Annotated in this window: 58 protein-coding genes and 2 tRNA genes (2 of these 60 cut by a window edge); 33 read left to right on the top strand and 27 right to left on the bottom strand. The window is 69.4% G+C overall.

Going from position 1 to position 56,102, the window contains the following annotated elements:
* Nucleotides 1-124: the end of a CDGSH iron-sulfur domain-containing protein gene (locus tag QGN30_RS00605; protein WP_080588083.1), read on the top strand. The gene continues 125 nt to the left of window position 1, outside the view; only the last 124 of its 249 coding nucleotides appear in the window; its start codon lies off the left edge, out of view; it ends in the stop codon at nt 122-124.
* On the opposite strand, the gene QGN30_RS00600 is transcribed toward QGN30_RS00605, so the two are convergent.
* The 6 genes from QGN30_RS00600 to QGN30_RS00575 form a co-directional block, all read right to left on the bottom strand.
* Nucleotides 72-1,073, bottom strand: a complete 1,002-nt coding sequence (locus QGN30_RS00600; protein WP_248923347.1) for an iron-containing redox enzyme family protein — start codon at nt 1,071-1,073, stop codon at nt 72-74. The two genes, QGN30_RS00605 and QGN30_RS00600, sit on opposite strands and share 53 nt — an antisense overlap.
* 78 nt (nt 1,074-1,151) lie before the next feature.
* Complete coding sequence (locus QGN30_RS00595) at nt 1,152-3,368, bottom strand: SpoIIE family protein phosphatase (RefSeq protein ID WP_014378933.1); 2,217 nt, start codon at nt 3,366-3,368, stop codon at nt 1,152-1,154.
* Complete coding sequence (locus QGN30_RS00590; RefSeq protein WP_014381694.1) at nt 3,365-3,937, bottom strand: SpoIIE family protein phosphatase; 573 nt, start codon at nt 3,935-3,937, stop codon at nt 3,365-3,367. Before QGN30_RS00590 ends, QGN30_RS00595 begins: the two co-directional genes overlap by 4 nt.
* A gap of 46 nt (nt 3,938-3,983) precedes the next feature.
* Complete coding sequence (locus QGN30_RS00585) at nt 3,984-4,394, bottom strand: anti-sigma regulatory factor (protein WP_014378935.1); 411 nt, start codon at nt 4,392-4,394, stop codon at nt 3,984-3,986.
* Complete coding sequence (locus tag QGN30_RS00580; RefSeq protein ID WP_008263312.1) at nt 4,384-4,773, bottom strand: STAS domain-containing protein; 390 nt, start codon at nt 4,771-4,773, stop codon at nt 4,384-4,386. The genes QGN30_RS00585 and QGN30_RS00580 overlap by 11 nt, the downstream gene beginning before the upstream one ends.
* Before the next feature lie 22 nt (nt 4,774-4,795).
* Nucleotides 4,796-5,698 carry an STAS domain-containing protein gene (locus QGN30_RS00575; protein WP_009954780.1) on the bottom strand — a complete coding sequence of 301 codons (903 nt, stop codon included), beginning with the start codon at nt 5,696-5,698 and terminating at the stop codon, nt 4,796-4,798.
* A gap of 179 nt (nt 5,699-5,877) precedes the next feature.
* Here QGN30_RS00575 and QGN30_RS00570 point away from each other — a divergent pair, with 179 nt between their 5' ends.
* Together QGN30_RS00570 and QGN30_RS00565 are read left to right on the top strand one after the other, a co-directional pair.
* Entirely contained in the window at nt 5,878-6,246 is a 369-nt protein-coding gene (locus QGN30_RS00570) for an STAS domain-containing protein (protein WP_008263316.1), read from the top strand.
* A gap of 20 nt (nt 6,247-6,266) precedes the next feature.
* Nucleotides 6,267-6,767: a DUF6328 family protein gene (locus QGN30_RS00565; protein WP_009954783.1), complete on the top strand. Its 501-nt coding sequence runs from the start codon at nt 6,267-6,269 to the stop codon at nt 6,765-6,767.
* Here the strand turns inward: QGN30_RS00565 and QGN30_RS00560 are convergent, their stop codons facing one another.
* Nucleotides 6,768-7,460 carry an HAD family hydrolase gene (locus tag QGN30_RS00560; RefSeq protein ID WP_009954784.1) on the bottom strand — a complete coding sequence of 231 codons (693 nt, stop codon included), beginning with the start codon at nt 7,458-7,460 and terminating at the stop codon, nt 6,768-6,770.
* A gap of 323 nt (nt 7,461-7,783) precedes the next feature.
* Between QGN30_RS00560 and QGN30_RS00555 the strand changes: the two genes are divergently transcribed.
* Both QGN30_RS00555 and QGN30_RS00550 read left to right on the top strand, forming a co-directional pair.
* Nucleotides 7,784-8,086: a DUF4193 domain-containing protein gene (locus QGN30_RS00555; protein ID WP_014378938.1), complete on the top strand. Its 303-nt coding sequence runs from the start codon at nt 7,784-7,786 to the stop codon at nt 8,084-8,086.
* A 120-nt stretch (nt 8,087-8,206) separates the two neighbouring features.
* Nucleotides 8,207-8,791, top strand: a complete 585-nt coding sequence (locus QGN30_RS00550; protein WP_095562413.1) for a restriction endonuclease — start codon at nt 8,207-8,209, stop codon at nt 8,789-8,791.
* Between the two features lie 46 nt (nt 8,792-8,837).
* Here QGN30_RS00550 and QGN30_RS00545 read toward each other — a convergent pair whose 3' ends face one another.
* The 5 genes from QGN30_RS00545 to ponA2 all read right to left on the bottom strand — a co-directional run bounded on the left by QGN30_RS00545 (nt 8,838) and on the right by ponA2 (nt 14,422).
* Nucleotides 8,838-9,527 (bottom strand): GAF and ANTAR domain-containing protein, encoded by a 690-nt coding sequence (locus QGN30_RS00545; RefSeq protein ID WP_095562414.1) that lies wholly within the window; start codon nt 9,525-9,527, stop codon nt 8,838-8,840.
* Between the two features lie 201 nt (nt 9,528-9,728).
* Nucleotides 9,729-9,805, bottom strand: a tRNA-Pro gene (locus tag QGN30_RS00540).
* A gap of 61 nt (nt 9,806-9,866) precedes the next feature.
* Nucleotides 9,867-10,973 carry a PLP-dependent cysteine synthase family protein gene (locus QGN30_RS00535; protein ID WP_179293385.1) on the bottom strand — a complete coding sequence of 369 codons (1,107 nt, stop codon included), beginning with the start codon at nt 10,971-10,973 and terminating at the stop codon, nt 9,867-9,869.
* Nucleotides 10,970-11,929 (bottom strand): metallophosphoesterase, encoded by a 960-nt coding sequence (locus QGN30_RS00530; RefSeq protein ID WP_095562415.1) that lies wholly within the window; start codon nt 11,927-11,929, stop codon nt 10,970-10,972. Before QGN30_RS00530 ends, QGN30_RS00535 begins: the two co-directional genes overlap by 4 nt.
* 63 nt (nt 11,930-11,992) lie before the next feature.
* Nucleotides 11,993-14,422, bottom strand: coding sequence for a transglycosylase/D,D-transpeptidase PonA2 (gene ponA2 / locus QGN30_RS00525; RefSeq protein ID WP_248923350.1), 2,430 nt, complete (start codon nt 14,420-14,422; stop codon nt 11,993-11,995).
* A gap of 352 nt (nt 14,423-14,774) precedes the next feature.
* Between ponA2 and QGN30_RS00520 the strand changes: the two genes are divergently transcribed.
* A complete protein-coding gene (locus QGN30_RS00520) occupies nt 14,775-15,125 on the top strand; it encodes a WhiB family transcriptional regulator (RefSeq protein WP_008263340.1) in 351 nt (116 codons plus the stop codon).
* A gap of 12 nt (nt 15,126-15,137) precedes the next feature.
* Here the strand turns inward: QGN30_RS00520 and QGN30_RS00515 are convergent, their stop codons facing one another.
* Together QGN30_RS00515 and QGN30_RS00510 are read right to left on the bottom strand one after the other, a co-directional pair.
* Nucleotides 15,138-16,268, bottom strand: a complete 1,131-nt coding sequence (locus QGN30_RS00515) for an ArsA family ATPase (protein ID WP_008263342.1) — start codon at nt 16,266-16,268, stop codon at nt 15,138-15,140.
* Complete coding sequence (locus QGN30_RS00510) at nt 16,265-17,284, bottom strand: ArsA-related P-loop ATPase (RefSeq protein ID WP_008263344.1); 1,020 nt, start codon at nt 17,282-17,284, stop codon at nt 16,265-16,267. The genes QGN30_RS00515 and QGN30_RS00510 overlap by 4 nt, the downstream gene beginning before the upstream one ends.
* A 63-nt stretch (nt 17,285-17,347) precedes the next feature.
* On the opposite strand from QGN30_RS00510, the gene QGN30_RS00505 reads away from it, so the two are divergent.
* The 3 genes from QGN30_RS00505 to QGN30_RS00495 are packed head-to-tail and all read left to right on the top strand — an operon-like array spanning nt 17,348 to nt 18,776.
* Nucleotides 17,348-17,509 (top strand): DUF4177 domain-containing protein, encoded by a 162-nt coding sequence (locus tag QGN30_RS00505; protein ID WP_008263345.1) that lies wholly within the window; start codon nt 17,348-17,350, stop codon nt 17,507-17,509.
* Between the two features lie 2 nt (nt 17,510-17,511).
* Nucleotides 17,512-17,979, top strand: coding sequence for a RidA family protein (locus QGN30_RS00500; protein WP_008263347.1), 468 nt, complete (start codon nt 17,512-17,514; stop codon nt 17,977-17,979).
* Nucleotides 17,980-17,984: 5 nt separating this feature from the next.
* Complete coding sequence (locus tag QGN30_RS00495) at nt 17,985-18,776, top strand: MBL fold metallo-hydrolase (RefSeq protein WP_008263349.1); 792 nt, start codon at nt 17,985-17,987, stop codon at nt 18,774-18,776.
* A 220-nt stretch (nt 18,777-18,996) separates the two neighbouring features.
* Here the strand turns inward: QGN30_RS00495 and crp are convergent, their stop codons facing one another.
* On the bottom strand, nt 18,997-19,671 hold the full coding sequence (gene crp / locus QGN30_RS00490; RefSeq protein WP_007772229.1) for a cAMP-activated global transcriptional regulator CRP: 675 nt from the start codon (nt 19,669-19,671) through the stop codon (nt 18,997-18,999).
* Nucleotides 19,672-19,774: 103 nt separating this feature from the next.
* Entirely contained in the window at nt 19,775-20,155 is a 381-nt protein-coding gene (locus QGN30_RS00485; protein WP_372456574.1) for a hypothetical protein, read from the bottom strand.
* Nucleotides 20,156-20,343: 188 nt separating this feature from the next.
* Here QGN30_RS00485 and nth point away from each other — a divergent pair, with 188 nt between their 5' ends.
* The 4 genes from nth to marP are packed head-to-tail and all read left to right on the top strand — an operon-like array spanning nt 20,344 to nt 23,744.
* Nucleotides 20,344-21,024 (top strand): endonuclease III, encoded by a 681-nt coding sequence (gene nth, locus QGN30_RS00480; RefSeq protein ID WP_225331464.1) that lies wholly within the window; start codon nt 20,344-20,346, stop codon nt 21,022-21,024.
* Nucleotides 21,025-21,043: 19 nt separating this feature from the next.
* Nucleotides 21,044-21,691, top strand: coding sequence for a TlpA family protein disulfide reductase (locus tag QGN30_RS00475; RefSeq protein WP_014378945.1), 648 nt, complete (start codon nt 21,044-21,046; stop codon nt 21,689-21,691).
* Nucleotides 21,692-21,720: 29 nt separating this feature from the next.
* Entirely contained in the window at nt 21,721-22,539 is an 819-nt protein-coding gene (locus tag QGN30_RS00470; protein WP_065501261.1) for an NUDIX hydrolase, read from the top strand.
* A gap of 11 nt (nt 22,540-22,550) precedes the next feature.
* Nucleotides 22,551-23,744 (top strand): acid resistance serine protease MarP, encoded by a 1,194-nt coding sequence (gene marP / locus QGN30_RS00465; protein WP_008263368.1) that lies wholly within the window; start codon nt 22,551-22,553, stop codon nt 23,742-23,744.
* Here marP and QGN30_RS00460 read toward each other — a convergent pair.
* Complete coding sequence (locus tag QGN30_RS00460; RefSeq protein WP_248923351.1) at nt 23,737-24,708, bottom strand: alpha/beta fold hydrolase; 972 nt, start codon at nt 24,706-24,708, stop codon at nt 23,737-23,739. The two genes, marP and QGN30_RS00460, sit on opposite strands and share 8 nt — an antisense overlap.
* Nucleotides 24,709-25,227 carry a phage holin family protein gene (locus QGN30_RS00455; RefSeq protein WP_009954800.1) on the bottom strand — a complete coding sequence of 173 codons (519 nt, stop codon included), beginning with the start codon at nt 25,225-25,227 and terminating at the stop codon, nt 24,709-24,711.
* A 237-nt stretch (nt 25,228-25,464) separates the two neighbouring features.
* Here QGN30_RS00455 and QGN30_RS00450 point away from each other — a divergent pair, with 237 nt between their 5' ends.
* A complete protein-coding gene (locus QGN30_RS00450; RefSeq protein WP_020188338.1) occupies nt 25,465-26,163 on the top strand; it encodes a peptidase in 699 nt (232 codons plus the stop codon).
* A 10-nt stretch (nt 26,164-26,173) separates the two neighbouring features.
* On the opposite strand, the gene acs is transcribed toward QGN30_RS00450, so the two are convergent.
* Complete coding sequence (gene acs, locus QGN30_RS00445; RefSeq protein WP_248923352.1) at nt 26,174-28,129, bottom strand: acetate--CoA ligase; 1,956 nt, start codon at nt 28,127-28,129, stop codon at nt 26,174-26,176.
* A 313-nt stretch (nt 28,130-28,442) separates the two neighbouring features.
* Between acs and QGN30_RS00440 the strand changes: the two genes are divergently transcribed.
* Nucleotides 28,443-28,985 carry a DUF4232 domain-containing protein gene (locus QGN30_RS00440; RefSeq protein WP_170320642.1) on the top strand — a complete coding sequence of 181 codons (543 nt, stop codon included), beginning with the start codon at nt 28,443-28,445 and terminating at the stop codon, nt 28,983-28,985.
* Between the two features lie 5 nt (nt 28,986-28,990).
* Here QGN30_RS00440 and QGN30_RS00435 read toward each other — a convergent pair whose 3' ends face one another.
* Entirely contained in the window at nt 28,991-29,812 is an 822-nt protein-coding gene (locus QGN30_RS00435) for an LppU/SCO3897 family protein (protein WP_009954807.1), read from the bottom strand.
* Nucleotides 29,813-29,896: 84 nt separating this feature from the next.
* Here QGN30_RS00435 and QGN30_RS00430 point away from each other — a divergent pair, with 84 nt between their 5' ends.
* The 5 genes from QGN30_RS00430 to QGN30_RS00410 are packed head-to-tail and all read left to right on the top strand — an operon-like array spanning nt 29,897 to nt 35,722.
* Nucleotides 29,897-31,525 carry a peptide ABC transporter substrate-binding protein gene (locus QGN30_RS00430; protein WP_179293399.1) on the top strand — a complete coding sequence of 543 codons (1,629 nt, stop codon included), beginning with the start codon at nt 29,897-29,899 and terminating at the stop codon, nt 31,523-31,525.
* Between the two features lies 1 nt (nt 31,526).
* Complete coding sequence (locus QGN30_RS00425) at nt 31,527-32,453, top strand: ABC transporter permease (protein ID WP_009954812.1); 927 nt, start codon at nt 31,527-31,529, stop codon at nt 32,451-32,453.
* Nucleotides 32,446-33,321, top strand: a complete 876-nt coding sequence (locus QGN30_RS00420; protein ID WP_009954813.1) for an ABC transporter permease — start codon at nt 32,446-32,448, stop codon at nt 33,319-33,321. The genes QGN30_RS00425 and QGN30_RS00420 overlap by 8 nt, the downstream gene beginning before the upstream one ends.
* Nucleotides 33,318-34,937, top strand: a complete 1,620-nt coding sequence (locus QGN30_RS00415; protein ID WP_248923353.1) for a dipeptide ABC transporter ATP-binding protein — start codon at nt 33,318-33,320, stop codon at nt 34,935-34,937. The genes QGN30_RS00420 and QGN30_RS00415 overlap by 4 nt, the downstream gene beginning before the upstream one ends.
* A 26-nt stretch (nt 34,938-34,963) precedes the next feature.
* Nucleotides 34,964-35,722 (top strand): hypothetical protein, encoded by a 759-nt coding sequence (locus tag QGN30_RS00410; RefSeq protein ID WP_009954815.1) that lies wholly within the window; start codon nt 34,964-34,966, stop codon nt 35,720-35,722.
* 446 nt (nt 35,723-36,168) lie between these two features.
* Here QGN30_RS00410 and QGN30_RS00405 read toward each other — a convergent pair whose 3' ends face one another.
* Nucleotides 36,169-37,026 carry an HAD-IB family hydrolase gene (locus QGN30_RS00405; RefSeq protein ID WP_008263396.1) on the bottom strand — a complete coding sequence of 286 codons (858 nt, stop codon included), beginning with the start codon at nt 37,024-37,026 and terminating at the stop codon, nt 36,169-36,171.
* Between the two features lie 499 nt (nt 37,027-37,525).
* Here QGN30_RS00405 and ssd point away from each other — a divergent pair, with 499 nt between their 5' ends.
* The 7 genes from ssd to QGN30_RS00370 are packed head-to-tail and all read left to right on the top strand — an operon-like array spanning nt 37,526 to nt 42,026.
* Nucleotides 37,526-38,578, top strand: coding sequence for a septum site-determining protein Ssd (ssd, locus tag QGN30_RS00400; protein ID WP_095762838.1), 1,053 nt, complete (start codon nt 37,526-37,528; stop codon nt 38,576-38,578).
* Nucleotides 38,575-39,738 (top strand): TadA family conjugal transfer-associated ATPase, encoded by a 1,164-nt coding sequence (locus QGN30_RS00395; protein WP_095762788.1) that lies wholly within the window; start codon nt 38,575-38,577, stop codon nt 39,736-39,738. The genes ssd and QGN30_RS00395 overlap by 4 nt, the downstream gene beginning before the upstream one ends.
* Nucleotides 39,735-40,535 (top strand): type II secretion system F family protein, encoded by an 801-nt coding sequence (locus QGN30_RS00390; protein ID WP_095762789.1) that lies wholly within the window; start codon nt 39,735-39,737, stop codon nt 40,533-40,535. Before QGN30_RS00395 ends, QGN30_RS00390 begins: the two co-directional genes overlap by 4 nt.
* Nucleotides 40,536-40,550: 15 nt before the next feature.
* Nucleotides 40,551-41,147, top strand: coding sequence for a type II secretion system F family protein (locus tag QGN30_RS00385; protein WP_193375531.1), 597 nt, complete (start codon nt 40,551-40,553; stop codon nt 41,145-41,147).
* Between the two features lie 18 nt (nt 41,148-41,165).
* Nucleotides 41,166-41,366, top strand: a complete 201-nt coding sequence (locus tag QGN30_RS00380; RefSeq protein ID WP_014378956.1) for a DUF4244 domain-containing protein — start codon at nt 41,166-41,168, stop codon at nt 41,364-41,366.
* Between the two features lie 35 nt (nt 41,367-41,401).
* The gene (locus QGN30_RS00375) at nt 41,402-41,689 is read left to right on the top strand and encodes a TadE family type IV pilus minor pilin (protein WP_108724398.1); all 288 of its coding nucleotides are present in this window, start codon (nt 41,402-41,404) and stop codon (nt 41,687-41,689) included.
* 19 nt (nt 41,690-41,708) lie between these two features.
* Entirely contained in the window at nt 41,709-42,026 is a 318-nt protein-coding gene (locus QGN30_RS00370) for an Rv3654c family TadE-like protein (RefSeq protein WP_008263421.1), read from the top strand.
* Here the strand turns inward: QGN30_RS00370 and QGN30_RS00365 are convergent.
* Entirely contained in the window at nt 42,023-43,048 is a 1,026-nt protein-coding gene (locus QGN30_RS00365) for a PAS domain-containing protein (protein WP_014378958.1), read from the bottom strand. The genes QGN30_RS00370 and QGN30_RS00365 overlap by 4 nt on opposite strands.
* Nucleotides 43,049-43,119: 71 nt before the next feature.
* On the bottom strand, nt 43,120-45,453 hold the full coding sequence (locus tag QGN30_RS00360) for a DEAD/DEAH box helicase (protein ID WP_009955938.1): 2,334 nt from the start codon (nt 45,451-45,453) through the stop codon (nt 43,120-43,122).
* 259 nt (nt 45,454-45,712) lie between these two features.
* Between QGN30_RS00360 and cspA the strand changes: the two genes are divergently transcribed.
* The 3 genes from cspA to topA all read left to right on the top strand — a co-directional run bounded on the left by cspA (nt 45,713) and on the right by topA (nt 49,684).
* Complete coding sequence (gene cspA / locus QGN30_RS00355; RefSeq protein ID WP_007772268.1) at nt 45,713-45,916, top strand: cold shock protein CspA; 204 nt, start codon at nt 45,713-45,715, stop codon at nt 45,914-45,916.
* A gap of 160 nt (nt 45,917-46,076) precedes the next feature.
* A complete protein-coding gene (locus QGN30_RS00350; RefSeq protein ID WP_008263431.1) occupies nt 46,077-46,667 on the top strand; it encodes a hypothetical protein in 591 nt (196 codons plus the stop codon).
* A 203-nt stretch (nt 46,668-46,870) separates the two neighbouring features.
* Nucleotides 46,871-49,684, top strand: a complete 2,814-nt coding sequence (topA, locus tag QGN30_RS00345) for a type I DNA topoisomerase (RefSeq protein WP_248923354.1) — start codon at nt 46,871-46,873, stop codon at nt 49,682-49,684.
* Here topA and QGN30_RS00340 read toward each other — a convergent pair.
* A complete protein-coding gene (locus QGN30_RS00340) occupies nt 49,681-51,342 on the bottom strand; it encodes an adenylate/guanylate cyclase domain-containing protein (RefSeq protein WP_026071046.1) in 1,662 nt (553 codons plus the stop codon). The genes topA and QGN30_RS00340 overlap by 4 nt on opposite strands.
* 98 nt (nt 51,343-51,440) lie before the next feature.
* Between QGN30_RS00340 and QGN30_RS00335 the strand changes: the two genes are divergently transcribed.
* Together QGN30_RS00335 and QGN30_RS00330 are read left to right on the top strand one after the other, a co-directional pair.
* Nucleotides 51,441-52,673 (top strand): DNA polymerase III subunit delta', encoded by a 1,233-nt coding sequence (locus QGN30_RS00335; protein WP_085977582.1) that lies wholly within the window; start codon nt 51,441-51,443, stop codon nt 52,671-52,673.
* A 56-nt stretch (nt 52,674-52,729) separates the two neighbouring features.
* A tRNA-Thr gene (locus QGN30_RS00330) sits at nt 52,730-52,805 on the top strand.
* 12 nt (nt 52,806-52,817) lie between these two features.
* Here the strand turns inward: QGN30_RS00330 and QGN30_RS00325 are convergent.
* Entirely contained in the window at nt 52,818-54,635 is a 1,818-nt protein-coding gene (locus QGN30_RS00325; RefSeq protein WP_232517771.1) for a hypothetical protein, read from the bottom strand.
* On the opposite strand from QGN30_RS00325, the gene QGN30_RS00320 reads away from it, so the two are divergent.
* Nucleotides 54,601-55,545, top strand: coding sequence for an NAD-dependent epimerase/dehydratase family protein (locus QGN30_RS00320; protein ID WP_026071045.1), 945 nt, complete (start codon nt 54,601-54,603; stop codon nt 55,543-55,545). The genes QGN30_RS00325 and QGN30_RS00320 overlap by 35 nt on opposite strands.
* Here the strand turns inward: QGN30_RS00320 and QGN30_RS00315 are convergent.
* Both QGN30_RS00315 and QGN30_RS00310 read right to left on the bottom strand, forming a co-directional pair.
* Nucleotides 55,542-55,883, bottom strand: coding sequence for a DUF2304 domain-containing protein (locus tag QGN30_RS00315; RefSeq protein WP_008263443.1), 342 nt, complete (start codon nt 55,881-55,883; stop codon nt 55,542-55,544). The genes QGN30_RS00320 and QGN30_RS00315 overlap by 4 nt on opposite strands.
* Nucleotides 55,880-56,102: the 3' end of a glycosyltransferase family 2 protein gene (locus QGN30_RS00310; RefSeq protein ID WP_014378965.1), read on the bottom strand. It continues 476 nt past the right edge of the window; the window shows 223 of its 699 coding nt (coding positions 477-699); the start codon falls outside the window, past its right edge — the gene reads right to left on this strand; the stop codon is at nt 55,880-55,882. The genes QGN30_RS00315 and QGN30_RS00310 overlap by 4 nt, the downstream gene beginning before the upstream one ends.

The following is a 56,102-nucleotide window of genomic DNA, read 5'->3' as shown; positions in this document are numbered from 1 at the left end:
CCGTCGCAGCGGCAGGTACCCTTTGTGTGACACCAGCCACCGCAGATGCAAGCGCCTGAGCAAGACGACCGCTACGTCAGCGGCCGCCGCAACGACGTCCGATCCTGCTTCCACGACGCCATAATCGTTTCCGCCAAGCGGTTTTCGACCGCGGCGTGCGCGCGGATCCCGAAGATGACGTCCTGCTCGAGCTGCGGCTCCCGGGCGACGAGATCGCCGACCACATCCGCGCGCACGACGTGTTCGTGTACCGCGTCGGCCTCGACGTGCTCGCTGTAGAAATTGATGCAGGCCGCGGGCGCCTGCAAGCGCTCCAACGCCCGCACCATGCGCTGGGATCCGGGCGGCGAGGTGATCTCGGTCGACGCGAAGTGCCCGATCGCGGCGCCGCGCAACGAGCGGTGCAACCCGAACAGCGACATCAGATTGACCACCGCCAGCGATTCGGGGGGAACCGCGTCGACGTAACCCCAATACGTCGCGTCCAGCCCGGCCGCGGTCAGCAGATCGGCGAACAGTTGCTGGTGCAGTCGGGGGCCCTGCCCGGCACCGTACTCGTCGAACTCCACCGCCACGAAGGCCGCTTTGGCGGTGCCCATCAGGCGCGGGATGGCCCAGGCGTGCGGATCGCCCTCTTTGAGGTGATACAGCGAGCGGTGCACGAAGTATTCGCACATCTGCTGCCACGTCCCGGTGTCACGCAGGTAGTACGACGGGCCGGTGCCGTCGACGGGTTCGATCGAAATCGCTTCCATCTCAGCCGCGGCCGTCTGCTCGGGTTCGATCGGCCCGACGTCGCGGCGCACACCGGCCAAGAACACGCGCTCCAGCTCGGCGCGCAGCGCCAGCAGCGCCGGGTTCCACTCCCACGCGGGGTCGACACCGGCGAAACCGCGGTAGTGCAGCTCGTAGCAGACGGACAGCGCCAGCTGCAGATCCAGACCGTACGGGTCGGAATCGCGCACGGATGCGCCGATGCGCGCGAAATGGTCAACCGACGGCGGGCCCGCCAGCGCGCGACGAACGGCTGTCGACAGGGGCCCGTGTGCCTCGGGCAGGACGGGTTCAGTCATGGTCGATGAGCGGGTCACGCCGGTGACTACCCGTAACCGGGGCCCGGCAAACGGCGCCGCAACACTTTTCGACGCCCACTAGCCGGATTCAGCCGGCAGTCTGAAGGTGATGTCGAGGGTGGTGCCGGTGGCCGCGGTGTCGAGCTGCGTCGCATCGCTGAGCGCCCTGATCAGGGGCAAGCCGCGCCCACCGTTGACCGGGTTGGCGGCCGGCGCCTTCCACGAACCGTAATCGGTGATCCGGGTGCGCACTTCGCCGTCGCCGAGGCTGGCCTCGACCACCATCGTCCCCGCGACGAATCCGCGGTAGGCGTGTTCGACGCAATTGGTGCAGGCCTCGTTGACCACCAGCACGATGTCGGCGGCCAGGTCCCCCGTGATGTGGGCGGCGCGCAGCCAGTCCGCGAGGCGGTGCCGGATGCGAACCAATTGGTCTGCGGTGGCGTCACTTTCGATGCGTAGCGGCGTCTGGTGGTGGCGGTAGATCACCATCGCGACGTCGTCGTCATAGCCGCCCGCCGGCGCCAGTTCACGAAGCATCTCGTCGGCGACGGTGTCCAGCGGTAATGTCATCGTCTGCGCCAGAACGTCTGCCGCGCGGGCGATTCCGTCGTCGATCGACTCGTGTTTGCGTTCCACCAGCCCGTCGGTGAACAACATCAGGGTCGAGCCGGGCGGCAGCACCCGGGTGGCCTGCGGGCGCGGTTCATCGCGGCGGACCGCGAGCGGCACCGAAGCGGCGTCGGTCAACAGGGTCGTCGTGCCCGGCTCGGGGCCGGTGAGCACGGCTGGCATGTGCCCGGCGTTGCTGTATTGCAACAGCCCGGTTTCGGTGTCCAGGATCGCGAGAAAAACGGTGGTGCAGTAGGCGTTCGGGATGAGCGACGCCGCCGAGTCCAGCTGATCGAGCAGCACCGCCGGCTCCGCGCCGTTGATCAACAACGCTCGCGCGGAACTGCGCAGCTGGCCCATGATGGCGGCGGCCGGCAGGCCGCGTCCCACGCAGTCGCCGACGACGATGCCGATGCGGTGCTCGCCGATCGGCAGCACGTCGTACCAGTCACCGCCGATCTCCAAGGGCAGCACCGCGGGTTCGTAGCGCACCGTGAAACCCGGCGGGGGCTGGATGGGCGGGAGCATGGCACGCTGCAGCGTCAGCGACGTCTCGCGGGCGCTCTCGAACTGACGAACGTGCTGCATCGCCAGACTGAGGTGGCTGATCAGCACGGTGACCAGCAGGCGGTCTTCGCCACTGACCCAGCGGGGTGTGCGCAGCTCCAGCCACAACGCCAGGTCCCCGGTGCCGGACAGCACCGCGACCAACCCCTGGGCCTTACCGGGATGATCAGGTGACTCAACGGTTTTCGCGGTCAGCGGTAGTTGCTGGCGCGCGTCGGAGAAGGTGTGACGCAACCACGGATCCAGCTTGCGCCACGACGTCGCCGCGGGCTCGCCCGCGGTGTGGACGGTCGGGTCGCCCTCGCCGCTGGGCCACATGACCGCGACCACCCGCTGCACGTCGATCGCCGCGCGGCACTCGTCGAACGTGATCGACAGCAACTCATCCACGCTCCTGGCCACCGCCACCGCCGTGGCCAGGCGCAACACCGCGCTCTCCCGCGCCGCGAATGCGCGTTCCGCGGTGATATCACGAACGGTCCCGACGTAGGCGTCGCGATCGCTGCCGGATTCCTTGACCGCGTTGATGCTCACCTTCACCCAGGCGAGATGCCCGTCGCCGTGGCGGATCGGCGTTTCGTAGTCGGCCCTGCCGTGGTTCAGCACCAGGCCGATCTGCTCGGCCGCCGTCTTGGTGTCGACCAGCCACGGGTGCGGCCACCGATAGGGCAAACCCTCGCTGGGAAAGCCGATGATGTCGATGAAGGCGCTGTTCATCTCGATCACGGAGCCCTCGTGGTCGGCGACGAAGAACCCCTCCTGCAGCGAATTCACCAGCGCGTTGCGGAATTTGTCGCGATCTGCCAGCCAATCCGCGCGATCCCGCTGTTCCGCGTAGCGCCTGTTGCCGTCGATGAATCCGCGCATGGCCACGTCGAGGGGAGCCAGCAGTTGCAGCAGGAACTCCAGCGCGATCGGCCCGTCGATGCGCACGTCCTTCGCGATCTCGAAAACCAGGCGGACGTGGTTCTCGACGATTTCGAGCAGGCTGATCTGATTCTGCAGGGCCGTGCGACCGAGCTCATTTCCGATCGACAAGTTGGCGTCATCGGGTGAGTCCAGATAGTTGCGCAACGCGGCGGCGTAGCGATCGTGGAAGTCTTCGTTGCCGCTCATGTCGAGGTCCCCCTGTGCCGCGCCGTCAGCACCATCGCGTCATCGGTTTCCTTGGCGCCCTTACCGAGAATCTCTTCCGCGATGGCGACAGCGTGCGCCGAGAAGTCGACGTGACCCAGGTAATCTTCCCCGATCCCGTCGGTGCTCATCACGAGAAGATCACCGGGGCGGATCGAAATAGCCTGTGCCGGACGGATTTCCGGTATCCGGTAGCCGACGATGCCCCCGGTGAGACGGGCACTGGACCGGACATGGATACCGCTGGGCGCCTTGGCCACCAGATCGGCGGTGACGTTGCCGACCCCCGTCCACGTCAGCGTGTTCGCGGCGAAATCCACCCGCGCCAACGTCATTGCGACCCCTCTGGTTCCGGTGAGCAGCCGGTGGCAAAGCTGGATCAGGACTTCGAGCCGCTCGGAACTGTTGTTCTTGACCGCATCGATCGCGCGCAGCGCAGCCTCCGCGGCGGCCGGCCCGTGACCGAGGCCATCCACCAGACCGAACAGCGCGGCCTCGCCGCCGATGGCGACCGAGATGCCCCGGTCGCCGGAGGTGTACTCGCTGGGCAAGGGCCGGCCCGCCCTGGCCCACTCGATGGGTCCGAACCGGCCGCTTTCATGCACGGGGCGGGACCCATTTCCACATCTCGATGACGGTCCCCTGACCGACCGTGGACTCGACGACCAACCGGTCCATCAGGCGGCGCGCGCCCGGCAAACCCATCCCCAGCCCGCGGCCGGTCGAATATCCGTCTTCCATCGCGCGTTCGATGTCGGCGATCCCGGGCCCCTGATCCTCCGCGCGCACCACCAGGGCCTTGCGCCCCTCCCGGTCGGCCACCCCGACCCGGACGGAGCCGCGGCCGGCGTAGCTGGTGATGTTGCGGGCGATTTCGGAGATCGCCGTGGCGATCATGGTGACGTCCGTCAGTGAGAATCCCAGATCAAGGGCGAGCTGGTGCCCCGCCTTGCGGGCGTCGACGATGTCGTCGGGATGGTCGATGGCGACGACGATATCAGCCGCCACCATCGCGCCCGATCGTCGGTTTCCGCTGCGCCAGTTGACGATTCAGAAGGGACAGGCCCTCTTCCAGGTCCAGCGCGGTGTTCATGTCGTCGAACGCCAGGCCAAGCTGGACCATCGCGAACGCCACCTCGGGCTGCAGGCCGACGATCACCGTGTCCGCGCCACGCAGCCGGGTCATGTGCGCGATCGTGCGCAGCGAGCGGGCCGCGAAGGAATCCATGACGTCGATGGCGGTGACGTCGACGATGATGCCCTGCGCGCGGAACCGGCTGACGCGCTCCATGAGGTCGTAGCGCAGCCGTTCGGCGTCGGAGTCTGAGAGCGCGGCCTGCACCGAGGCGATGAGGATCGAACCCTGTTTCAGGATCGGTACTGGCATGCGGCGCTCGCGTTCCTAACCGTCACCCGGTCTGCTCGCCGGTGCGAGTCACCTCGTAACCCAGCAGCCGCTCGGCTTCCTCGATGCCGCCCTGCAGGTCGCCGACCGCGTTCATCTTCGACAGGTCCAGGCCGATCGTCACCAGCGTCAGCGCGATCTCCGAGGACAGACCGGTGATGATCACGCTGGCACCCATCAGCCCCGACGCGTCGACGGTCTGCACCAGGTGGTTGGCCACGGTCGAGTCGATGGTCGGCACACCGGTGATGTCGATGACCACCACTTTCGCGCGGTTGGCGCGGATGGCGCGCAACAGCTGCTCGGTGACCTGGCGGGCGCGCTGGCTGTCCAGCACACCGATGATCGGCAGGATCAGCAACTGCTCACGCACCTGCAGCACCGGCGTTGAGAGCTCCCGGATCGCCTCCTGCTGCTGGCGGATGATGCGCTCACGTTCCTGGACGAAGCTGACCGCCACGGTGTTGGCGATCCGGTTGGCCGCCGGCTCGTAGGCGTCCAGCACCCGGTTGAGCATCTCGAATTCGGTCTGGTACTTCTCGAACAGCGAGCGGGCCAGCACGTCGCGGAGCAGCAGGACGATGCCGACGACCTCGTCGGTTTCCACGCCCCGTGGAATGATGCGTTCGGACAGGTCGCGGGCGTAGGCCTGCAGCGCCTCGACGCTACCGGTCTCGAGCACCTCGACATAGTTGTCGTAGACGGCCGTGGCCTCGGAGAAGAGCTCTTCGGGCGTCATCGCGGTGAGCAGCTCGGCCTCGGTGATGCGGCGGGCCCATTCCTCCCGCAAAACGGTCCGATTCTGCCGCAGGTGCTGAACGAGCTGAGGCAACAGCCCCTCGCTGGAAATGCCGACGACTTGCGCTGCGGTGCCGGTACTGGTGAAATCCGACGTCGAATCTGACATATGGCCTCCCCAGGCCTCCCGAGTACACGTCACGCACTGCGGTCTGCAGTTCCTTTTTGCGAGACTAGCCTGGGTTGTCGCGGGCCACGTGTAGAGGGCATATTCTTCTCGCAGTTCATAACGCAGGCTAGGGTTGAACCACGCTCGAGGCATTCAAGGCCCAGGACAAAGGATTGCCATTGTCAGCTCCTGATTCGATTACCACGTTGGTTGAGGACCACGACGGCGTTTCCGTGGTCAGTGTCAGCGGCGAAATCGATTTGGTCACGGCTCCTGCCCTGGAACAGGCCATCGGCGCGGTCGTCGCGGAGAGTCCCACCGCACTGGTCATCGATCTCTCGGCGGTGGAGTTCCTGGGCTCGGTGGGGCTGAAGATCCTGGCCGCGACGTACGAGAAGCTGGGCAAGGACACCGGGTTCGGCGTGGTCGCGCGCGGCCCGGCGACCAGGCGGCCGATTCATCTGACCGGTCTGGACAAGACCTTCCCGCTGTATCCGACGCTCGACGACGCGCTGACCGCGGTGCGGGACGGCAAACTCAACGGCTAGCAACCGGGGCGCCGGCAGCCATGGGTGTCGATCATCCAGAAGACGACCAGCAATGGGACCGCAGCCAGCGCGGTGAAACCGAAATCGAACGGCTGGACCGCAATTGGAACAGCCTGCTGCAGGAGTTGCGCGTGGTGCAGACCGGAGTGCAGCTGCTCACCGGGTTCTTGTTGACGCTGCCGTTCCAGCAGCGCTTCGACGTGCTCAGCGGACCGATGCGGATCGTGTACCTGGTGACGGTGGGGTGTTCGGTGGGCGCAACCGTGCTGCTGATCGCCCCGGTCGCCATTCACCGGCTGCTGTTCCGGCGGCACCGCCTCCAGGCGCTGGTGTCCGCCGCGCACCGGTGTGCCTACGCCGGGCTGGCGTTGCTGGGCACGGCGCTGACCGGGGTCACGGCAATCGTCTTTGTCGCGGTGGCCGGGGCGACGGTGGGGTTCATCGCCGGAGCCTGCGCCCTGGCGCTGTTTGCCATCTTCTGGTGGGCGTTACCCCTGACGCTGCGCACGCACGGAATGTAGTCAGCGGCCGGGCGACAACTCCGCGATCCGGGTGGTTTCCAGATGGTCGAGCAGGTCCTGCGGATCGGCGAAGATCGGGGCGGCCCCGGCCTCCTGCAACTCCGCGCGGGAGATGCCGCCGCTGAGCAGCCCGATGCAGGGCACTCCCGCGGCCGCCGCGGCGTGCGCGTCCCAGACGGCGTCCCCGACGAAGACGGCGTGCCGGGCATCCACCCGGGCCCGGTCGAGCGCCACGTGCACGATGCCCGGTTCGGGTTTGGCGGTGTCGACGTCACGGGACGAGGTCGTCTCGGAGATGACGTCATCGCAATCGAGCACCTTGCGCAAGATCGCCAATTCGTCCTCGGGCGCCGAGCTGGCGAGCACGACCTGCAGTCCCAGGTCCGCGACGCGGCGCAGCAGGGCGCGGGCCCCGGGCAGCGGTTCTGACAGGGCGGTGATCTCGCGGTAGTACTGGCTGTGCTTGTCGCTGAGCCGCTCCTGCACGTCGTCGGGCGCGTCGTCGGACAGCGTCCGCACCAGCGTTGAGCCGTCCATGCCGATGCGGCGGTGGATCTGCCACGACGCCACCACGATGCCTTCGGCGTCGAACGCGCGCCGCCACGCGTGGACGTGCAGGTAGTTGGAATCCACCAGGGTGCCGTCGACGTCGAACAGGACGGCGGGGGCGCCCGCATCGGGTCGCAACGTCATGTGGTGGGCATACCCACGCCGGGCCGGGCTGACACCGGCCGGCGGCTGAGCGGCGTGGCGGCGGCGGCCCTCGTCGCCGCTCCGTTGCGAATAACGCTGGCATTCAACGGATCTCGCGAGCGACCGCGTTAGGTTGCCCCGGCGGCGTCCGGTCGGCGACGCCGGGACGCCGGGGGGACCCGCTGGCGCGTAAGCGGATGCGTGCGGCGGCCGAAATTTCTTGCCCCAGATCGGTGTAGGGCGCGCGTGAACGGGGTACTGCCTGCGCCACGGGTGAGTACAGCAAAGTGCGTCAGCCCGTCTGAGAGCAGGGAGGAACTCCGATGGCGACCACCACTGACTACGACGCACGCCGTGTATCCGACAACGACACCCAGGACAAGTCCTCGCTGCGCGAGCTGGCACCGACCCTGCACGGGGCCGGCACCACCGTGGTCGACGAGGACCCCAACGATGTCCACTTCTTCGAGCTGCCCGGCGCCGACCTGTCCGGGGAGGAGCTGACGGTGACCGTGATTCCCCAGCGGGCCGACGAGTTCACCTGCTCGAGTTGCTTTTTGGTGCAGCACCGCAGCCGGTTGCGTCGCTCCAGCTCCGGCCTGCCGGTCTGCGCCGACTGCGCGTAACGCGCCGATAGCGCCCCGGCCGCGGCGTGGCGCCGTCTCGCGCCTGCGCCGAAATGTCACAGGCTTGAACTAGGTTCATCGGACAAGTCTGCGTCGGCGCGAACGGCACGTTGAGGAGTCATGGAGAAGGTTCTCGGGTCGCTCCTCCTGCTGGGGTTAGCTCTCCCTTGGTATTTCACGCAGCAGGCCACCGGCAGCCCGCCGGCGGGGTTTTTGGCCGGCCTCGGCGGGCTCGCGCTCGCGGTCGCCGTGCTGTGGTGGCTTTCGGTGCAGCGGGACCGCCGTCAGGCCGACGCCCACCGCCGCCGCGACCTCAAACACGCGAAATCCCGGCTGCGGGCCATCGACCGCATGTCCGGTACCGAATTCGAGGAATTCGTCGCCGCCCAGCTGCGCGTCGCGGGTTACACCGTCACGCCGACCGCGAGCACCGGCGACTACGGGGTGGACCTCATCGCCAAAAGGGGCGGCGTCCGCATGGCGGTGCAGTGCAAAAGGCTGGCCAAGGCCGTCGGCGTTGCCGCGGTGCAACAGGTCGTTTCCGGGTCGCGCCACCACGGCTGCAATCGGGCGGTCGTGGTGACCAACCAGACGTTCACGAAGGCGGCCCGCCAATTGGCCGGCACCCATCAATGCCGGCTGGTCGGGCGCACCCAGCTGCAGAACTGGACGCGGGTGGCGCCCCTTCCCGTGCGGGGGAACTAACGGCCGCGAGATGCCCTGGGCCGCAGCGCGTTCGGACGGGCGCGCCTCAGCGCCGGGTGGTGTCCTCGATGACCCGGCGCGCGATCTCGCGCAGCGGGGTGTTCGTGCTCTGCGACAGTTTGATCAGCGTGTTGAACGCCGTGTGGTCATCGAGGTCGTAGCGCTCCATCAGAATGCCTTTGGCCTGCCCGATGGTGTCGCGGGTGCTCAGGGCCTCCCTGAACTGTTGGGTGCGGACGACGTTGCTCCACGCCAGGGCGCCCAGCGCGGCGAAGACGGCGGCCACCCGGCGGGAATCGTCGGAAAAGGCGTGCGGGCGTTCGGCATAGAAGTTCAGCGCCCCCATGCTGAGCTCGTCGGCGTACATCGGCAGTGACAGGATGCTGCGCACCGGCGTGTACGCGAGGGCGTCCGCCTGATACTTCGGCCAGCGCGAGTCACACCCGAGGTCGTCGATGACGACGACTTTGCGGGTCCACGCGGCGTGCACGCACGGCCCCTCGAGGTGGCGTTGCTGGAACTCGTCGAGCAACCTGGCGCAGTCGTCGGTGACCGAGGGGGTGCTGACCTCGTTCTGCCGGCTGGTGACCGTGATCCCCGCCTCCTGCGCCCCGGGCACCCAGCGCGCCGCCGCCCTGGTCAGCTCGTCCAGCACCTGAGGGAAGTCGGCCGCGTCCGCCGAATAGATGGCCCGCAGAACGTCGGTGAGCAGGGTGAGATCGTCGAAATTGGTCACTGAATGTCGCCTTCGTGCGTCGAGACCGGTTCCAGGCAAAACCCGCGCCGTTTTCTCCCAGCCTGCGGTCTCGCGAGGCGATCATTTGTCAGTTATGACGGCGACGAATGTCAATGCTGTCTGCTCAGCATTACGGTGAGATCCACTATATCGGCCGGGTTTTGGGTGATTGCGACCGACACCGGACGAGCAAAACCTAAGTGGTCGGGGTGGCGGGATTCGAACCCACGGCCTCTTCGTCCCGAACGAAGCGCGCTACCAAGCTGCGCCACACCCCGCCTGAAGCTCCGACAGCCTATCGCACCGGGCTAGCGGCTCGCCAAACCGCGGTGCGCCACGTCACTCCCACGAGCAAGAACGCTCGAACTCGACCAGCGCCCGGGCCGGGCCCGTCGGGTCCAGTCCCTGCGCCGCGACCCACTCGTCGCTGAAGTAGGTGTCGCGGTAGCGGTCGCCGCTGTCGGCGAGCAGCGTCACCACCGAACCGCTGCGGCCTTCGGCGACCATCTCGGCAAGCAGCCCGAACGCGCCCCATACGTTGGTGCCGGTGGACGGCCCCACCCGGCGCCCCAACACGGCGCTGACGTGGCGCGCGGTGGCGATTGAGGCCGCGTCCGGGACGGCCACCATGCGGTCGACCACGCCGGGGAGAAACGACGGTTCCACCCGCGGCCGGCCGATGCCCTCGATGCGCGACGAGGTGGGCATCAGAACGTCGTCGCGGTCCTCGGCGTAGGCGGGAAAGAAGGCGGAGTTCTCCGGGTCGACGACGCACAACCGGGTGGGGTGGCGGCGATAACGGATGTAGCGCCCGATCGTGGCGCTGGTCCCGCCGGTGCCGGCGCCGACCACGATCCATTCCGGGACGGGGAAGCGCTCCTCGCGCATCTGCTCGAAGATCGACTCGGCGATGTTGTTGTTGCCCCGCCAGTCGGTGGCGCGTTCGGCGTTGGTGAACTGGTCCAGGTAGTGCCCGCCGGTTTCGCGGGCGACGCGCTCGGCTTCGGCATACACCTCGCTGGAACTCTGCACGAAATGGCAACGGCCGCCGTGGGCTTCGATCAGCGCGACCTTCGATGCGCTCGTCGCCGCCGGCATCACCGCGACGAACGGGAGCCCCAGCAGGGCCGCGAAATAGGCCTCCGACACCGCCGTCGAACCCGACGACGCCTCGACCACCGTGGTGCCCTCGTCGATCCAGCCGTTGCACAGGGCGTAGAGGAACAACGAGCGGGCCAGCCGGTGCTTGAGGCTGCCGGTGATGTGGGTGGTCTCGTCCTTGAGGTACAGCGCTACGTCGACGTCGGTGCTCCACGCCGACGGCAGCGGATAGCGCAGCAGGTGGGTGTCGGCGCTGCGGCGGGCGTCGGCGTGGATCAGCCGGATCGCGTTGTCGGTCCAGCACCGTGAGCGGCTGCGGACCGCGATCCGGGTCCGGTCGGTCAACGCACCGAAGCTGTTGGCTGCGAACGGCTCAGGTCGCTGGCCGCGTCGCGGTCGCCCATCGGGGTGGAGATCAGCGTCAGCATGGTCGCTTCGGGCCGGCAGCAGAACCGCACCGGCGCGAACGGCGAGGTGCCCATCCCCGCGGAGACGTGCAACTGCATGTGCGCGCCCCACCGCGACGGCCCCTTCGCGCGCGAGCGGTCCAGGCCGCAGTTGGTCACCAGGGCGCCGAAGAACGGCAGGCAGACCTGTCCGCCGTGGGTGTGCCCGGCCATCACCAGTTGATAGCCGTCGGCGGCGAAGCGGTCCAGCACCCTGGGCTCCGGGGAGTGGGTCAGTCCCAGCCGCAGGTTCGCCGCGGGGCTGGCCGGGCCCGCGATGGTGTCGTAGCGGTCCCGGTCGAGGTGCGGGTCGTCCACGCCCGCGGCGGCGACGTGCAGACCCGCCACCTCGAACTCGCGCCGGGTGTGGGTGAGGTCGAGCCAGCCGCGCTCGGTGAACGCCGCCCGCAGGTCCTGCCAGGGCAGCGGCTCGCCGCGGACCCGGTGCGACGGGTTGGTCACGTAGTTCAGCGGGTTCTTCAGGCGCGGCCCGAAGTAGTCGTTGCTGCCGAACACGAAGACACCCGGCCGCGACAGCAGGTCGCCCAGGGCCTGGACGACCGCCGGGACGGCCTTCGGGTGGGCCAGGTTGTCGCCGGTGTTGACCACCAGGTCCGGCTCCCAGCCGGCCAGCTCCCGCAGCCACGCCTGCTTGCGCCGCTGGCCGGGCGTCATGTGGAGATCGCTGATGTGGAGCACGCGCAACGGTGTGGAACCCGGGCTCAACACGGGCATGGTGATCTCGCGCAGGACGAAGGCGTTGCGCTCGATGATCGCGGCATAGCCGAGGCCGGCGACGCTCGAACCGAGCGCCGCGGCACCGGCACGTATCAGGACGGGCATAACGTTCGCCATGATGGCAGCCTACTGCCGGTCGCGGACGGGCAGCGTATCTCGTGCGTCACGACGCAATCAGATTTACGGCGGCGGCGCACCGGGCGGGGCCGGCGGTGGCGGCGCCATCAACGGGATGGTGATCGGCGGCAGCCCCGGAATCTCGACGACCTGCGAGCCGACCGGCACCGGCGCCCCTTCGGGCGGCGGCGGGGCGGGCGGGATGCCGTTGCTGACCTGAATGGTGATGATCGAGCCCGGAATCGTCGCGCCGCTCGGTGTCGTGCCGACCACCTCGCCCTGCTTCGCGCTGCTGTTGACGAAGTTGTTCTGGTCGGCGACCTGGAAGCCGGCCTCCTTGATGCGCGCGCGTGCCGCGTCGATGTCCAGGCCCGCCACGCTCGGCACCCGCGACCCGGGGGAGCCGTCGACGTAGCGCGGGTCGGTGGGCGGCAGTTGCACCGGGCCGAAGTTGGTGGCGATCGGTTTCATCGCGGTGAACCACGTGCGCGCGGGCTCGTTACCGCCGTAGAGGTCGCCCTCGCCGCAGTGCCGCAACGGGGACGAACACAAGTCCGTGGGGTTGGTGGAGTCGTCGTAGATGTAGTTGGCCGCCGCGTAGTGGTTGGTGAATCCGACGAAGCCCGAGGAGCGGTGGGCTTCGGTGGTGCCCGTCTTACCGGACATCGGCAGGTCCCAGCCCGCCGCGCCGGCCGAACCGGACGCCGTGCCGCCGCCCAACGCGTCCTTGCTCATCGCGTTGGCCAGTGTGTTGGCCAGCCCCTCGGGGACCACCTGATCGCAGGTCTCGGTCGTCACCGCGACTTCGTTGCCCTTGCGGTCGACCACCTTGTCGATCGGGTTCGGCGGGCACCAGGTGCCGCCCGAGGCGAGCGTGGCCGCGACGTTGGACAGCTCCAGCGCGTTCACCTCGATCGGGCCCAGGGTGAACGATCCGATGTTCTGCCGTTTGACGAAGTCGGCGAGGCTCTCGTTGCTGTCGGGGTTGTAGTCGCGGGCGGTGCCGGGGTCGGCGTAGGACCGCAGCCCGAGTTTGATCGCCATGTCCACCGTGCGCGTCACCCCGACCTGCTGGATCAGCTTGGCGAACGCGGTGTTGGGTGAGGTGGCCAACGCGTCGGTCACGTTCATCGACCCGCGGTAGTTACCGGCGTTGACCACGCACCAGTTGTCCTTCGGGCAGCCCTTGGCCCCGCCGCTACCCATGCCCTTGGCCTGGAACCGGCCGGGCACCTCGAGGGTGGCGTTGATGCCCATCCCCATGTCCAGGGCCGCGGCCGTGGTGAAGATCTTGAAGACGGATCCCGCGCCGTCGCCGACCAGGGAGAAGGGTTGCGGGCGCATGGTCTGACCGGCGTCGACGTCCAGCCCGTAGGTGCGGTTGCTGGCCATCGCCATCACCTTGTGCGACGTCTTGCCGGGCTGGATCACGCTCATCACGCTCGAGATGCCCGGCAGCGTCGGGCTGGCGAACTTGTCGATGGCCGCCTTGACCGGCAGCTGCACGTCCGGGTCCAACGTCGTCTTGATCAGATAGCCGCCCCGGGCCACCTGTTCCTTGCTGATCCCGGCCCGGGAGAGGTACTCCTGCACGTAGTCGCAGAAGAACGCCCGATCGCCCGCCGCGATGCAGCCGCGGGGCAACTCGTTGGGCTGCGGCAGGATGCCCAGCGGCGCGGCCTTGGCGGCCTGCAGCGCCTCGGCCTCCTGCGGGATGTTCTCGATCATGGTGTCCAGCACCAGGTTCCGCCGCGCGAGAGCGCCCTCGGGGTTGGTGTACGGGTTGAGCGCGCTGGTCGATTGCACCATGCCCGCCAGCAGCGCCGCCTGCTGCCAGTTCAGGTCGGAGGCGTTGATGCCGAAGTAGGTCTGGGCGGCGTCCTGCACGCCGAACGAGTTGTTGCCGAACGAGACCAGGTTCAGATACCGCGTCAGGATCTCGGGCTTGGTGAAGGTCTTGTCCAGCGTCAGCGCCATCCGGATCTCGCGCAGCTTGCGCGCCGGGGTGGTTTCCACCGCCGCGCGCTTCTCCGCGTCGGTCTTCGCGGTGACCAGCAGCTGGTAGTTCTTGATGTACTGCTGCTCGATGGTCGACCCGCCGCGCGTGTCCACGTCACCGCGCGCGTAGCCCGCCAGCCCGGTCAGGGTGCCCTTCCAGTCCACCCCGTTGTGGTCGGCGAACCGCTTGTCCTCGATGGAGACGATCGCCAGCTTCATCGTGTTGGCGATCTTGTCGCTGGGCACCTCGAACCGGCGCTGCGAATACAGCCACGCGATGGTGTTGCCCTTGGCGTCGACCATCGTCGTCACCGCCGGCACCTCGCCCTCGAGCAGCTGCGCGGAGCCGTTGGCGACCACTTCGGAGGCCCGATTGGACACCAGCCCTATGCCGCCGGCGACGGGAAACAGGAGCGCGGTGGCGACGACGCTGGCCAACAAACAGAACCCCGCGAGCTTCAAGATCGTGAGCGCGGCCGGGGGGCGGTCTGACATGGGTACTACAGTAGCGGCCCCCAGTCACGCCGCCACGCTGCAACTTCGCCCAAAAATTTCGGCGCCCGGGCCCCTCGGGTGCGCACCGAGAATTTGCGATTGCGTCACAGGTCAGACGGGTAGCCCAGTGTGCAAGATCACTTTCCCGCCGGATTTTTTGGACGAGACGGCACGCTCGTCCCAAAAAAAGCGTTATCGGACTGTTGCGCAATTGGCACCTGACCACCTAACTTAGACACACGGTGAGATTCAGGTAACACCGATGTACATGGTGAGGCGTAGATCGCAGGGTTGGATCTGCACCCAAGGAGGGCGGCCGTGACGGGCGGCCGGTAGGGAAAGGGAACGATTCGTGTCACCAATACGGCCGGCGGCGCGTAGGACAAACATCGCAGCCGCACAAGGTGTACTCCGCAGCGTCGATGCTGAAGAACGGATCGCTTGGGTCTCGAAGGCGCTCTGCCGCACGACCGATCCCGACGAACTGTTTGTCCGTGGCGCGGCCCAGCGCAAGGCGGCAGTGATCTGCCGGCACTGCCCGGTGATGCAGGAATGCGCGGCAGACGCGCTGGACAACAAGGTCGAGTTCGGGGTGTGGGGCGGCATGACCGAGCGGCAACGCCGCGCGCTGCTCAAGCAGCACCCCGAGGTGGTGTCCTGGGCGGACTTCTTCGACAAGAGCAGAAGCCGCACCGCGGGCTGACCGAGTGGGGCCCTAGGCGACCGACGTGATCTGGTCGGCGAGGGCCCGCAGCGCTTCCAGATCCGACACGTCAAACGGCAGCGAAGGAACGCCGATGACCGGCACGTGCGGATTGGCTCCGGTGAATCGGGAGAGCAATCTGACTTCCCGCTTGGCGGTCTGCGCGCGGTCGGCATGAATCCGCAGCACGGCCGCGGCCAGCGACGCGGCTTCGGAATCGGTGTCGTGCTCCAGCATCTCGGTGGCGTCGATCGCCCGCTCGGCCGGTAGCGAGCACAACGTCGGATGCGTGCGGTTCAAGACCAGCCCGGCGAGCGGCATGCCTTCCTGCGACAGCCGGTCGACGAAGAAGGACGCCTCGCGCAACGCGTCGGGCTCGGCCGCCGACACCACGACGAATTGCGTGCCACGCCTTTTCAGCAGCGCGTACGTGCGGTCCGCCTTTTCCCGGAAGCCGCCGAAGGTGGCGTCCAGCGATTGCACGAACGCGGCGGCGTCGCCGAGCATCTGTGAGCCCAGGATGGTCGACATTGCCTTCATGGCCAAACCCATTGCGCCGGTGACCAACCGGCCGATGCCGCGGCCCGGCGCCAGCAGCAGCCGCCACAACCGGCTGTCCATGAAGCTGCCCAGCCGCTTCGGCGCGTCCAGGAAGTCCAGCGCGTTGCGCGACGGCGGGGTGTCGACGACCACCAGGTCCCAGCGATCCTCGGCCAGCAGCTGGCCCAGCTTCTCCATCGCCATGTATTCCTGCGTGCCCGCAAGCGAACTGGCGACGGTCTGATAGAACTGGTTGTCCAGAATCGCTTGTGCGCGACCGGGTCCGGAGTATTGGACCACCATTTCGTCGAAGGTGCGACGCATGTCGAGCATCATCGCGTGCAGCTCGCCTTCAACCTCCGCCGCCAGCGGGACGCGCTGCGGCGTGTTGCCGAGGTCGTTGACCCCCAGCGCCTGGGCCAGCCGCTTGGCCGGATCGATCGTCAAGACGCAGACGTTGCGGCCGTATTCGGCGGCGCGCAGGGCGATCGCGGCCGCGGTGGTCGTCTTGCCCACGCCGCCCGCGCCGCAGCACACCACCACCCGGTTCGACGTGTCGGCCAGGATAGCGGCCATATCAAGCGGTTTCGGCGTGGTGCTCATCGAACTCCCTGCTGTGCAAGCGATTCCGACAGTTCGTAAAGGCTGCCCAAATCGACCCCGTCGGAGATCGCCGGAAGTTGCAGCCGCGGGACCTTCAGCGCGTCGAGCTGTTGCGCGATCTCGGAGCGGGTGGCGATCACGGTCGCGTGCTCGATGGTCTCGGTCAACAGGCCGGCGAAGTCGTTGTCGTTCAACGTGATTCCGGACTTTTCCAGCCCGGCCCGCACCGAGTCGGCGTCGACGTCCCCCTCGGCGGCCTTCGCCAGATCGGCCGGTTGCAGGTAGGAGGGGATGTTGCGGTTGACGATCACGCTGCCGATCGGCAGCTGCATGTCGGCGAGCTCCTCGATGGCCTCGAGCGTTTCCTGGACGGGCAGCGCCTCCAGCAGGGTGACCAGGTGAATGGCGGTCTGCTCGGAGTGCAGCAGCTTCACGACGCCGTCGGCCTGCGAGTGCACGGGGCCGCCCTTGGCCAGATCGGAGACGGCCTTGGTGACATCGAGAAACCGCGCGATCCGGCCCGTCGGGGGCGCGTCGACGACGATCGCGTCATACACCGGGAGCCGGTTCTTGTCGACGCGGATCACCGTCTCTTTGATCTTCCCGGTGAGCAGCACGTCGCGCAGGCCGGGCGCGATGGTCGTCGCGAACTCGATCGCACCGATGCGGCGCATCGCGCGGCCCGCGATGCCCAGGTTGTAGAACATGTCGAGGTATTCCAGGAATGCGGCCTCGATGTCGATCGCCAGGGCGTTGACCTGACCGCCGCGTTCGGCGGTCGCGATCTTCACCTCCTGATAGGGCAGGGGTGGGACGTCGAAGAGTTGCGCAATCCCTTGGCGGCCCTCGACTTCCACGAGGAGGACTTTGCGGCCGCCGGCCGCCAGCGTGAGCGCCAGCGCCGCCGCGATCGTCGACTTGCCGGTACCGCCTTTGCCGGTCACAAAATGCAAGCGGGCCTTGGTCAGGCGCGCCGGCCAGCCGACGGCGCTGCCGCCGCTCGAAGTGGTTGCCACCTTCGCATGCTAGCCCGGCCGGGCTGGCCGGAGCGGTTCACCTCCGACCGATAAGCTCGCCGCATGAGCCAACCGACCGCCTGGGAGTACGTCACCGTCCCGTTGCTGACGCACGCCACCAAACAGATCCTCGACCAGTGGGGCGCCGACGGCTGGGAGCTGGTGTCCGTGCTGAACGGCCCGACCGGCGAACAGCACGTCGCCTACCTCAAGCGCCCCAAGTAGAGATGAGCGCCCAGCCTTCCTGGAAGGCCCGACTGGCCGAGCTCGATCTCGCGCTGCCGGAGGTGGTCGCGCCCCTGGCCTCTTATGTGCCGGCGGTGCGCACGGGCGACCTGGTCTACACCGCCGGCCAGCTGCCGATGCGGGCCGGGAAGCTGGCGGGCACCGGCAAGCTCGGCGCGGAGGTCACCCCGGACGAGGGCAAGGCGCTGGCGCGGATCTGCGCGCTCAACGCGTTGGCGGCGGTCGATTCCCTGGTGGGCATCGACTCGGTGACCCGAGTGGTGAAGGTGGTCGGCTTCGTCGCATCGGCTCCCGGGTTCAACGGCCAGCCCAGCGTCATCAACGGCGCCTCCGACCTGCTCGGCGAGGTCTTCGGCGACCGGGGCGCGCACGCGCGCTCGGCGGTCGGCGTCTCCGAGCTGCCACTGGACGCGCCGGTGGAAGTGGAGCTGATCGTCGAGGTCGGCTGACGGTCGTGACCGAGGTTGCCGAGCCGCCGACTCACCCCGCATACGGCAGGTTGCGGGCGGTCACCGACACGGTCTCGGTCCTGTTGGCCGACAACCCGGGCCTGATGACGCTGGAGGGCACCAACACCTGGGTGCTGCGCGGGCCGCGGAGCGACGAGCTGGTCATCGTGGATCCCGGCCCCGACGACGACGAGCACATCGCGCGGGTCGCCGCGCTGGGGCGCATCGGTTTGGTGCTGATCAGCCACCGGCACGGCGACCACACCGACGGCATCGACAAGCTCGTCGAGCGCACCGGCGCGACGGTCCGGTCGGCGGGCAGTGGCTTTCTGCGTGGGCTGGGCGGCGAGCTGGTCGACGGCGAGGTCATCGATGCGGCCGGACTCAGGATCAAGGTCATGGCCACCCCCGGCCACACCGCCGATTCGCTGTCCTTCGTCCTCGACGATGCCGTGCTGACCGCCGATACGATCCTGGGCCGCGGCACCACGGTGATGGACTCCGAAGACGGCAGTCTCACCGACTATTTGGAATCGCTGCACCGGTTGCGGGGGCTGGGCCGCCGCGCCGTGCTGCCCGGGCACGGGCCGGAGCTGTCCGACCTGGAGGCCGTCGCGCGCGGATACATTGCGCACCGGCATGAGCGGCTGGAGCAGGTGCGATCCGCGCTGCGCGAGCTCGGCGAGGACGCGGGGGCCCGCCAGATCGTCGAGCACGTCTACGTCGACGTCGACGAGAAGCTGTGGGATGCCGCCGAATGGTCGGTGCAGGTGCAGCTGAACCACCTGCGCGGCTAGCGCGGAGTCGCCCGGCGAGCGTTCGCGAGCGTAACGCCATTGCGAATTGAGCGCCGCAAATTGCAGCCACGAAGCGCTCGCAGACCAGGATTGCGCGCGCGCTTCGCGCGCGCTTACCTCGCTCGGGGTGGGATTCTCGCTCGGTCGCGCCCGCGTTACGCCCGCGCTACCTCGCTCGGGGTGGGATTCTCGCTCGGTTGCGCCCGCGCTTCGCGCGCGCTTACCTCGCTCGGCGCGCGAGCCTCTCGGAGTCGGAGATCAGCACGCTCTTGCCCTCGAGGCGGATCCAGCCGCGGTGGGCGAAGTCGGCCAGCGCCTTGTTCACCGTCTCGCGGGAAGCCCCCACCAGCTGGGCGATCTCCTCCTGCGTCAGGTCGTGGGTGACCCGCATGGCGCCACCTTCCTGGGTGCCGAAACGCTGGGCGAGCTGCAGCAGCTGCTTGGCCACCCGGCCGGGCACGTCGGTGAAGATGAGGTCGGCCAGGTTGTTGTTGGTGCGGCGCAGCCGTCGGGCCAGCACCCGCAACAACTGCTCGGCGATCTCGGGGCGATCGGCGATCCACGCCCGCAGCGCGTCGCGGTCCATCGACACCGCACGCACCTCGGTGATGGTGGTGGCGCTGGAAGTCCGCGGACCCGGGTCGAAGATCGACAATTCGCCGAACATGTCCGACGGGCCCATGATCGTCAGCAGGTTCTCGCGTCCATCGGGCGAGCGGCGACCGATCTTCACCTTCCCCGCGACGATGATGTAGAGCCGATCCCCCGGTTCCCCCTCAGCGAAGACTGTGTGTCCGCGGGGGAAGTCGACGGGTTGCAGCTGCTTGGTCAGCGCCGTGACCGCGCCGGGCTCAACCCCTTGGAAGATTCCTGCCCTTGCCAGGATCTCGTCCACGTTGCCTCTTCAACTTTCCCAGAAAATTAATGTATACGGGCAGGCTGATCCCTTGCTCGCGTGACGAGTCTAGAGGAACGCCATTGTGTCTAACGTGCCAACGCTACACACGATTGGCGTGTCGAGGTGCCCTAAATTGCGGATTGACGTGCGAATGGCCGTGGATTCGCGTCGGCAGGGTCATCTCGTCGCGGTCGACGAAGCCGACGGCGAATGACGGCGCGGCGTGGCGCGGCCCGTCGTTGCGCGCCGTCAACGCGGGGCCGGGCAGCTGCCGGGCCTCGCGTCGATGCAGGTATTCGAGCGCCTCGGGCATACCCTCGGAGGCCAGCGTGCGCATGTCGACACCGCCGGCGCGTTCGAAAAATTCGTCGACATCGGCCACCGCCAGGGGGGCACGGGTGAGCTCTGATTCGAGCCGCCCCAGACCCAGCGCCGCGAGCATCAGCAGCACCGGAACCCCGGCCACCAGCAACCATGACACACGAAGAGTAAACATGGCCTTGCATCAACACGAGGTCTCGGCGAGATCACGAAATCAGTACTCTGTCGTAGGTGACAGTGGCAAAGTCGTCCGGGCGTTCGAAGTCGACGCCGGCCCAGCCCGATGGCGTCGACGCGGGGCGCTGGTCGCAGGAATCCCGAGTGGCCCTGGTGCGGCGGGCGCGGCGGATGAATCGTGCGCTGGCACAAGCGTTTCCCGATGCGCACTGCGAGCTTGACTTCACCACGCCGCTGGAACTGACCGTCGCCACCATCCTGTCCGCGCAGAGCACCGACAAGCGGGTCAATCTGACGACGCCGGCGCTGTTCAAGCGGTATCCGTCGGCGCTGGATTACGCCCAAGCCGACCGCGCCGAACTGGAAAACCTGATCCGCCCGACCGGGTTCTTCCGCAATAAGGCGTCCTCGCTGATCGGGCTGGGGCAGGCCCTGGTCGAACGGTTCGACGGCGAGGTGCCGCCGACGATGGCCGAACTGGTCACCCTGCCCGGCGTGGGCCGCAAGACCGCCAACGTCATCCTGGGCAACGCCTTCGGGATCCCCGGCATCACCGTCGACACCCATTTCGCGCGGCTCGTGCACCGCTGGCGCTGGACCGCGGACAAGGACCCGGTCAAAATCGAGCACTCGGTCGGCGAGCTCATCGAGCGCAGCGAGTGGACGATGCTGAGCCACCGGGTGATCTTCCACGGCCGCCGGGTGTGCCACGCGCGCAAACCCGCATGCGGCGTCTGCCTGATCGCCAAGGATTGCCCTTCCTTCGGACTGGGTCCCACCGAGGCGCCGCTGGCCGCGCCGCTGGTGAAGGGCCCGGAAACCGAGCACCTGCTGGCGCTGGCCGGGCTCTAAGCACCCGGGGCAGGAGACGTTGAGCCGGACGACCCGCTGGACCATCGCGATTCTGGCGGTGGTGGTGGCGCTGATCGCGGCGCTGGTGGCCCAGCTGCGCGACAACTCCGCCACGCCGGGGACGCCGGCGACCGATCGTGCGGCGGCGAACCGGGAACACCGCGACGCCGACACCCCCGCCGCGCTGGCGGGTCCGCGGCAACGCGCCGGCCTGCCGCCCTGTCCTGCCGCCGCAAGCGGTCCCGGTCCCGAGGCGCTGCGCGGCGTGACCGCCGAATGCGCCGCCGACGGTTCGGTTGTCGACGTCGCGCGCGCGGTCGCCGGGCGCCGGGTGGTCCTCAACTTGTGGGCATATTGGTGCGCGCCGTGCGCCGCGGAACTTCCCGCGATGGCCGAGTATCAACGACGGGTCGGTTCGGACGTGACGGTGGTGACGGTGCATCAAGACGAGAACGAGACCGCCGCGTTGCTGCGGCTGGCCGAGCTCGGCGTTCGGCTGCCGACGCTGCAGGACGGCCGGCGCCGGGTCGCGGCCGCGCTGCGGGTGGTAAATGTGATGCCCGCGACGGTGGTCCTGCGGCCGGACGGTAGCGTTGCGCAGACGCTGCCGCGCGCTTTCACCACTGCCGACGAGATCGCCGCGGCGATCGGAACCGACAGGGGATAAGCGGAAAAATTGAACCGACTGGAGGGGCCGTGAGTGCTGGGGGTTCGCCCCTGCGGAATGGGGACCCCGCCCCCGCGCGCGGGACCGTTCCGCTGACACCTGACGCCTGCCCGTCCTGGCTGCGTCCGCTGGTCGACCACGTCGACGACGTCCCGGACGCGGCCCGGCGCCGCCTGCCGGCCGACGTGCTGGCGATGATCACCACCAAGGCCGCGTCGGCGGTCACCACCCTGCGCGGAGCCGCCCGCGACGCCGCGGTCCTGGTGTTGTTCTCCGGCCCGCAATCCGGCCCGCCCGGTGGCGGGCCGCCCGACGACGCCGACCTGCTTGTCACCGTGCGGGCGTCGACCTTGCGCCACCACGCCGGCCAGGCGGCATTCCCCGGCGGCGCCGCCGATCCCACCGACGACGGCCCCGTGGCCACCGCCCTGCGCGAGGCCCACGAGGAAACCGGAATCGACGTCAGCAGGCTTCATCCCCTGGCCACCATGGAGCGGATGTTCATCGCGCCCTCGCAGTTTCACGTCGTGCCGGTGTTGGCGTACTCGCCGGACCCCGGTTCGGTGGCCGTCGTCAACGAGGCCGAGACGGCGATCGTCGCGCGAGTTCCGGTGCGCGCCTTCATCAATCCGGAAAACCGGTTGATGGTGTACCGCGGCGACCTCGGCCGCCGGTGGGCCGGCCCGGCGTTTCTGCTGAACGAGATGCTGGTCTGGGGATTCACTGGCCAGGTGATCTCCGCACTGCTCGACGTCGCCGGCTGGGCGCAGCCATGGGACACCACCGACGAGCGGGAGTTGGACGCGGCGATGGCGCTGGTCGGTGACCGGGGTGAACCCCGCCGATGAACATGAATTCGATGACCCCGTCGCAGTGGCTGGATATCGCAGTGCTGGCGGTCGCCTTCATCGCGGCGGTCTCGGGCTGGCGGTCCGGGGCGTTGGGGTCGCTGCTGTCGTTCGTGGGGGTGTTGCTCGGTGCCATCGCGGGGGTGTTGCTGGCGCCCCACCTTGTCAGCCACATCGCCGCGCCGCGCGCCAAATTGTTTGCGGCACTGTTCTTGATCCTCGCGCTCGTCGTCATCGGCGAGGTCGCCGGCGTGGTGTTGGGACGCGCCGTCCGGGGCGCGATCCGCAGCCGCTCGATCCGAACCCTCGACTCGGTGATCGGGGTTGGGGTGCAGCTCGTCGTGGTGCTGACGGCCGCGTGGCTGTTGGCGACGCCGCTGACCCAGTCGAAGGACCAGCCCGAGCTGGCCGCAGCGGTCCGGGGTTCGCGAGTGTTGGCTCAGGTCAACGAGGTAGCGCCGCCGTGGCTCAAGACGGTGCCCAAGCGGCTGTCCGCGCTGCTGAACACCTCCGGGTTGCCGGCGGTGTTGGAGCCGTTCAGCCGCACTCCGGTCATTCCGGTCGCCTCGCCCGACCCCGAGCTGGCCCGCAACCCGGTGGTGCAGGCCACCGCTCCGAGCGTGGTCAAGGTGCGCAGCCTGGCCCCCAGCTGCCAGAAGGTGTTGGAGGGCAGCGGATTCGTGATCGCGCCCGACCGGGTGATGACCAATGCGCACGTGGTGGCCGGCTCCAACAGCGTTCAGATCTACGCCAGCGGCAATCCCCTCGACGCTACCGTGGTGTCCTACGATCCGTCGGTCGACGTCGCGATCCTGGCGGTTCCCAACCTGCCGCCGCCACCGTTGCCGTTCGCGCAGACCGAGGCGAAGACGGGTGCCAGCGTCGTCGTGCTGGGGTATCCGGGCGGGGGCAACTTCACCGCGACCCCGGCCAGGATCCGGGAGCTGATCAAGTTGAGCGGGCCCGACATCTACCGGGACCCGGCGCCGGTCACCCGCGACGTCTACACGATCAGAGCCGGTGTGGAGCAAGGCAATTCGGGCGGACCGTTGATCGACCTCGACGGCCACGTGCTCGGGGTGGTGTTCGGCGCGGCCGTCGACGACCCCGACACCGGCTTTGTGCTGACCGCCGACGAGGTGGCCGGTCAGCTCGCCAAAATCGGTGACACCCAGACGGTGGGCACCGGGTCCTGCGTCAGTTGAGGCCCGCCCGGGAGCCGTGCACCTGTTCGAGGAACCTCATCAGGTGCCTGTTGACTTCCTCGGGGGCCTCTTCGTGGCTGAAATGCCCTGCGCCCGCGATGGATACATAGCGCCCCTGCGGCGCGTAACGTCGCGTCCGATCGACCGGGTCGGCCAGCACATAGGGATCCGCCTCACCGCGTAGGTGCAACAGCGGCACACTGAGCCGCTGGCACATCGATTTCATGAACCGCCTGCCTTCGTCGCGCAGCTGGCTGCGCGCCGCCCAGCGCTGGTATTCCAGCGCGCAGTGCGCGGCGCCCGGGATCTGTATCACCGTCCGCAGGTGGCCGATGGTCTCGGAAAAGTCCTCGGATGCAAGCCATTTCGCGCAGCTGCGGCTTCGGACCAGCCGTTCGATCTCGGCCGCGTCGTCGCGGGTCAGCAGGCGCTCGGGCCACAACGGCACCTGGTAGGGGAGCAGGGTCTGCAACAGCGCATAACCCTGGTCGCGCCGCGTCAGCGTGGAGCGCCGCAATGCCGCCGGGTGCGGCGAGCTGATCAGCGCGATGGCCGACACCAGCCGCGAATGCAGCAGCGCGGTGGCCCAGCAGGCCAACCCGCCGTCGGCGTGGCCGACCAACGTCGCCGAGGAGTGCCCCAGCGCCCGGATGAGCCCGGCCGTGTCCCCGGCCAGCGTCCACCCGTCGTAGCCACGGGGCGGCTTGTCGCTGCCGCCGTAGCCGCGCAGGTCGACGGCGACCACGCGGGCGCCGGTCAGGCCGCGCAGCTGATGACGCCAGGACCACCAGAACGAGCCGAATCCGTGCAACAGCATCACCAACGGCCGCGCCGTCGGCGGCAGTCCACCGGCGTCGCGGGCGCTAACGGCCTCGACGACGTGAAAGCGGATGCCGTTGGCGTGCACATCCAGGTGGCGCCACGGCCCGTCGATGCGGGTTACCGACGGATCGGGCGGCGGCATCTACCCACCCGAGGGATCGGCGGCGGCGTCGCGCTTCGCGTGCCTGCCGTGGCTCCCGGTGAGTTGCTTGTCATGCCCCGGGGTGAGCGCGGTGCGGGTCTCCTTGACCGATTCGATCGTCTCGCGCGGCCCCCGAATCCGGCGGACCTTGAGGAAGCCCAGCAGGGCCAGCACGGCGCCGACCACCACCATGATCCCGAAGACGATCAGGTACGCCACCCAGCGCCACAGCCAGGTGTCGAGCAGTTCGGCGACGAAGAAGAAGAAAAAGAAGGTGGAGTAAAACAGCACCACCAGCGCGGCGATGAAGAAGACGCTACCGGTGAGGCCCTTTTTGACGTCGCGGGTAATTTCGGCGCGGGCCAGTTCGACTTCGGCGCGCACCAGCGTGGAGACCTGGGTCGTCGCGTCCTTGATCAGGTCGCCGATCGACGACTCGGCGGGCTTGGCGTGCGGGTCGGTCAACGGGATCGTGGTCAGCGTGCTGGGCACGCCGTTCTTGCCATCGGCTTTGCTCACAGACCGTCCTCTTTCGTCGTCGCCAGGCTCGCTGTCGTCGCGGTTTATGTTGCCATGTGGCGCCTGGACAGGAGAAGGCAGACGAGGCCAGCCGAACCCCGTGACCGCCCGGTGGCCAGTTGGGTTCGGCCAGAACGCGGTCCGCACAGACGCGCGGCAGGAGCGAACCTGGCTGCCCGGCCGATTACACTCGTCCACGCCGGTCGCGATGTCCGGCCGACCGATGGGAGTGAGGCTGTGCGGAGGGCGCACCGGTGCTTCTTGGTGGCGATGGTTTCCCTGCTGGTGGCCGTGCTCGGTTCGCATGCCCACGCCGCCGCCGCTGATGTCAGGATCCCGCTGGGGGGCGGCGCGGGCATTGTTGTCAACGGCGACACCATGTGCACGCTGACCACCATCGGCGGGGACGCCGCGGGTGAGCTCATCGGTTTCACCTCCGCGCACTGCGGGGGTCCGGGCGCTCAGGTCGCCGCCGAGGGCGCGGAAAACGCGGGCGTCTTGGGCACCATGGTCGCCGGCAACGACAACCTCGACTACGCGGTGATCAAGTTCGATCCGGCCAAGGTGACCCCGGTGGCGAACTTCAACGGCTTTTTGATCAGCGGCATCGGTCCGGACCCGGCCTTCGGTGAGATCGCCTGCAAACAGGGGCGCACCACCGGCAATTCGTGCGGCGTCACCTGGGGGGCGGGCCAGACGCCGGGCACCATCGTGATGCAGGTCTGCGGCCAGCCCGGCGATTCCGGCGCGCCGGTGACCGTCAACAACGAACTGGTCGGGATGATCCACGGCGCGTTCAGCGACAACCTGCCGACGTGCATCGTCAAGTACATCCCGTTGCACACCCCGGCGGTGGTCCAGTCCTTCAACGCGATCCTGGGCGACATCAACGCCAAGCACCGCCCCGGTGCGGGGTTCAGCCCGCTGCCGGCCTGATCGTCACCGGCTATTTCGCCGCCCTGATCGCGTCGAACACGCCGGGATCGAGCAGCGTTGACGTGTCGCCCAATTCGCGGTTTTCGGCGATGTCCCGCAACAGCCTGCGCATGATCTTGCCGCTGCGGGTCTTGGGTAGCTCGGGCACCACGTGCACCTCGCGCGGGCGTGCGATGGGGGAGATCTCCCGGGCCACCTCGACGCGCAGGTCGTCGACGATCCCGTCATGCACTTCGAAATCCGCGCACAAGACGACGAACGCGCAGATGGCCTGGCCGGTCGTCTCGTCGGTCGCGCCGACCACCGCCGCCTCGGCCACCGCGGCGTGGCCGACCAGCGCCGACTCCACCTCGGCCGTGGAGAGCCGATGCCCCGACACATTCATCACGTCGTCGATGCGGCCGACCACCCAGATGTCGCCGTCGGTGTCGTAATAGGCGCTGTCACCGGCGAAATACCAGCCTTGCTCGGCGAATCGGGACCAGTAGGTCTCGACATAACGTTGCGGATCTCCCCAAATGCCGCGCAGCATCGACGGCCACGGCTGGTCCAGCACCAGGTAGCCGGTGACGTGCTCGCCCTTGTCCTCGCCCGGTGGGGGCAGCTCCTCGCCGTGGTCGTCGACGATCTTCGCCGAGACACCCGGCAGCGGCCGCATCGCCGAACCCGGTTTGGCCGCAGCGATTCCGGGCAACGGGGAGATCATCGTGGCGCCGGTCTCGGTCTGCCACCAGGTGTCGACGATCGGAAGGCTGTCGGCGCCGATCACCTTGCGGTACCAGCGCCATGCTTCGGGGTTGATCGGCTCGCCGACCGACCCCAGCAGCCGCAAGCTGGTCAGGTCGTGCGCGTCGGGAACCTCACGGCCCCACTTCATGAACGTGCGGATCAGCGTGGGCGCGGTGTAATAGATTGTCACGCCGTACTTTTCGATGATCTCGAAATGCCGGTGCTGCGACGGGCTGTCGGGTGTGCCTTCGTAGAGAACCTCGGTGACGCCGTTGGCCAGCGGGCCGTAGACGCCGTAGGTGTGTCCGGTGACCCAGCCGATGTCGGCGGTGCACCAGAACACGTCGCTGTCGGCCTTGATGTCGAAGACGTAGTAGTGCGTGTAGGCGGCGTGGGTCAGGTAGCCGCCGCTGGTGTGCACGATGCCCTTGGGCTTGCCGGTGGTTCCCGAGGTGTACAGCAGGAACAACGGTTGTTCGGCGTCGAACGGTTGCGGGGTGTGTTCGGGGGAGGCTGCGTCGACGACGTCGTGCCACCACAGATCGCGGTCGTCGTTCCAGGACACGTCAATTCCGGTGCGCCGCACCACAACAACGTGCTCGATGGGGCTGTCCGGGTCCGAGACCGCCTCGTCGGCGGCGTCCTTGAGGGGCGCGGGCTTGCCGCGGCGGAACTGCCCGTCGCTGGTGATCAGCAGCTTGGCGTCGGCGTCGGCGATGCGGGCCTGCAGCGCTTTGGCGGTGAAGCCGGCGAACACGACGCTGTGCATGATGCCGAGGCGCGCGCAGGCCAGCATCGCGATCACGGCCTCCGGGATCAGCGGCAGGTAGATGGCGACGCGGTCACCGGCCACCAGGCCGAGATCGGTCAGCGCGTTGGCGGCCTTGCAGACCTCGGTTTGCAGCTGCGAGTAGGTCAGGCTGCGGTGGTCACCGACGGGCTCGCCCTCCCAATGGATTGCGACCCGATCCCCGTGGCCGGCCTCCACGTGGCGGTCCACGCAGTTGTATGCGACGTTGAGCTTGCCGTCGCCGAACCATTTGGCGAACGGCGCGTCAGACCAGTCCAGCACTTCGGTGAACGGCGTCGCCCAGGACAACCGGTTGGCCTGCTCGGCCCAAAAGGCCAGCCGGTCCCGCTCGGCGTCGCGGTACAGCTCCTCGCCCGCGTTGGCTTGTTCGGCGAATCGCGCCGACGGGGGATACGACGAGGGGCCCGCAGAGTTGGTGGCGGTCACTGGCTTCTCTCCTGTGTCGAGGCTGCGCCGTTCGGTGGCGAGCCTAGCCCGGCGACGGCGAGCGCCGCATGGCGCGAGTGAGGAGCCGGGCAATCGGGCCTAGCCCGGCGACGGCGAGCGCCGCATGGCGCGAGTGAGGAGCCGGGCAATCGGGCCTAGCCCGGCGTCGGCGAGCGCCGCATGGCGCGAGTGAGGAGCCGGGCAATCGGGGCTAGCGGTGTGCGGCCCGGCCGTCTGCGGCGTAGCTGTGCGAGCGGGAATTGCGCGGCCGAATCCGGGGTCAAAGGGTGCCCTCGGGGCGGATAATCACCGTGTGCCGGGTCATGGGCGGAGCATCCGCCGACTAGCCCCCAGCTTTGCCGCGGCCGCAACGACTTACGCCGCCGCCACAGTGCTGGGGTGGCCCGCATCGGCCATGCCGGCCGACACCGTCGACGCGCCGACACCGTGCTGGTCGGACCAGATCGCCGTATCCGCCTCCCCGACGGAGGGTGCGGTGGGGCACCGCGCGGTGACCCTGATCTTCACCCTCGCCGGCGGCGCGGAGCCCTGCACCATCGCCGGATACGCCGGGGTCGACTCCGGCGCCGGCGGTCCATTGGTGCACGCCCGGCCCACCCCGCGCGGATATCTGGGCGGCCTGCCGGCCGGCGTCAACGTCGCGCCCGCCGTCATCCTGTCCATCTCGACCCAGGGCCAGGCGATCGTCGAGGGCATCGCCGTCGACGGCGAGGGAAAGCCGTGCCCCACCTACACGGACCTGCTCGTCAATCCGCCCGGCACCACCAACGTCGTGACGGTGTCGGCCACCATCGAGGCCTGCGAGTTGCAGGTGCATCCCGTCACCGCGGTCTGAGCGACTCAGCCGGCCCTGGCCAGGCAGTAGACCCGCGCGGGGCTGGGGTAGGAATTCGCCTCAGTCCCTGCAGGGCACTGGGTTTCGTCCACGCTGCCGTCGATGCGCTTGAAAACCTTGAACGTGGCTAAGCGCGGGTTGTCACAGTCGGCCGGCGTCCAGGTGGCCGTCGTGGTGGGATCCGTCTGCAGGTAACAGTGCCCTTCGATGAGGTTGGCGATGAAACACAACGTGTGGGCGTTGTTGGTGAGGCGTGAATAGACGGAGCCATCGCGCTTGCCGTCCGGGCAGGTCGCCGTCGGTCCCTCGTCGGCGGCGAGCTCGAACGTCGCAACGGGGTTGGCGCAGTCAGACGGTGACTTCAACGAACCCATGCGCACCTCGAACTCCGAGAAGCACTGGCCGACCTTGGGCACCGCGGCCGAGCCCGACGTTGATGCCTGGCCGATGGTGTGCGATCCCCGCCGGTCGTCGTGCGACGCGAACCGGGCGATTTTCCCCAGAATGGCCAGGCCGCTCAGCGCCAGCAGGACGGCGCCGACGGCGATCAGCGCGGTGCCCGACTTCCCCGCCGCCGGCCGTGGCGGGTAGCCCGGATACGGCGGCGGGGTCGGGTACGGGCCCGGATATCCGGGCGGGGGCGGCGGATAGGGATAGCCGGGGTGATAGGGCGGCGGGAGCGGCGGGGTCTGCCGACGGGCGCGGGAGCGCCGCCCAAGTCCGATGATGAGAAGCGTCAACCCCGTCGCCGGAAGCCCGAGCAAGAACATCAGCCGGCCGACCAGCACGGCGGGGGATTCGTCGAGGGCCAGGTACGCGACGACCACCCGAGGATTCTAGGTCGTAGACGCGGCCACGGCACTTCACCGCCCGCGCGACTTCAGGCCCTAGGGTCGGGTGTCATGCGTGCGATGCGGACCCCGCCGGCCTTGCTGGCCCCGGTCGTCGCCGCGATGCTCGTGGTTGCTTCGCTGGCCGGATGCGGCGGCGGTGTGCTGAGCCCGGATCTGGTGGTGGTCAACGGCGGCGAACCGCCCAACCCGCTGATCCCCACCGGCACCAATGACAGCCAAGGCGGGCGAATCCTCGACCGGCTCTTCGCCGGGCTGATGTCCTACGATGCCACCGGCCATCCGTCGCCCGAGGTCGCCCAGTCGATCGACACCACCGACAACGTCAACTACCGCGTCGTCCTCAAACCCGGCTGGACGTTCACCGACGGATCGCCGGTGACGGCCCATTCGTTCGTCGACGCCTGGAACTATGGGGCGCTGAGCACCAATGGCCAACTGCAGCAAAGCTTCTTCAGCCCGATCGACGGATTCGACGCGGTCGCCGGCCTCACCGGCGACGGCACGCCGACCGCCACCACGATGTCCGGGCTGCGGGTGATCAACGACCTGGAGTTCACCGTCCGGCTCAAGGCGCCGACCATCGACTTCAGGATGCGGTTGGGACACAGCGCCTTCTATCCGCTGCCGCGAGCCGCCTTTCGGGACATGAGCGCGTTCGGGCAGCACCCGATCGGCAACGGGCCGTACCAGCTCGCCGAGGGCCCCGACGGGCCGGCGTGGGAGCACAACGTCCGAATCGACTTGCGGCCCAACCCCGGATATCGCGGCAACCGCCGACCACACAACAAGGGCTTGAGGTTCGAGTTCTACGCCAACCTGGACACCGCCTACGCCGACCTGCTGTCGGGCAACCTCGACGTGCTGGACACCATCCCGCCCAGCGCCCTTCCGGTCTACAAGCGCGACCTCGGCGACAAGGTCACCAGCGGTCCGGCCGCGATAAACCTGAGCCTGGACACCCCGTTGCGGCTACCACACTTCGGCGGTGAGGAAGGACGGCTACGCCGTCTGGCGCTATCGGCCGCCATCAACCGGGCGCAGATCTCGCGGCAGATCTTCGTCGACACCCGCAGTCCCGCACGCGATTTCACCGCCCGATCGCTCCCGGGTTTCGACCCGAACATCGCCGGTAACGACGCGTTGGACTTCAATCCCGGGCGAGCGCGGCAGCTCTGGGCGCAAGCCGATGCGATCTCGGCGTGGAGCGGACGCTACGCGATCGCCTACAACGCCGATGCGGGACACCAGGACTGGGTGGACGCGGTGGCCAACAGCATCAAGAACGTGCTGGGCATCGACGCGGCCGGAGCGCCGCAGCCCACCTTCGCGGGCTTTCGCACCCAGATCACCAACCGCAGCATCGCCACCGCCTTCCGCGCCGGATGGCAGGGGGACTACCCGTCGATGATCGAATTCCTCGCGCCCCTTTTCGCCACCGGCGCGGGATCCAACGACGTCGGCTACTCCAGCCGGGAGTTCGACGCCGCGCTGGCGACCGCCGAAGCCGCGGCCGACATTGCGCAGGCCACCAGGCTGGCCAACGACGCCCAGCGAATCCTGTTCCACGACATGCCCGTTGTTCCGCTGTGGAACTACATCAGTGTCCTCGGATGGTCGGCTGAGGTCAGCAACGTCACGGTCACCTGGAACGGGCTGCCCGACTACGAGAACATCGTGAAGGCTTGAGATGGGTTGGTATATCGCGCGCCGGATCGCCGTCATGGTGCCCGTGTTCCTGGGCGCCACGTTGCTGATCTACGGCATGGTCTTCCTGCTGCCCGGCGACCCGTTGGCCGCGATCGCCGGCGATCGCCCGCTGACGCCGGCGGTCGCCGCGCAACTGCGGGCCCGCTATCACCTCGACGACCCGTTCATCGTGCAGTATCTGCGCTACCTCGGCGGCGTTCTGCATGGCGACCTGGGCCGCGCCTATTCCGGGCTACCTGTCAGCGACGTTCTCGCACATGCGTTTCCGGTCACCCTGCGGTTGTCGTTGATCGCGCTCGCGGTCGAGGCGGTGCTGGGCATCGGATTCGGGCTGATCGCGGGCCTGCGCGCGGGTGGCCTCTTCGATTCCACGGTGTTGATCACCGGCCTGGTCATCATCGCGATCCCCATCTTCGTGCTGGGATTCCTGGCGCAGTTCGTGTTCGGGGTCCGGCTGGGCATCGCCCCGGTGACCGTGGGGCAAAGAGCCACCTTCACCCGCCTCCTGTTACCCGGAATCGTGCTCGGCTCGGTGTCTTTCGCCTACGTGGTGCGGCTGACCCGGTCGGCGGTGGCCGCCAACGCGCACGCCGACTACGTGCGCACCGCCACCGCCAAGGGATTGTCGCGACCCCGCGTCGTGACGGTGCACATCCTGCGCAACTCGCTCATCCCGGTGGTGACGTTTCTGGGAGCGGACCTGGGTGCGCTGATGGGCGGGGCCATCGTGACCGAAGGCATCTTCAACATTCACGGGATCGGCGGTGTGCTCTATCAAGCCGTCACCCGGCAAGAGGCTCCCACCGTGGTCTCGATCGTGACCGTCCTGGTGCTGATCTACCTGCTCACCAATCTGATGGTCGACCTGCTGTACGCCGCGCTGGATCCCCGGATCCGTTATGGCTGAGCGGATCCCCGCACGGGGCGGATTCTGGCGCGACACCTGGCGGCGGCTGCACCGGCGCCCGAAGTTCATCGGTGCGGCCCTGCTGATCGCGTTCATCGTCGCCGTCGCGATGTTTCCGGCGCTGTTCACCACCGTCGACCCGACCTACGCCGACCCCGGTCAGAGCCTGCTGCCCGCGTCGCGCGCGCACTGGTTCGGCACCGACTTGCAGGGCCACGACGTGTACGCCCGCACCGTGTACGGCGCGCGCGCCTCGGTCACGGTGGGCCTGGGGGCCGCCGCGATCGTGTTCGTCGTGGGCGGTGCGCTGGGCGCGCTGGCCGGCTTCTACGGCGGCTGGATCGACGCGGTGGTCTCCCGCGTCACCGACGTGTTCTTCGGGCTGCCGTTGCTGCTGGCCGCCATCGTCCTCATGCAGGTCCTGCACCATCGCACCGTCTGGACGGTGATCGCGATCCTCGCGTTGTTCGGGTGGCCGCAGGTGGCCAGGATCGCGCGTGGTGCGGTGCTCGCGGTGCGCGCCAGCGACTACGTGCTCGCCGCTAAAGCGTTGGGGATGAGCAGGTTTCAGATCCTCCTGCGGCACGCGCTGCCCAACGCCTTGGGACCGGTCATCGCGGTGGCCACCATCGCCCTCGGCCTGTTCATCGTCACCGAGGCCACGTTGTCGTACCTCGGTGTGGGATTGCCGACGTCGGTGGTGTCGTGGGGCGGCGACATCAATCTCGCCCAGACGCGGCTGCGGGCCGGCTCACCCATCCTGTTCTATCCCGCCGGCGCCCTGGCCATGACCGTGCTGGCCTTCATGATGATGGGCGACGCGCTGCGCGATGCGCTGGATCCGGCGTCGAGGGCGTGGCGGGCATGAGCGCGGACGCCTCGCCACTGTTGTCGGTGGACGGCCTGGACGTCAGTTTCGGCGTCCAGACCGCGGTGCGCGGCCTGGACCTGTCGGTGTTGCCGGGGCAGACCGTCGCCGTCGTGGGCGAATCGGGATCGGGGAAATCCACCACCGCCGCCGCGATCCTCGGACTCCTTCCCCCCGGCGGGCGAATCACCGGCGGGCGCATCGTGTTCGACGGCGTCGACATCTCGGCCGCCGACCGCCGAGCGATGCGTGCGATCCGGGGCCGGCAGATCGGCTACATTCCGCAGGACCCGATGACCAACCTGAACCCGGTGTGGAAGGTCGGCTTTCAGATCAGGGAAGCGTTGCGGGCCAACACGTCCGACTCGCGCACCCGGCAGCGCGCGGTGGAACTGCTCGCCGCGGCGGGGATGCCGGACCCGGCGAAACAAGCCGGGCGCTACCCGCATCAGCTGTCCGGCGGCATGTGCCAGCGTGCGCTGATCGCGATCGGGTTGGCGGGCCGGCCGCGGTTGTTGATCGCCGACGAGCCGACCTCCGCGCTGGATGTCACGGTGCAGCGGCAGGTGCTCGATCACGTGCAGCGGCTCACCGCCGAACTGGGCACCGCGCTGCTGCTCATCACGCACGATCTGGCGCTGGCCGCCGAGCGCGCCGAGTCCGTCGTCGTCGTCCACCGGGGGACCGTCGTGGAATCCGGTGCGGCACGGGCGATCTTGCGGAGCCCGCAACACGAATACACGCGGCGGCTGGTCGCCGCCGCGCCGGCGCTGACGGTCCGGGGTGGCGCGCGGTCGCGTCCCGCAGCGGTGCGGCCGGACGACGCGGCCGACGACATCCTCGTCGCCTCCGGGTTGACCAAGATCTACCGCGAGCCCCGCGGTGTTCCGTGGCGGCGCAGCGAATCTCGCGCGGTCGACGCGGTGTCGTTTCGGCTGCGGCGGGGAAGCACACTGGCGATCGCCGGGGAGTCGGGGTCGGGTAAGTCCACCCTGGCGCGGATGGTGCTCGGCCTCCTGGCGCCCACGGCGGGCACGGTGGTGTTCGACGGCACCCGGATCGACGACGCGATGCCCCGGGACGCGCAGCTGGCTTTCCGCCGGCGGGTGCAGCCGGTGTTTCAAAACCCTTACAGCAGCCTGGATCCCATGTATTCGGTGTTTCGCGCCATCGAGGAGCCGTTGCGGATTCATCGGGTCGGCGACCGCAGGCAGCGCGCACAAGCGGTGCACCGCCTGGTCGACCAGGTGGCGCTGCCGTCGTCGGTGTTGGAACGCCTGCCCCGCGAACTGTCCGGCGGTCAACGCCAGCGCGTGGCGATCGCTCGAGCGCTGGCGTTGCGTCCCGCGGTGCTGGTCTGCGACGAGGCGGTCTCAGCCCTCGACGTCCTGGTCCAGGCGCAGATCCTCGATCTGCTGGCCGACCTGCAGACCGAACTGGGCCTGGCCTACCTGTTCATCAGCCATGACCTCGCGGTGATCCGGCAGATCGCGGACGACGTCTTGGTCATGCGCGCGGGCCGCGTGGTGGAGCAGGCGCCCACCGAGGAACTGTTCACTCGCCCCGGCCACGAGTACACGCGGCAGCTGTTGGATGCCATCCCGCACGCGCGGTGAATCCGGCGGAGATAGGTTGTCAAGCTGTGACGGCTGATCCTCTGGCGCCCCTGATGGAACTGCCCGGCGTCGCCGAGGCAAGCGACCGCGCCCGCGAGGCGCTGGGGCGCGCCCATCGCCACCGGGCCAACTTGCGCGGCTGGCCCGTGACCGCCGCCGAGGCCGCGCTGCGGGCGGCCCGCGCGTCGTCGGTCCTCGACGGTGGTCCCATCCGGCTCGAGGACCTCGCCGACGCCGGCAAGGTCAGCGATCCGGTGTTCGCGGGCGCGCTTCGGGTGGCGCAGGCGCTCGAGGGCGGCGAAGGCCCCGTCGTCGGCATCTGGCGGCGAGCACCCCTGCAGGCGCTTGCCCGCCTACACATGCTGGCCGCGGCCGACCAGGTCGACGCCGAGCATCTGGGTCGCCCGCGCGGCGATTCCGGCGTGGGTCCGCGGCTGGAGTTGTTGGCGGAGCTGGTGAACGGCCGCACCCAGGCGCCGGCCCCGGTGATCGCCGCGGTCGCGCACGGTGAGTTGTTGACGCTGAAGCCATTCGGCAGTTCCGACGGCGTGGTCGCGCGCGCGGTGTCGAGGTTGGTGACCATCGCCAGCGGGCTCGACCCGCACGGGTTGGGCGTGCCCGAGGTCAGCTGGATGCGCCAACCCGCGGCGTATCGCGACGCGGCACAGGGTTTCGCCGAGGGCACGCGCGAGGGCGTGGGCACGTGGCTGGTGCTGTGCTGCCGGGCGATGCAAGCCGGGGCGAAAGAGGCTCTGGCGATCGCCGACTCGATGTCGAATCGGTAGCTGGCGCAGTAGCCCGAACGCGGGGAAATCGGGCCCGGAAACGTGTAGAGCGGGCGACGTTCCGAATGATCGGTCCGCCGCCCGCTAGCACGGGACTCGGTTACCAAGCGTGCATTTCTGGGCTGCGTGGGTTGGCCTCGGCGATCTCGCGACGCTTCTGGCTGCAGCCCCACCCAAAGGGCCGTCGACGCTTCCGCTCTTCGCAATTACGCAGGCCCGCAACACTTCTGCCATTTTCGCGGCTATGACTCCGCGTGGGTGCCGGGCACCGTGCTGGGCGCCCGGGTCGGGAGATCGAACCTTCTCTTCCGGATCGACCTAGGCCTCACCGGGCTTCCGTGGTTCCTTTGTACTACTAGACCCCTAGCACAGCAAGAGCCAATTCGCGAAATGGCGCCGAATACGTTTTGTATTGCGCGTGTAACGCGTTTGCTGCCGCCGCCGGCTCAGAACGCGTAGCGGCGCAGCAGCGAATAGGTGACCGCGCCGGCGGCCAGCGCGCTGATGCCCACCGCGGCGGTGGTGGCGATCGCCGCGCCCGACGGGGCCGGGATGCGGTCGCGCAAGGACACCGGGCGGGAGAACGACATGACCGGCCAACCGCGCTCGAGGGCTTCCCTGCGCAACCCGCGGTCGGGATTGACGACGCTGGGGTGGCCGACCGACTCGAGCATCGGCAGGTCGGTGATCGAGTCGGAGTAGGCGTAGCAGTGTTCCAACGGATAGCCCTCGCGAGCGGCCAGCTCGCGGATCGCTTGGACCTTGCCCTCGCCGTAGCAGTAGAACGCGATCTCGCCGGTGTACCGGCCGTCCTCGACGACCATGCGGGTCGCCATCGCGTGGGTGGCGCCCAGGGCGCGGGCGATCGGCGCGACGATCTCCTCGCCGGAGGCCGACACGACCACGACGTCGCGCCCGCACAATTTGTGGGCGGCGATCAGATCGGCGGCCTCGGCGAACACCAACGGGGTCACGATGTCGTGCAGCGTCTCGTTGACGATCGACTTGACCTGTTCCACGTCCCAGCCGGTGCACATGTTGGTCATGTGCGCCCGCATCCGATCCATCTGGTCATGATCGGCACCGGAGAGCAGGTAGATGAACTGGGCGTAGCTGGACTTGAGCACGGCGCGGCGATTGAGCAGGCCCTGGGCGAAAAACGGTTTGCTGAAAGCCAGCGTGCTGGACTTCGCAATGATCGTCTTGTCCAGATCGAAGAAGGCCGCCGTGCGGGCGTGGGTAGTGGTGCCTGCCGCTGATTGCCCCGCGGCTGACTGCTCCGCAGCCGGGTCGAAGACGGTCACGGACCCAGCATAGGTCGGCGGTGACGTCGGGCCGCGATCCCGCACCGGAAATGGCCGCTCAGGGCCGTGCGAGGGTCGGGTGACGCCGTGTTTACGCGGCTCAAGGTCATTTTTCAGTAAATGATCTATTGCGTTATTGCGGACTGTCATGTGTATAGTAAGCATTACTCGGCCTGAGCCGAGGGTGTATCAGCCCGACCCCCCGGGGCTGATGCACGACGACCCTCGCCTCCTCCCCCCCTGGCGGGGGTCGTCCCTTTTCTCGGGTCTTTTTGGGCGGTTTCCCCCCGATTTCGGGCGCGTGGGCCGGCCCTCGACGCGTTGCGGGGAATCCGTCCGTCGTCGCTGGCGCACCACCGCCGCGCGTGGTTTGTGCACACTCGCGTCTCTATCCACAAATCCGCGTTTGGGACTGGTGTGCCAGGTTAGGGCGCTGCACAGTGGGCGGATGACTGGCACTTCCGGAGCACAAGGCGCCCATCACGCGGGTGTGTTGGCGATGCTGGCGGAGCCCGAACTGCGCGCCGAGGTGGAGCGGGTGGCGGCCGCGGCCGGGGTGCGGTTGGTGCATGCCGGCGACGCGGCGCCGGTGAGTCGCAAGACCTGGACGGCGGCGGCGGCCGTCGTGCTGGACGCGCGGGCGGCCGCGCGGTGCGAGCGCTGGGCGCTGCCGCGCCGCGATCACGTGACCGTGCTGACGGTGGGCGAGCCCGAGTCGACGACGTGGGCGGCCGCCGTGGGCGTCGGCGCCGAGCACGTGCTGCGACTGCCCGGGCAAGCGGCCGACCTGGTTGGCGCGTTCGCCGAAGCCGCCGAGTCGTCGCGCGACGACGGGTCGCGCGGCCACGCCGTGGCCGTCATCGGAGGCTGCGGCGGGGTCGGCGCCTCGTCGCTCGCGGTCGCCCTTGCTCAGGCCGCCGCCGACGCGCTGCTGGTGGACCTCGACCCGTGGGGTGGCGGCATCGAATTGTTGCTCGGCGGCGAAAATGCGCCGGGCTTGCGCTGGCCGGACCTGGCCCTGCAGGCTGGGCGGCTCACCTGGTCGGCGGTGCGCGATGCGTTGCCGCGACACCGCGGCATCAGCGTGCTGTCCGGAACGCGCCGCGGGTACGAGGTGGACGCCGGGCCGGTGCACGCCATCGTCGAGGCCGGCCGTCGCGGGGCGGTCACCGTGATCTGCGACCTGCCCCGCCGCTTCACCGACGCGACCCAGGCCGCCCTGAGCGCCGCCGATCTGGTCGTGGTCGTCAGCCGCTGTGACGTGCGTGCGTGCGCGGCGACCACGGCGATGGCGCCGGTCCTGGCCGCCACCAATCCCAACGTCGGCCTGGTGGTGCGGGGCCCGTCGCCGGGCGGACTGCGCGCGGTCGAGATCGCCGAGATCGCGGGCCTGCCGCTGCTGGCGGCGATCAAGGCGCAGCCGCAACTCGGCGAGCAGGTCGAACGCGGCGGCCTGCGGTATCGGCGTCGGTCCGCGCTGGCGGTGGCGGCCCGCGAGGTGCTCGGGGTGCTGCCGCCCGCGCGGGCGGCGCGGAACGGGCGGGCGGCGTGAGCGGTTCGCTGATCGAACGCGTCCGCGAGCGGCTGGCCGGCGAAGCCGGCCCGCTGGGTCCGTCGGTGGTGGCCGCCGCGATCCGGGCCGAGTCCGGCGGGATGCTCGGCGACACCGAGGTGCTGGCCAATCTCCGCGTGCTGCAGACCGAACTCACCGGCGCGGGCATTCTCGAACCGCTGCTCTGCGCGGACGGCACGACCGACGTCTTGGTGACGGCACCGGACGCGGTATGGGTCGACGACGGCAACGGTTTGCGGCGCACCGGGATTCGCTTCCCCGACGAGCCCGCGGTGCGGCGCTTGGCGCAGCGGCTGGCGCTGGCCGCCGGCCGGCGGCTGGACGACGCGCAGCCCTGGGTCGACGGCGAGCTGTCCGGCATCGGGGCCGGGGGATTCGCGGTGCGGCTACACGCGGTGCTGCCGCCGGTGGCCGCCGCGGGCACCTGTTTGTCGCTGCGGGTGCTGCGGCCGGCCAGCCAGGACTTGGCGGCCCTGACCGCCGCGGGCGCGATCGACCCCGTGGCCGCCGCGCTGGTCGCCGACATCATCGGCGCCCGGCTGGCGTTTCTGGTGAGCGGCGGAACCGGCGCGGGCAAGACGACTTTGCTGGCCGCGATGTTGGGCGCCGTGCCGCCGGCCGAACGGATCGTCTGCGTCGAGGACGCCGCCGAATTGGCGCCGCGGCACCCGCATCTGGTGAAGCTCGTCGCGCGGTGCGCCAACGTCGAGGGCATCGGCGAAGTCCCGGTGCGCCAACTGGTCCGGCAGGCGCTCCGGATGCGGCCCGACCGCATCGTGGTCGGCGAGGTCAGGGGCGCCGAAGTGGTGGACCTGCTGGCCGCGCTGAACACCGGGCACGAGGGCGGCGCGGGCACCGTGCACGCCAACAGCCCCGGCGAGGTTCCCGCCCGCCTGGAGGCGCTGGGCGCGCTCGGCGGCCTCGATCGTGCGGCGCTGCACAGCCAACTCGCCGCGGCCGTGCAGGTGCTGCTGCATGTCGAACGCGATCGCACCGGCCGGCGGCGACTCGGCGAGATCGCCGTGCTGCAACCGGTTCAGGGGCAGGTCCGGGCGGTCACGGTGTGGCACGCGGATCGGGGGATGACGGACGACGCGCCCCAGCTGCGGCGCGTCCTGCAAAGCCGGATGCCGGCGTGAACGGCCCGCAGGCCGGCGCGCTGCTGTTGGCGCTCGCGCTGGTCATCGGCCGGCCCTCGCCGCGGCGACGGCTGCGGGCGACGGCGCAACCGAGGTGGCGGCTCCCCTCGCGCGGGCTCCGCGGGGTGGCCTGGGTGGCCGTGGGCCTCGGCTGCGCGGGCGTGGCCCTGCTGCCGCCGACGACCGTTCTGTGCGGCGCGGTCGTGGGCGCGACCGTGAGCGTGCGTTACCTCCGTCGGCGCCGCATTCGGCGTGCGACCCGCGAGGGCCACGCGCTGGAAACCGCGCTCGACGTGCTCGTCGGTGAACTGCGGGCCGGCTCCCACCCGGTGCGCGCGTTCGGCGTGGCCGCCGACGAGACCGCCGGCGCGGTCGCGGCGTCGCTGCGATCGGTGGCGGCGCGGGCCCGGCTGGGAGCCGATGTCGCCGCCGGGCTGGCCGCCGCGTCGCGCTCCTCGGCACTGCCCGCGCAGTGGGAGCGGCTCGCGCTGTGCTGGCGGCTGGCCAGTGACAACGGGTTGGGGGTTGCGACCCTGATGCGGGCGGCCCAGCGCGATATCGCTGAGCGGCAACGGTTCTCGGCGCGCGTCGCGTCGAGCCTGGCGGGTGCGCGCGCGACCGCGACGATACTGGCCGCCCTGCCGGTGCTGGGCGTGCTACTCGGCCAACTGGTCGGGGCCCGCCCGCTGACCTTCCTGCTGGGCGGGCAGGTGGGCGGGTGGCTCTTGCTGATCGGGTCAACGCTGGCCTGCGGCGGGCTGCTGTGGTCGGACCGCATCGCCGATCGGGTGGCGTGAGGGGGAGACGCGCGAGTGGGTGTAGCGGCAATGTTGCTGGCCGCGGCGCTGTGGATGGCTCCCGGTCCGTCGCTGACGCGCCGGCGTGCCGGCATGCCGGCGCGTGGCGGCCGGGCGCTCGCGACGGCCCGGCGAGCCGATGGCCCGGATCCGTTGGCGGTCGCGTCCTGCCTCGACGTGCTGGCCGTGTGCCTGCGGGCCGGGATGGCGGTGTCGGCCGCCGCGGCGGCCGCTGCGCCATCCGCCCCGCCGCAGCTGGCCCGCGTCCTGCGCCGCGCCGCCGACCTGCTGGCGCTGGGCGCCGATCCCGCTGTGGCATGGGCGATTCCGTCGGACCACTCCGCGCGGCCGGACGACACGCACATCGACGCGCTGCTGCGGTTGGCCCGGCGTTCGGCGTCCTCGGGCGCGGCGCTGGCCGACGGCGTCGCCGAGTTGGCCGACCAGTCCCGCCACGACGCCGCACACGCGGCCACGGCCGCCGCCGAGCGGGCGGGGGTGCTCATCGCCGGGCCGCTGGGCCTGTGCTTCTTGCCGGCATTCGTCTGCCTGGGCATCGTCCCGGTGGTGGCCGGCTTGGCCGGTGACGTGCTGCAGTCGGGTCTGCTGTGAAACGAAAGGAAGTCCTTGATGATCAACAAGTTTCGCGAATTCGCCGCGCGCGCGGCCGTGTTGGCGGCCGACGAGTCGGGCATGTCGACGGTCGAGTACGCCATCGGCACCATCGCGGCGGCGGCGTTCGGCGCGGTGCTGTACGCGGTGGTCACCGGCGATTCCATCGTGTCGGCGCTGACCAACATCATCGGCCGTGCGCTCAACACCAAGGTGTAGCCGGCAGTGCCGGCGCGAGCACCGTTGAGGCGGCGCTGGGCATCGCCTCGCTCGTCGTCGTGCTGGTGCTGTGCCTGGCCGGTGTCAGCGCTGTCTCGATGCAGGTGCGCTGCATCGACGCCGCCCGCGAGGCCGCCCGGCTGGCCGCCCGCGGCGACGAACGCTCCGCGGTGGCCGCCGCGGTCCGGCTCGCTCCCGCCGGCGCCCGGGTCGACCTGCACCGCGACGGCGACTTCCTGGTCGCCACCGTCGCCGCGCATTCGAAGTTCCTGCCCGCCTTGGATATTGGCGCGAAGGCGGTCGCCGCGGCCGAGCGGCCATGACGATCGGGGGTCGGCCACGGTGGTCGCCGCCTGGATGGTCGTGGTGCTGCTCTGGGCGACCGGCGTCGCCGGCTACCTGGGCTCGGCGGTGGTGGCGCGTCACCGCGCACAGGCGGTGGCCGACCTGGCCGCCCTGGCCGCTGCGGCGCGGCTGACGTCGGGATCCGCCGCGGCCTGCATCCAGGCCGCGGCCGTCGCCCGCGCGATGCGGGTCGACGACATCGGCTGCGTGGTCGACGGTCTCGATGTCGTCATCACGGCGCGGGTGCCGGTCGTCGTCGCCGGTACGGCACGTGCCACCGCGCGGGCGGGGCCCGCCGGCGGGCGAAATGGCTAGGGCGTCTGCGGCAGCCCCGCGGCCGCCAGCTCGTCGTCGGTGGGCAATCGCAGGGAGACCAGCCCCGCGTATGTATCCGGCTCCAGTTCGACCCGGTTGACGGTGACGTGCACGGGCACCCAATCCGCGTCGTGGCCGGGCAACCGCAACACCCGACTGGTGGGGCCCCCGCCGAATTCCCTTGTCATGGTGGACATCACGTCCTGATCGTCGGGATGGACCCGCGGTTTGCCGGTCTCGCTGCTGCGCCAGTCATAAAACGTGCAGGGCTCGTCGAGCCATTTCAACAGGGTCCAGTTGTTGAGGTCGATCAGCGCGCGGTGCACCCCGGCCTGGGCGAGGCCGCTGAGGATCCGTTGGGCCAGATCATCGGTCGACACCGCCGGGCCCTTGAGTTCGGATTGCCAATTGATCGCCCGCGCCACCAGGTGCTCCCGGCCGTCGGGCCCCGGCTCCAAGATCGTGCGCGCGACGAAACCTATCCGGATGGCCTTGCCTCGCCAGTCAGTGAGATCCCAGGTGCTGCATAGCGTTTGGTCGGGCTTGGCCTTGACCGCCATGGCGAGCACCTTGGTTTCGTTCGGGTTGAGTTCGCGGGACGGAAGGTCCTCGGCGAAAGCCCTGCCGAAGGTGACTTCGACTTCGGGATTCTTGCCGCTATTGATCAGCGATTCGCGGGTGTCGGTCGCCACCCCCATGGTCAGGTCCCACTTCAGCGGCCCCGGAATCGGACGCTCGGGTGGGTCGATGTCCGACGGCCCGGTCCACACGTGCACGCCGTGGATGAGCCCGTCGGACATCACCACGGGTTCGGTGCGAATGATGCGATCGCGCTTGGGCGTGATGCTGGTCAGGGCCTGTCCGGTCTGGACCGATTCGGCGATCGCCGTTCGCACCGCGGCGAGATAGGGGCTGCGGCGCAGGAAGGTGGTGATCGGGACGAGATTCTTCAGTTGGCGCCCCTGCGCCACGACGGTGGGATCACCCCCGAGTGTCTCCACGAGCAACCAGTCGTGGGCCATGCGGCTGAGTTTACGGCGACGGGACGGATCCGTGGGAGCGGGTGAACCGGCGGGCGACCTCGCCGCTGTGCTCAGCGTGACTCCCGGGGCAGCTCCGCGAGTACCAGCCGCAGCACCTGCACCGCGCCGGCCTTGTCGAGCGGGTCGTTGCCGTTGCCGCACTTGGGGGACTGCACGCACGACGGGCACCCGCGGGGGCATTCGCACGCCTCGATGGCGGCGGCCGTCGCGGCGAGCCACGTGCGGGCCCGGCGGAAGCCCCGTTCGGCGAATCCCGCGCCGCCCGGATACCCGTCGTAGACGAAGACGCTGGGCAGCCCGTCGGGACCCGGTCCCACCGCGGTGGACAAGCCGCCGATGTCGCCGCGGTCGCAGCTGGCGACCAACGGCAGCAGCCCGATGGCGGCATGCTCGGCCGCATGCAATGACCCGGGAATCCGCGTGCCGTCAATACCCTTGCGCAGCAACGCATCCTCGGTGATGGTGTACATCACGGAGGTGGTGGCCAAGGTGTGCTCCGGCATGTCCAACTCGATGAAGTCGATCACCTCCCCGGAGAGCAGGCGGCGCAGGTAGCCGACCACCCGGTGGGTGACCCGGACCGGGACCAGCCCGAGCGTGACCGGCCCGAAGGCCAGACGCTCACCGGTGCCGGTGACGACGATGTCGGTGATCTCCCGCGCGAACGTCGCATAACCGGGGTCCTCGGCGTGGACGAAGGCGATCCCTTCCTCGGTGTCCAGCGAGTCCACCACGTAGCTCTCGCCCTGATGCAGGTACACCGCGCCCGGGTGCACCGAAGCCGGTGCCCGGCCGACGTCGGTGCTGCCCAACAGCCGCCCGGTGTCGGCCTCGATGATGACGATCTGCCCGCCCGTTGAGCCCCGGATGTCCACCGCGGCATGCGGTTCCAGGCCGGGCGCCGGAAAGTACTTTCCGCTTCGCCGCCGCAGCAGCCCGTCATCGACCAGGCCGTCAGCGACGTCGGTGGCGCCGAGTTCGCGCACCTCCGGCTCGTCCAGCGGCAGTTCGGTTGCCGCGCAGAGCAGTTGCGGCCCCAGGATGTACGGGTTCGTCGGGTCGATGACGACCCGCTCGACCGGCTTGTCCAGCAGCGCGGCCGGATTGTGCACCAGATACGTGTCCAGCGGATCGTCCCGGGCGATCAACACCACCAGCGCGCCCTGGCCGCGCCGCCCGGAGCGGCCGGCCTGCTGCCAGAACGAGGCGACGGTGCCCGGAAAACCGGCGAGCACCACCGCGTCCAGCCCGGCGATGTCGACGCCCAACTCCAGCGCATTGGTGGTGGCCAGCCCGCGCAACCGGCCCTCGGCCAGGGCGCGCTCCAGCGCGGTGCGGTCCTCGGCGAGATACCCGGCCCGATACGACGCCACCGTCCGGGACAGCTCGGGGGCGATGTCGTCCAGCCGCGCCTGGGCGCCCAGCGCGGTCAATTCCGCGGCGCGGCGCGACCGCACGAAGGTCAGGGTCTGCGCTCCCTCGGCGATCAGGTCGGCCATGACGCGCGCCGCCTCCGCGCCCGCCGAGCGGCGCACCGGTGCACCGTTCTCGCCGACCAGGTCGGTCCGCAGCGCGGGTTCCCACAGGGCCACGGTCCGCGCCCCCTGGGGTGAACCGTCTTTGGTGACCTCCTGCACCGGCAGCCCGATGAGCTCGGTGGCCGTCGCACTCGGGGAATCCGTTGTCGCGCTGGCGAAGATCACCGTCGGCGCGCTCGAATAGCGGGCGCACAACCGCAACAAGCGGCGCAGCACCATCGCCACATTGGAGCCGAACACCCCACGGTAGTAATGACATTCGTCGACAACCACGAAGCGAAGACCCCGCAACAGCACCGCCCAGCGGGCGTGGTTGCGCAGGATCGACAAGTGGATCATGTCGGGGTTGGAGAACAACCAGCGGGAGCGCTCCCGCGCGAAGCGGCGCACCTCGGCGGGACTGTCGCCGTCGTAGGCGGTGGGCGCCACCGCAAAACCGGGTTCATGCAGCCGCGGAATCGCCGCGGTCAGGGCGTGCGCTGCCCGCAGCTGGTCATGCCCAAGCGCCTTGGTCGGCGACAGGTAGAGCACCCGGGCCCGCGGATCGGTCGCCAGCGCGTTGAGGACGGGAAGCTGATAGGCCAGCGACTTGCCCGAGGCGGTGCCGGTGCTCACCACCACGTGGCGGCCCGCGTAGGCCAACTCCGCGGCCGCGAACTGATGCGACCAGGGCGCGGCGATCCCGCGGTCGGCGAACGCCTTGACCACGTCGGGCTCGGCCCACGCCGGCCAATCGTGCGGCCGGCCACTGCGCGGTGGCAATTCGGCGACGTGGCGCAGCGGCCGTTCGTCCGTCGCGGTTCCGGCGAGCGCGGCGGCAAGCAGCTCACTGCCGAAGCTCGCCATCTCACCCCGCTCGGAATCGCTGTTCGAATCGGGCAAACACACAAGTCTGTCGCCGACGCGATGAACATGGTTGACTAATTGCGGTCGCAGCTTCTGTGTTCGTGTCAAACTTTCGCAGGATCGACGTTGCGGCCGCGGTTCCTGCGAGGTTAATCGGTCGGGTGAAGTTCCGGCGACTCAGCGAGGTATGGCGGTCGTACCAGGCCCGGGGCATCGAAAGGCGATGCCCCGCACCCAGAAGAAAAGGAAAGATCGAGAGATGCCACAGGGAACTGTGAAGTGGTTCAACGCGGAGAAGGGCTTCGGGTTCATTGCCCCCGAAGACGGCTCCGCGGATGTGTTTGTCCACTACACGGAGATCCAGGGTTCGGGCTTCCGCACCCTCGAAGAGAACCAGAAGGTCGAGTTCGAAATCGGCCACAGCCCGAAGGGCCCCCAGGCCACCGGAGTCCGCTCCCTGTAGGGAAGAGCAGACCTAACGGACACCCCCCGTGCAGCCCCGCCCAGCGGGCCCAGCCGGGGGGTTTCCTTTTTCTATCGGTTCTATCGGTTCTTTCGGCACGGCGCCGCCGCGCCGGTTGCCTCAAGACGCGGATGGGCGAGAGGGCCTACTGTCGGATGGCGTGAGCCAGCTTTCCTTCTTTACCGCGGAGTCGGTGCCGCCCGCGGTCGCCGATCTTTCGGGGGTGCTGGCGGCGTCCGGGCAGATCGTCACCGTCGGCGGTGCGGAGGCCCAGGGCGCTCGGCTTTCGGTGGTCGTGGACGCGCCCTGGCGGGCCGCCGCGCTGGCGGACATGATCCGCGAGGCCGGTCTGGCCGCCGAGATCGGCCGGACCGACGAAGACACCCCGCTGGTGCGGACGGCGGTGGACCCGTCGTTGAGCACGCTGGCGGCCGAATGGACGCGCGGCGCGGTCAAGACCGTGCCGCCGCGCTGGCTGCCCGGCCCGCGCGAGCTGCGGGCGTGGACGCTGGCGGCCGGCAACCCCGAGGGTGAGCACTACCTGCTGGCGCTGGACCCCCACGCGCCCGACACGCACTCGCCGCTGGCGTCGGCGTTGATGCGCGTCGGGATCGCGCCCACGCTGATCGGCACCCGCGGCGGCCGGCCGGCGCTGCGCATCAGCGGCCGCCGCAGGCTATCGCGCCTGGTAGAGAACGTGGGGGAGCCGCCCGACGGCGCCGAGGCGCTGTCCCGGTGGCCGCGGGTTTAGCCACCGGACGACGCGCGATTTCGCGCCGCGTTGTCGAGCGTCGGTTTGCGTAGGCCCGCCCGAGGGTGCGAAATTGTCAGGTGCCGCAGGGCGAAGGAACGGTCGCGTACCTGAATTTCACCGGAATTTTCGAAGCCGACCTGTCATTCTTCCTGCAGGTGGTCTCGCAGGGGGGACCAATCAGGGATGGAGCGTAAGGGCAGTTGGCTGACCCGAAACTGAAGGACAGCGCCGGCGGCGGCAACGGAAGCCGCCGGCGACTCGTGATTGTCGAGTCGCCCACCAAGGCGCGCAAACTGGCCGGGTACCTGGGCTCCAGCTACATCGTCGAGTCGTCGCGCGGCCACATCCGCGACCTGCCCCGGGCCGCCGCCGACGTGCCCGCCAAGTACAAGTCGGAGCCGTGGGCCAGGCTGGGCGTGAACGTCGACCACGACTTCGAACCGCTCTACATCATCAGCCCGGAGAAGAAGAGCACCGTCACCGAGCTCAAGGGCCTGCTCAAGGACGTCGACGAGCTCTATCTCGCCACGGATGGCGACCGCGAGGGCGAAGCCATTGCCTGGCACCTGCTGGAGACCCTCAAGCCCAACATCCCGGTCAAGCGGATGGTGTTCCACGAGATCACCGAGCCGGCGATCCTGGAGGCCGCCGAAAATCCCCGCGACCTCGACATCGATCTCGTCGACGCGCAGGAGACCCGCCGCATCCTGGACCGCCTGTACGGCTACGAGGTCAGCCCGGTGCTGTGGAAGAAGGTCGCGCCCAAGCTGTCGGCGGGCCGGGTCCAGTCGGTGGCGACCCGGATCATCGTGCAGCGCGAGCGCGACCGCATGGCGTTTCGCAGCGCGTCCTACTGGGACATCGTGGCCCAGCTCGACGCCAGCGTGTCCGACCCGCAGGCGTCGCCGCCCACCTTCTCCGCCCGGCTGACCAACGTCGACGGCCTGCGCGTCGCCACCGGACGCGACTTCGACTCGCTGGGACAGCTGCGCAAGGCCGACGAGGTCACCATCCTCGACGAACCAAGCGCGACCGAGTTGGCCGCCGGGCTGCGCGGCGCCCAGCTGTCCGTCGCCTCGGTCGAGGAGAAGCCCTACACGCGCCGGCCGTACGCGCCGTTCATGACGTCGACGCTGCAGCAGGAGGCCGGCCGCAAGCTGCGGTTCTCCTCCGAGCGCACCATGAGCATCGCCCAGCGGCTCTACGAAAACGGCTACATCACCTATATGCGTACCGACTCGACCACGTTGTCGCAGTCGGCGATCAACGCCGCCCGCAACCAGGCGCGTCAGCTCTACGGCGAGGAGTACGTCTCGCCGTCCCCACGCCAGTACACCCGCAAGGTGAAGAACGCCCAGGAGGCGCACGAGGCGATCCGGCCCGCCGGCGAGACGTTCGCCACCCCGGACGCGGTGCGACGCGAACTCGACGGCGACGAATTCCGGCTCTACGAGCTGATCTGGCAACGCACGGTGGCCTCGCAGATGGCCGACGCGCGCGGCACCACGCTGAGCCTGCGTATCGGGGGCCGCTCCGGCGAGCGTCAAGTGGTGTTCTCCGCCAGCGGTCGCACCATCACGTTCCCCGGCTTCCTGAAGGCCTACGTGGAGACGGTGGACGAGTTGGCCGGCGGCGAGGCCGACGACGCCGAGAGCCGGCTGCCGCAGCTCACCCAGGGCCAGCGGCTGGACGCCATCGAACTCACGCCCGACGGCCACGCCACCAACCCGCCGGCCCGCTATACCGAGGCGTCGTTGGTCAAGGCGCTCGAGGAACTGGGCATCGGCCGCCCGTCGACGTATTCGTCCATCATCAAGACCATCCAGGACCGTGGCTACGTGCACAAGAAGGGCAGCGCCCTGGTGCCCTCCTGGGTCGCGTTCGCCGTAACCGGTTTGCTGGAGCAGCATTTCGGCCGGCTGGTCGACTACGACTTCACCGCCGCGATGGAGGACGAGCTCGACGCGATCGCCTCGGGCCAGGAGCGGCGCACCGACTGGCTCAACAACTTCTACTTCGGCGGCGAGCACGGGGTGGCCGATTCGGTGGCCCGGTCCGGCGGCCTGAAGAAGCTCGTCGGCGTCAACCTGGAAGGCATCGACGCCCGAGAAGTCAACTCCATCAAGCTCTTTGACGACGAGCAGGGCCGTCCCGTCTACGTCCGGGTGGGCAAGAACGGGCCGTACCTGGAGCGCATGGTGACCGGCGACGACGGCGAGCGCACGCCGCAGCGGGCCAACCTCAACGACTCGCTGACCCCCGACGAATTGACCCTCGAGCTGGCCGAGCAGCTGTTCGCCACGCCACAGGAGGGACGGGTGCTGGGCGTGGACCCGGCGACGGGCCACGAAATCGTCGCCAAGGACGGCAGATACGGCCCGTACGTGGCCGAGGTCCTGCCGGAGCCGCCACCTGGCGACGACGAGGGCGGCGCCGCACCCGCGAAGAAGGGAAAGAAGCCCACCGGTCCCAAACCCCGCACCGGGTCGCTGCTGCGCACCATGGATTTGCAGACGGTCACGCTCGAGGACGCGCTGCGGCTGCTCTCGCTGCCCCGGGTGGTCGGTGTCGACCCCGAATCCGGCGAGGAGATCACCGCGCAGAACGGCCGCTACGGCCCATACCTGAAGCGCGGCACCGATTCTCGCTCGCTGGCCACCGAGGAGCAGATGTTCGACATCACCCTCGAGGAAGCGTTGAAGATCTACGCCGAGCCCAAACGCCGCGGCCGCCAGGGCGCCGCCGCGCCGCCGCTGCGTGAGCTGGGCGCCGACCCCGCGACCGGCAAGCCGATGGTGATCAAGGACGGCCGGTTCGGGCCGTACGTCACCGACGGCGAGACCAACGCGAGCCTGCGCAAGGGCGACGACGTGCTGTCGATCACCGACGCGCGGGCCGCCGAACTGCTGGCCGACCGCCGGGCCCGCGGCCCGGCGAAGCGTCCCGCCAAGAAGGCCGCCCGCAAGTCCCCGGCCAAGAAGTCGGCCGCCAAGAAGACCGCCAAGCGCAGCTAGCCGCGCGCGTCGCTGGAAACCTCTTGCGGCGCAACCTCTTCCGGGGCGGCCAGCTTCACCGGCCGGGCCAGCTGGGTGGGCGCCCTGCGGCCGCGCAGCTCGACCACCTCGCCGACATCCCAGCACAGGGCCTCGGCATCCAGCGCGCCGCTGACGGCGATCGCCGACGCGAGCACGTGGCCGGGCTCGAGCTTGGCCAGCTCGGTCAGCCGGGCGGCCTCGTTGACCGGGTCGCCGATCACGGTGTACTCGAAGCGGGCCTGCGCGCCGATGTGGCCGGCGATGGCCCGCCCGGATGACACCCCGATACCGAACTCCGCCGAACCGATCACCGGGAGCAACTCGTCGTGCAATTCCCGCGCGGCGGCCAGCGCCCCGCCGGGTGAGTCGGGGTGCTCGATCGGCGCGCCGAAGATGGCCAGCGCGGCGTCACCCTGGAATTTGTTGACGAAACCGCCGTGGCGGCCAACGGTGTCCACGACCACCCGGAAGAACTCGTTGAGCAGGTGGACCACCTCGGCGGGCGGGCGGGTCGAGGCCAGCTGGGTGGAGCCGACCAGGTCCACGAACAGCACCGCGACGTCGCGCTCCTGCCCACCCAGCTCGGTGCCGCGCTCCAGCGCCCGGCGGGCGACGTCCTCCCCGACGTAGCGGCCGAACAGGTCGCGCAGCCGCTGCCGCTCGGACAGGTCGCGCACCATGTCGTTGAAGCCCGCCTGCAGCAGGCCCAGCTCGCTGGCGTCGTAGATCTGCATGTGCGCGTTGTAGTTTCCGCGCTGCACCTCGCTCAAAGCCCAGCGCAGCTGGCGCAGCGGGTCGGCGATCGACATGGCCACCAGCAGGGTGCTGATCAGCCCGACGCCCAGCGCGGTCAGCGCCAGCAACAGGATGGGGTTGAACAGGCTCTCCGGTGCGGCGTGCAGCAGCGAGGCCTTGTCCGCCACCACGGCCAGCACGATCGCCATCAGCGGCACCGCCGTGGACAGCATCCAGGTCAGGATCTGGCGCAGGATGACGCCGGGCGCCTTGACGTTCTCCGGGACCCCGCTGCGCAGGGCGGCGACCGCCACCGGCCGCAACACCCGTTCGGATTGCAGGTAGCCGATGATCGCGGTGGCCGCGGCGCCCAGCGCGGTGGCGACCGAGACGACGGGCGCCGCGAACTTGGCCACCGACCAGCTGGCCACGATGAACACCACGCCGCCGATGCACCAGTATGCGACCGTGCTCAGGGTGCGGTAGTACGGCATCCGCAGCGCGCGGCTGCGGGCGAGTTCGGTGGCGACCGGATCGGTCTCGGCGAGCATGTTGTCGCGGCGCTGCCAGCGGAAGACCGGCATCAGCAGCTTGAGGTTGACCACCACGCCGACGAGGAACAGGACGACCAACGAGCTCGAGAAGATCGCCAGGTTGAGCGTCGGCAGGTCCTGCAATTCGATGCGATCCTGCGGCGGCAACCCGTAGCGCAGGAAGCCGAGCACGAACAGCGCGCCGATGATGTCGGCCTGCAACATGCTCAGCGCGAACAGCGGCCACGGGGTGCGCACCACCCACCGGACGAATGCGCTGATCCGCCCCGGTAGTGCCGCCGCCGTAGTCACCAACCCACCGTATCGGGCGGCGGCGACGTCCCGGAAACTTAATAACGATCTCGGCAGGTCGCGCGGGGGGCCCCGACGACCGCAAAGATCACGGAATGGTCGCGGTACGGTAGCCGATCGGTATCTGTCGGCCTGGCTGTCTACTGTTACCGATGATGTCCGGGGTGTTTGCGCGGCTGGTAGGCCAAGACGCGGTGACGGCCGAGCTGCTCGCCGCCGCCAGAGCCTCCCGCGGTGACCCAGCCCACAGCGAGGCGGGCGCCGGGACTATGACACATGCCTGGCTGATCACAGGTCCGCCCGGCTCGGGGCGCTCGGTGGCCGCGCTGTGCTTCGCGGCCGCGCTGCAGTGCACCTCCACCGTCGAAGACGGGGGCCCGGGCTGCGGGCGCTGCCACGCGTGCACGACGACCATGGCCGGCACGCACGCCGACGTGCGCCGGGTGATCCCCGAGGGCCTGTCCATCGGCGTCGACGAGATGCGCGCGATCGTGCAGATCGCGTCGCGGCGCCCGGCCACCGGGCATCGCCAGATCGTGGTGATCGAAGACGCCGACCGGTTGACCGAGGGCGCCGCCAACGCGCTGCTGAAGGTCGTCGAGGAGCCGCCGCCGTCGACGGTGTTCCTGCTGTGCGCGCCGTCGGTGGATCCCGAGGACATCGCCATCACGCTGCGGTCGCGGTGCCGGCACGTGGCGCTGGTGACGCCGTCGACCGAGGCGATCGCCCGGGTGCTGGTGGACAGCGACGGCCTGAGTCCCGAAACCGCGGACTGGGCGGCGTCGGTCAGCGGCGGCCACGTGGGCCGGGCGCGCCGGCTGGCCACCGACCCGGAGGCCCGCGCGCGCCGGGAGCGGGCGCTGGGACTGGTGCGCGACGCCGCGACCCCGTCGCGGGCCTACGCCGCCGCCGAGGAGTTGGTGGCCGCGGCCGAGGCCGAGGCGGTGGTGCTGACCGCGGACCGCGCCGAGGCCGAGACCGAGGAGCTGCGCACGGCCCTCGGCGCCGGCGGCACCGGCAAGGGCACCGCGGGCGCGATGCGCGGCGCGGCCGGGGCGATCAAAGACCTTGAGCGGCGGCAGAAGTCGCGCCAGACGCGGGCCTCGCGCGACGCGCTGGACCGGGCGCTGATCGACCTGGCGACCTATTTCCGGGATGCGCTCCTGGCCGCCGCGAACGGCGGGGCGGTGCGGGCCAACCATCCGGACATGGCCGAGAAGGTCGCGGCGCTGGCCGCGCATGCCCCGCCCGACCGGCTGCTGCGCTGCATCGAGGCGGTTCTCGAGTGCCGCGAGGCGCTGGCGATCAACGTCAAGCCGAAGTTCGCCGTCGACGCCATGGTCGCCACGATCGGCCAGCAACTGCGCGCCCAGGAACCGCGCGACTGATTTCGTGGTGCCCGCCCGCCTGCCGTAGACTCGTGCCGCCCGGCGTGTGGGCACCAGCCGCCTTAGCTCAGTCGGTAGAGCGATTCACTCGTAATGAATAGGTCAGGAGTTCGATTCTCCTAGGCGGCTCCATTTCTTCCCGGGTCAGGCCGGGGCCAGAAAACCCACCGGACCCGACGCGATGCACAACGCCAGCGCGGCGGTGTTGGCCCGCACGGTGATCGCGTCCCCGGCGCCCGGCAGGCGCGCGAAGACCCGGTTGAGCCCGGGATGCACCGGCACTTTGACCTCGGGCCCCTGCGTCATCGACAGCGTCATCGACCCGTCGCTGTTGGCCAGGTAGTTCAGCTCGACGGTCCAGTCGGCGGGCAACAGCGGCCCGTCGAGGGCCAGGCGCGCGGGTTTGTCCGGCTGCGCGAAATAGCCGCATCGCGGCATCGGCCCCGGCGCGATGGTGCGAACCCAGGTCACCCGCGCCTTGATCAGGTGGCCGGAGCTGTCCAGCATGCGCAATTGCGTTGTGGCGGGCGCAAATTCGGGCCTGTCGCGCAGCAGGGCGAACATGTGGCTGGCCAGATTCTCCGGTGCGGCCACCCGTTGCAGCACCAGCGGATCGACCTCCTGGTCCAGCAGCGGCGCGTCGGAGGCGGCATGGACCGCGGCCAGCGACGCCTGGGCATTCTGCAGATAGGGCTGGGCCGGGTTGTCCCGCCAGCTGGTCAAGAACGTGGCCGTCGAGTGCAGGCTGCTGGCGACGAACAACACCGCCAAACCCGCGGTCACCGCGGCGCGTTTCGGCGACGCGTCGAGCCAGCCCCGCCCCGCCGGGCGGTTCGGGGCGCACAGCGCGACGGCGGCCAGCAGCGCCAGCACGACGACGAGATCCGGGAAATACCGCAGCGTCTGAGCGAGTTCCAGCGCGGTCTGCTTCGACGAGCGCATCAGATAGATGGGCACCTGGCAGGCCACGGCGTAGCCGGCGGCGGTCGCCCACACCGGCCCGATGCGCCGCTTGCGCGCCAGCGACACCGCCAGCGCGCCGCCCAGCGCCAGCCAGCCGAGCGCCATCACCGACGGCGGGGGCGTGGCCCACGGCGAGGCCGGCGCCCACCGGTCCCAGTGCCAGGGGCCACCGGCCAGCCCCGGCACGATGCCGTGCGTGATCGATCGCGCCAGCAACCGCCCCGTCATCGACAGGTCGGAACTCCACCGCTGCTGGTTGACCACCCCCAGATAGAGCGCCACCCAGGCGGCGGTGAGCGCCAGCGCCGCGACCCACAACCGCGCGCCTGCCCGCCACACCGCCGCCAGCGCCGATCCCAGCCCCCCGTCACCGGTCACGTGGCGCAGCAGCGCGGCGACCGCGAACGCGACGAACGGGATCACCGCGGCCTTCTCGAAGAACAGCAGCCCGCCGAAGTAGACCAGCACCCCGGTCACCGCGTAGCGCCGGTTGCCGGTGCGCACCAGCAGGACGGCGTCGGCGCACACCCAGGCCAGCGCCGCCAGCATCGGCAGCGAGTTCAGCGCCGCCGCCCACCAGGCGAACCCGGGCACGCCGAGCGGGGTGAACAACGCGAACGTCAACGGGATCAGCAACACCGGCCGCCAGCCCAAGATGGCGTGCAGCGCGCGCAACAACGCCAGCGACGCCAGCAGCTGCAGCGCCACCAGGCTGACCGCCGGCCAGGTCCAGTCCAGCGGCGCCAGCCGGATGATGGTGCCCGCGAGCAGGAATGCCGCCGGCATGACGTGGCCGTCGTGATCGTGGAACAGGTACGACGGCGCGAGCAGGTTATGCGTGCCGGCCTTGCCGATCAGAATCAGGTCGTCCCAATAGAAATAGCCCCCGAACGCCAGCGCCGCGCGGACCGCCAGCTGCACCGCGATGAGCGCCGCGGCCGCCGCCGCTATGTATGGTGGGCCGGTGCGTGCACTGGTTACCGGGGCAGCCGGATTCATCGGCTCGACGCTAGTCGACCGCCTGTTGGGCGACGGCCACACGGTCGTGGGGCTGGACAACTTCGCGTCCGGCCGCGCGAGCAACCTCGAGCACCTGGCCGACAACCCGGCACACGTCTTCGTCGAGGCCGACATCGTGACCGCGGATCTGGAGGCCATCCTCGACGAGCACCGCCCGGAGGTGGTGTTTCACCTCGCCGCCCAGATCGACGTGCGGCACTCGGTGGCCGACCCGCAGTTCGACGCCTCGGTCAACGTGATCGGCACGGTGCGCCTGGCCGAGGCCGCGCGCCGGGCGGGGGTGCGCAAGGTCGTGCACACCTCCTCGGGCGGCTCGATCTACGGCGTCCCGCCGCGGTACCCGACGCCCGAGACCGTGCCGACCGATCCCGCTTCGCCGTATGCCGCCGGGAAGGTGGCCGGCGAGATCTACCTGAACACCTTCCGCCACCTCTACGGCCTGGACTGCTCACACATCGCGCCGGCCAACGTCTACGGCCCCCGCCAGGACCCGCACGGGGAGGCCGGCGTGGTGGCGATCTTCGCCCAGGCGCTGCTATCGGGTAAGCCCACCAAGGTTTTCGGTGACGGCGGCAACACCCGCGACTACGTTTTCGTCGACGACGTGGTGGACGCGTTCGTCAAGGCGTCCGGGGACGCCGGCGGCGGGCAGCGTTTCAACATCGGCACCGGCGTCGAAACCTCGGACCGGCAACTGCATACGGCGGTGGCCGCGGCCGTCGGGGGGCCCGACGACCCGGAGTTCGCGCCGCCCAGGCTCGGTGACCTCAAGCGATCCTGCCTCGACATCGGTTCGGCCGCAGAGGTTTTGGGTTGGCGACCGAAGGTCGAGCTGACCGAGGGTGTGCGCCGCACGGTGGATTACTTCCGGCGGACGCACGCCGGCTAACCGGCCTCGGGCGCCTGTGCGGAATCCAACGCGATCGCCCGGGCCAGCCGCGCGTAGCGCAACTCCAAGTCCTTGAACCGCATGTAGGTGCTGAGCGTGGTGAAACAGAAGGCCATGACCAGCGCGTAGAGCATCAGGTCGGTGCCGCGGCGCACCCCGAACCACTGCGCCACGACGGTGGTGTCGTCGGGCCGCAGCACGGCGTAGATGCCGGCCAGAACGAACACCACATAGCCGACCTTGACCCAGGCCCGGGACCGCGCGTTGCGGCGCGACCGCAGCAGATAGACCAGCAGCGCGACGATCGATCCGATCAGCAGCACCTGGATCCAGTTCATGGTGTCCTCCCTCGCAGGAACCCGTCGAAGATGATGTTGACGCCGTTGAGCAGCGGCTGCCCCTTCGACTTCGAGTATTCGGTGTAGAGCACCTCGACCGGTTCTTCGGCGACGCGCCAATGGTTTTCGTCGATCAGCATGATGAACTCGTTGGCGTGGCTCATGCCGCTCATCGTGATGTCCAGCCCGTCGGCCACCTTCTTGTTGAACACCCGCAGG

This window comes from Mycobacterium sp. 3-98 (assembly GCF_035918355.1).
In the GTDB taxonomy this organism is placed as follows: Bacteria; Actinomycetota; Actinomycetes; order Mycobacteriales; family Mycobacteriaceae; genus Mycobacterium; species Mycobacterium intracellulare.
Note: the sequence above shows the minus strand (reverse complement) of the source record. Positions and strands in the feature narration are given on the sequence as shown.

Bases quoted from the DNA above. Each gene is read 5' to 3' on its own strand.
- QGN30_RS00600 (WP_248923347.1), bottom strand. From the start codon at position 1,073: ATGACTGAACCCGTCCTGCCCGAGGCACACGGGCCCCTGTCGACAGCC.
- QGN30_RS00595 (WP_014378933.1), bottom strand. From the start codon at position 3,368: ATGAGCGGCAACGAAGACTTCCACGATCGCTACGCCGCCGCGTTGCGC.
- QGN30_RS00580 (WP_008263312.1), bottom strand. From the start codon at position 4,773: ATGCCAGTACCGATCCTGAAACAGGGTTCGATCCTCATCGCCTCGGTG.
- QGN30_RS00575 (WP_009954780.1), bottom strand. From the start codon at position 5,698: ATGTCAGATTCGACGTCGGATTTCACCAGTACCGGCACCGCAGCGCAA.
- QGN30_RS00565 (WP_009954783.1), top strand. From the start codon at position 6,267: ATGGGTGTCGATCATCCAGAAGACGACCAGCAATGGGACCGCAGCCAG.
- QGN30_RS00560 (WP_009954784.1), bottom strand. From the start codon at position 7,460: ATGACGTTGCGACCCGATGCGGGCGCCCCCGCCGTCCTGTTCGACGTC.
- QGN30_RS00555 (WP_014378938.1), top strand. From the start codon at position 7,784: ATGGCGACCACCACTGACTACGACGCACGCCGTGTATCCGACAACGAC.
- QGN30_RS00550 (WP_095562413.1), top strand. From the start codon at position 8,207: ATGGAGAAGGTTCTCGGGTCGCTCCTCCTGCTGGGGTTAGCTCTCCCT.
- QGN30_RS00530 (WP_095562415.1), bottom strand. From the start codon at position 11,929: ATGGCGAACGTTATGCCCGTCCTGATACGTGCCGGTGCCGCGGCGCTC.
- ponA2 (WP_248923350.1), bottom strand. From the start codon at position 14,422: ATGTCAGACCGCCCCCCGGCCGCGCTCACGATCTTGAAGCTCGCGGGG.
- QGN30_RS00515 (WP_008263342.1), bottom strand. From the start codon at position 16,268: ATGAGCACCACGCCGAAACCGCTTGATATGGCCGCTATCCTGGCCGAC.
- QGN30_RS00505 (WP_008263345.1), top strand. From the start codon at position 17,348: ATGAGCCAACCGACCGCCTGGGAGTACGTCACCGTCCCGTTGCTGACG.
- QGN30_RS00500 (WP_008263347.1), top strand. From the start codon at position 17,512: ATGAGCGCCCAGCCTTCCTGGAAGGCCCGACTGGCCGAGCTCGATCTC.
- nth (WP_225331464.1), top strand. From the start codon at position 20,344: ATGAATCGTGCGCTGGCACAAGCGTTTCCCGATGCGCACTGCGAGCTT.
- marP (WP_008263368.1), top strand. From the start codon at position 22,551: ATGACCCCGTCGCAGTGGCTGGATATCGCAGTGCTGGCGGTCGCCTTC.
- QGN30_RS00460 (WP_248923351.1), bottom strand. From the start codon at position 24,708: ATGCCGCCGCCCGATCCGTCGGTAACCCGCATCGACGGGCCGTGGCGC.
- QGN30_RS00430 (WP_179293399.1), top strand. From the start codon at position 29,897: ATGCGGACCCCGCCGGCCTTGCTGGCCCCGGTCGTCGCCGCGATGCTC.
- QGN30_RS00425 (WP_009954812.1), top strand. From the start codon at position 31,527: ATGGGTTGGTATATCGCGCGCCGGATCGCCGTCATGGTGCCCGTGTTC.
- QGN30_RS00420 (WP_009954813.1), top strand. From the start codon at position 32,446: ATGGCTGAGCGGATCCCCGCACGGGGCGGATTCTGGCGCGACACCTGG.
- QGN30_RS00415 (WP_248923353.1), top strand. From the start codon at position 33,318: ATGAGCGCGGACGCCTCGCCACTGTTGTCGGTGGACGGCCTGGACGTC.
- ssd (WP_095762838.1), top strand. From the start codon at position 37,526: ATGCTGGCGGAGCCCGAACTGCGCGCCGAGGTGGAGCGGGTGGCGGCC.
- QGN30_RS00380 (WP_014378956.1), top strand. From the start codon at position 41,166: ATGATCAACAAGTTTCGCGAATTCGCCGCGCGCGCGGCCGTGTTGGCG.
- QGN30_RS00365 (WP_014378958.1), bottom strand. From the start codon at position 43,048: ATGGCCCACGACTGGTTGCTCGTGGAGACACTCGGGGGTGATCCCACC.
- QGN30_RS00360 (WP_009955938.1), bottom strand. From the start codon at position 45,453: ATGGCGAGCTTCGGCAGTGAGCTGCTTGCCGCCGCGCTCGCCGGAACC.
- cspA (WP_007772268.1), top strand. From the start codon at position 45,713: ATGCCACAGGGAACTGTGAAGTGGTTCAACGCGGAGAAGGGCTTCGGG.
- QGN30_RS00335 (WP_085977582.1), top strand. From the start codon at position 51,441: ATGTCCGGGGTGTTTGCGCGGCTGGTAGGCCAAGACGCGGTGACGGCC.
- QGN30_RS00325 (WP_232517771.1), bottom strand. From the start codon at position 54,635: ATGAATCCGGCTGCCCCGGTAACCAGTGCACGCACCGGCCCACCATAC.
- QGN30_RS00315 (WP_008263443.1), bottom strand. From the start codon at position 55,883: ATGAACTGGATCCAGGTGCTGCTGATCGGATCGATCGTCGCGCTGCTG.